50 protein-coding genes (2 of these 50 only partly in view) are annotated in these 57,671 nt (G+C 38.6%); all 50 read right to left on the bottom strand.

Annotation, left to right across the window (positions count from 1 at the left end):
- Positions 1-744: the 5' portion of a 2-oxoacid:ferredoxin oxidoreductase subunit beta gene (locus CZ487_RS08005; protein WP_077211597.1), read on the bottom strand. It extends 123 nt beyond the left edge of the window; only the first 744 of its 867 coding nucleotides appear in the window; it begins with the start codon at positions 742-744; its stop codon lies off the left edge, out of view.
- A 2-nt stretch (positions 745-746) separates the two neighbouring features.
- Complete coding sequence (locus tag CZ487_RS08000; protein ID WP_077211596.1) at positions 747-2,480, bottom strand: 2-oxoacid:acceptor oxidoreductase subunit alpha; 1,734 nt, start codon at positions 2,478-2,480, stop codon at positions 747-749.
- 480 nt (positions 2,481-2,960) lie between these two features.
- On the bottom strand, positions 2,961-3,221 hold the full coding sequence (gene spoVS, locus CZ487_RS07995; RefSeq protein WP_003181955.1) for a stage V sporulation protein SpoVS: 261 nt from the start codon (positions 3,219-3,221) through the stop codon (positions 2,961-2,963).
- Between the two features lie 191 nt (positions 3,222-3,412).
- Entirely contained in the window at positions 3,413-4,210 is a 798-nt protein-coding gene (locus CZ487_RS07990; RefSeq protein ID WP_077211595.1) for a TIGR00282 family metallophosphoesterase, read from the bottom strand.
- Positions 4,211-4,332: 122 nt separating this feature from the next.
- Positions 4,333-5,895 carry a ribonuclease Y gene (gene rny, locus CZ487_RS07985; RefSeq protein WP_077211594.1) on the bottom strand — a complete coding sequence of 521 codons (1,563 nt, stop codon included), beginning with the start codon at positions 5,893-5,895 and terminating at the stop codon, positions 4,333-4,335.
- Positions 5,896-6,180: 285 nt separating this feature from the next.
- Positions 6,181-7,224 carry a recombinase RecA gene (gene recA / locus CZ487_RS07980; RefSeq protein WP_077211593.1) on the bottom strand — a complete coding sequence of 348 codons (1,044 nt, stop codon included), beginning with the start codon at positions 7,222-7,224 and terminating at the stop codon, positions 6,181-6,183.
- Positions 7,225-7,466: 242 nt separating this feature from the next.
- Positions 7,467-8,720 (bottom strand): competence/damage-inducible protein A, encoded by a 1,254-nt coding sequence (locus tag CZ487_RS07975; protein WP_077211592.1) that lies wholly within the window; start codon positions 8,718-8,720, stop codon positions 7,467-7,469.
- 11 nt (positions 8,721-8,731) lie between these two features.
- Positions 8,732-9,310: a CDP-diacylglycerol--glycerol-3-phosphate 3-phosphatidyltransferase gene (pgsA, locus tag CZ487_RS07970; protein WP_077211591.1), complete on the bottom strand. Its 579-nt coding sequence runs from the start codon at positions 9,308-9,310 to the stop codon at positions 8,732-8,734.
- A gap of 119 nt (positions 9,311-9,429) precedes the next feature.
- On the bottom strand, positions 9,430-10,338 hold the full coding sequence (locus CZ487_RS07965) for a helix-turn-helix domain-containing protein (RefSeq protein WP_077211590.1): 909 nt from the start codon (positions 10,336-10,338) through the stop codon (positions 9,430-9,432).
- Between the two features lie 20 nt (positions 10,339-10,358).
- Positions 10,359-11,153 carry a DUF3388 domain-containing protein gene (locus CZ487_RS07960; protein ID WP_077211589.1) on the bottom strand — a complete coding sequence of 265 codons (795 nt, stop codon included), beginning with the start codon at positions 11,151-11,153 and terminating at the stop codon, positions 10,359-10,361.
- Positions 11,154-11,469: 316 nt separating this feature from the next.
- On the bottom strand, positions 11,470-11,730 hold the full coding sequence (locus CZ487_RS07955) for a DUF3243 domain-containing protein (protein ID WP_077211588.1): 261 nt from the start codon (positions 11,728-11,730) through the stop codon (positions 11,470-11,472).
- A gap of 103 nt (positions 11,731-11,833) precedes the next feature.
- A complete protein-coding gene (gene ymfI / locus CZ487_RS07950; protein ID WP_077211587.1) occupies positions 11,834-12,556 on the bottom strand; it encodes an elongation factor P 5-aminopentanone reductase in 723 nt (240 codons plus the stop codon).
- A gap of 76 nt (positions 12,557-12,632) precedes the next feature.
- Positions 12,633-13,925, bottom strand: a complete 1,293-nt coding sequence (gene yfmH / locus CZ487_RS07945; RefSeq protein WP_077211586.1) for an EF-P 5-aminopentanol modification-associated protein YfmH — start codon at positions 13,923-13,925, stop codon at positions 12,633-12,635.
- Entirely contained in the window at positions 13,925-15,205 is a 1,281-nt protein-coding gene (gene yfmF, locus CZ487_RS07940) for an EF-P 5-aminopentanol modification-associated protein YfmF (RefSeq protein WP_077211585.1), read from the bottom strand. The genes yfmH and yfmF overlap by 1 nt, the downstream gene beginning before the upstream one ends.
- Before the next feature lie 322 nt (positions 15,206-15,527).
- Positions 15,528-16,487 carry an ABC transporter permease gene (locus CZ487_RS07935; protein WP_077211584.1) on the bottom strand — a complete coding sequence of 320 codons (960 nt, stop codon included), beginning with the start codon at positions 16,485-16,487 and terminating at the stop codon, positions 15,528-15,530.
- 1 nt (position 16,488) lies between these two features.
- The gene (locus tag CZ487_RS07930; protein WP_077211583.1) at positions 16,489-17,547 is read right to left on the bottom strand and encodes an ABC transporter permease; all 1,059 of its coding nucleotides are present in this window, start codon (positions 17,545-17,547) and stop codon (positions 16,489-16,491) included.
- Positions 17,547-19,055 carry an ABC transporter ATP-binding protein gene (locus tag CZ487_RS07925; RefSeq protein ID WP_337189734.1) on the bottom strand — a complete coding sequence of 503 codons (1,509 nt, stop codon included), beginning with the start codon at positions 19,053-19,055 and terminating at the stop codon, positions 17,547-17,549. Before CZ487_RS07925 ends, CZ487_RS07930 begins: the two co-directional genes overlap by 1 nt.
- 248 nt (positions 19,056-19,303) lie before the next feature.
- Positions 19,304-20,407, bottom strand: a complete 1,104-nt coding sequence (locus tag CZ487_RS07920) for a BMP family lipoprotein (RefSeq protein ID WP_077211581.1) — start codon at positions 20,405-20,407, stop codon at positions 19,304-19,306.
- A 62-nt stretch (positions 20,408-20,469) separates the two neighbouring features.
- The gene (locus CZ487_RS07915; RefSeq protein ID WP_077211580.1) at positions 20,470-21,195 is read right to left on the bottom strand and encodes a GntR family transcriptional regulator; all 726 of its coding nucleotides are present in this window, start codon (positions 21,193-21,195) and stop codon (positions 20,470-20,472) included.
- 318 nt (positions 21,196-21,513) lie between these two features.
- Entirely contained in the window at positions 21,514-23,865 is a 2,352-nt protein-coding gene (locus CZ487_RS07910; RefSeq protein ID WP_077211579.1) for a DNA translocase FtsK, read from the bottom strand.
- A gap of 140 nt (positions 23,866-24,005) precedes the next feature.
- Positions 24,006-24,215 (bottom strand): YlzJ-like family protein, encoded by a 210-nt coding sequence (locus CZ487_RS07905; RefSeq protein WP_077211578.1) that lies wholly within the window; start codon positions 24,213-24,215, stop codon positions 24,006-24,008.
- Entirely contained in the window at positions 24,212-24,961 is a 750-nt protein-coding gene (locus CZ487_RS07900) for a ClpP family protease (protein WP_077211577.1), read from the bottom strand. The genes CZ487_RS07905 and CZ487_RS07900 overlap by 4 nt, the downstream gene beginning before the upstream one ends.
- Positions 24,962-25,096: 135 nt before the next feature.
- Positions 25,097-26,764: a ribonuclease J gene (locus CZ487_RS07895; RefSeq protein ID WP_139339529.1), complete on the bottom strand. Its 1,668-nt coding sequence runs from the start codon at positions 26,762-26,764 to the stop codon at positions 25,097-25,099.
- 206 nt (positions 26,765-26,970) lie between these two features.
- A complete protein-coding gene (gene dapA, locus CZ487_RS07890) occupies positions 26,971-27,843 on the bottom strand; it encodes a 4-hydroxy-tetrahydrodipicolinate synthase (protein WP_077211576.1) in 873 nt (290 codons plus the stop codon).
- A 78-nt stretch (positions 27,844-27,921) separates the two neighbouring features.
- Positions 27,922-29,160 carry an aspartate kinase gene (gene dapG, locus CZ487_RS07885; RefSeq protein ID WP_077211575.1) on the bottom strand — a complete coding sequence of 413 codons (1,239 nt, stop codon included), beginning with the start codon at positions 29,158-29,160 and terminating at the stop codon, positions 27,922-27,924.
- Between the two features lie 153 nt (positions 29,161-29,313).
- Positions 29,314-30,363 (bottom strand): aspartate-semialdehyde dehydrogenase, encoded by a 1,050-nt coding sequence (gene asd, locus CZ487_RS07880; RefSeq protein WP_077211574.1) that lies wholly within the window; start codon positions 30,361-30,363, stop codon positions 29,314-29,316.
- Between the two features lie 206 nt (positions 30,364-30,569).
- Positions 30,570-31,169: a dipicolinate synthase subunit B gene (gene dpaB, locus CZ487_RS07875; RefSeq protein WP_077211573.1), complete on the bottom strand. Its 600-nt coding sequence runs from the start codon at positions 31,167-31,169 to the stop codon at positions 30,570-30,572.
- A complete protein-coding gene (dpaA, locus tag CZ487_RS07870; protein ID WP_077211572.1) occupies positions 31,166-32,068 on the bottom strand; it encodes a dipicolinic acid synthetase subunit A in 903 nt (300 codons plus the stop codon). The genes dpaB and dpaA overlap by 4 nt, the downstream gene beginning before the upstream one ends.
- 201 nt (positions 32,069-32,269) lie before the next feature.
- Positions 32,270-32,515, bottom strand: a complete 246-nt coding sequence (locus tag CZ487_RS07865; RefSeq protein WP_077211571.1) for a YlmC/YmxH family sporulation protein — start codon at positions 32,513-32,515, stop codon at positions 32,270-32,272.
- 114 nt (positions 32,516-32,629) lie between these two features.
- Complete coding sequence (locus CZ487_RS07860) at positions 32,630-33,868, bottom strand: M16 family metallopeptidase (RefSeq protein ID WP_077211570.1); 1,239 nt, start codon at positions 33,866-33,868, stop codon at positions 32,630-32,632.
- A 104-nt stretch (positions 33,869-33,972) separates the two neighbouring features.
- Complete coding sequence (locus CZ487_RS07855; RefSeq protein WP_077211569.1) at positions 33,973-34,935, bottom strand: polysaccharide deacetylase family protein; 963 nt, start codon at positions 34,933-34,935, stop codon at positions 33,973-33,975.
- 193 nt (positions 34,936-35,128) lie between these two features.
- Complete coding sequence (gene pnp, locus CZ487_RS07850; protein WP_077211568.1) at positions 35,129-37,246, bottom strand: polyribonucleotide nucleotidyltransferase; 2,118 nt, start codon at positions 37,244-37,246, stop codon at positions 35,129-35,131.
- 386 nt (positions 37,247-37,632) lie between these two features.
- Positions 37,633-37,902: a 30S ribosomal protein S15 gene (rpsO, locus tag CZ487_RS07845; RefSeq protein ID WP_077211567.1), complete on the bottom strand. Its 270-nt coding sequence runs from the start codon at positions 37,900-37,902 to the stop codon at positions 37,633-37,635.
- A gap of 172 nt (positions 37,903-38,074) precedes the next feature.
- Positions 38,075-39,037 carry a bifunctional riboflavin kinase/FAD synthetase gene (ribF, locus tag CZ487_RS07840; protein ID WP_077211566.1) on the bottom strand — a complete coding sequence of 321 codons (963 nt, stop codon included), beginning with the start codon at positions 39,035-39,037 and terminating at the stop codon, positions 38,075-38,077.
- A gap of 181 nt (positions 39,038-39,218) precedes the next feature.
- On the bottom strand, positions 39,219-40,127 hold the full coding sequence (gene truB / locus CZ487_RS07835) for a tRNA pseudouridine(55) synthase TruB (protein ID WP_077211565.1): 909 nt from the start codon (positions 40,125-40,127) through the stop codon (positions 39,219-39,221).
- Positions 40,128-40,224: 97 nt separating this feature from the next.
- Entirely contained in the window at positions 40,225-40,593 is a 369-nt protein-coding gene (rbfA, locus tag CZ487_RS07830) for a 30S ribosome-binding factor RbfA (protein WP_077211564.1), read from the bottom strand.
- 141 nt (positions 40,594-40,734) lie between these two features.
- Positions 40,735-41,016: a DUF503 domain-containing protein gene (locus CZ487_RS07825; protein ID WP_077211563.1), complete on the bottom strand. Its 282-nt coding sequence runs from the start codon at positions 41,014-41,016 to the stop codon at positions 40,735-40,737.
- Positions 41,016-43,241: a translation initiation factor IF-2 gene (gene infB, locus CZ487_RS07820; protein WP_077211562.1), complete on the bottom strand. Its 2,226-nt coding sequence runs from the start codon at positions 43,239-43,241 to the stop codon at positions 41,016-41,018. Before infB ends, CZ487_RS07825 begins: the two co-directional genes overlap by 1 nt.
- A gap of 19 nt (positions 43,242-43,260) precedes the next feature.
- Complete coding sequence (locus CZ487_RS07815) at positions 43,261-43,566, bottom strand: YlxQ family RNA-binding protein (RefSeq protein WP_077211561.1); 306 nt, start codon at positions 43,564-43,566, stop codon at positions 43,261-43,263.
- Positions 43,566-43,850, bottom strand: coding sequence for an RNase P modulator RnpM (rnpM, locus tag CZ487_RS07810; protein ID WP_077211560.1), 285 nt, complete (start codon positions 43,848-43,850; stop codon positions 43,566-43,568). Before rnpM ends, CZ487_RS07815 begins: the two co-directional genes overlap by 1 nt.
- An 18-nt stretch (positions 43,851-43,868) precedes the next feature.
- Positions 43,869-45,017, bottom strand: coding sequence for a transcription termination factor NusA (gene nusA / locus CZ487_RS07805; protein ID WP_077211559.1), 1,149 nt, complete (start codon positions 45,015-45,017; stop codon positions 43,869-43,871).
- A gap of 44 nt (positions 45,018-45,061) precedes the next feature.
- Positions 45,062-45,532, bottom strand: a complete 471-nt coding sequence (gene rimP, locus CZ487_RS07800; protein ID WP_077211558.1) for a ribosome maturation factor RimP — start codon at positions 45,530-45,532, stop codon at positions 45,062-45,064.
- A 265-nt stretch (positions 45,533-45,797) separates the two neighbouring features.
- Positions 45,798-50,120, bottom strand: a complete 4,323-nt coding sequence (locus tag CZ487_RS07795) for a PolC-type DNA polymerase III (RefSeq protein ID WP_077211557.1) — start codon at positions 50,118-50,120, stop codon at positions 45,798-45,800.
- A 173-nt stretch (positions 50,121-50,293) separates the two neighbouring features.
- Positions 50,294-51,997: a proline--tRNA ligase gene (locus CZ487_RS07790; protein ID WP_077211556.1), complete on the bottom strand. Its 1,704-nt coding sequence runs from the start codon at positions 51,995-51,997 to the stop codon at positions 50,294-50,296.
- 81 nt (positions 51,998-52,078) lie between these two features.
- Positions 52,079-53,341, bottom strand: coding sequence for an RIP metalloprotease RseP (gene rseP / locus CZ487_RS07785; protein WP_077211555.1), 1,263 nt, complete (start codon positions 53,339-53,341; stop codon positions 52,079-52,081).
- 14 nt (positions 53,342-53,355) lie between these two features.
- The gene (gene dxr, locus CZ487_RS07780) at positions 53,356-54,501 is read right to left on the bottom strand and encodes a 1-deoxy-D-xylulose-5-phosphate reductoisomerase (protein WP_077211554.1); all 1,146 of its coding nucleotides are present in this window, start codon (positions 54,499-54,501) and stop codon (positions 53,356-53,358) included.
- 108 nt (positions 54,502-54,609) lie between these two features.
- Entirely contained in the window at positions 54,610-55,401 is a 792-nt protein-coding gene (locus tag CZ487_RS07775) for a phosphatidate cytidylyltransferase (protein WP_077211553.1), read from the bottom strand.
- A 20-nt stretch (positions 55,402-55,421) separates the two neighbouring features.
- Positions 55,422-56,198: an isoprenyl transferase gene (locus tag CZ487_RS07770; RefSeq protein WP_077211552.1), complete on the bottom strand. Its 777-nt coding sequence runs from the start codon at positions 56,196-56,198 to the stop codon at positions 55,422-55,424.
- A gap of 205 nt (positions 56,199-56,403) precedes the next feature.
- On the bottom strand, positions 56,404-56,961 hold the full coding sequence (gene frr / locus CZ487_RS07765; protein ID WP_077211551.1) for a ribosome recycling factor: 558 nt from the start codon (positions 56,959-56,961) through the stop codon (positions 56,404-56,406).
- Positions 56,961-57,671, bottom strand: partial view of a UMP kinase gene (gene pyrH / locus CZ487_RS07760; RefSeq protein ID WP_077211550.1) — the 3' portion only. It continues 15 nt past the right edge of the window; only the last 711 of its 726 coding nucleotides appear in the window; its start codon lies beyond the right edge, outside the window; its stop codon occupies positions 56,961-56,963. Before pyrH ends, frr begins: the two co-directional genes overlap by 1 nt.

Here is a 57,671-nt window from a genome sequence, read left to right as displayed (position 1 = left end):
ATAGATTAACCCTGTAACCAAACCATCGTGCTTCATTAATACCTGCATTGCCTCTTCACGGTTATTTGGGTCATAACCTTCGATGTCAGAAAGTTTCGTTAAGTTCTCTTTAAACCAATCATAAGTATTAACTTTGTTGTAAGTTACACAAGGGCTGAACACGTTAATTAACGAGAACCCTTTATGATTAATTCCTGCTTCAATAAGAGCAGTTAGATCTTTTAAATCTGTTGAGAAACTCTGAGCAACAAATGTTGCGCCTGCAGTTAAAGCCATTTCCATTGGTGCAATTGCCTGTTCAATTGAGCCTTCCGGAGTTGACTTAGTTTTAAACCCTGTTGCTGAACGAGGTGAAGTTTGCCCTTTTGTTAAACCATAAATTTGGTTATCCATTACGATGTAAGTAACGTCTACATTACGTCGAATTGCATGGATCGTATGTCCCATACCAATTGCGAAACCGTCACCATCTCCGCCAGAAGCAATAACAGTTAGATCACGATTAGCCATTTTAACACCTTGAGCTATTGGTAAAGAACGACCATGAATTCCATGGAAACCGTATGAATTAATATAACCAGAAATACGTCCCGAACAGCCAATTCCTGAAATAACTGCTAGGTTTTCAGGTTCTAGTCCTACATTTGCAGCAGCACGTTGAATTGCAGCTTGTACGGAGAAATCTCCACATCCTGGGCACCAGTTTGGTTTTACACTATTTCTAAAGTCTTTAAAAGTTGCCATTTTTAGAACAGCTCCTTGCATCTTGAATAAATTTCATGTGGCAAGAATGGATTCCCGTCGTACTTTGTAACTTTCTTAACTTTTTCTGCATGTCCGACGTTCATCTTAAGAATGTTTGCCAACTGACCTGTTGCGTTGTTTTCAACTACAGCAACCTTTTTCGCTGATTTAACAAGCGAAAGCATTTCATCTGCTGGGAATGGGTGAATTAGACGAATATGTGCATGATTCACTTTTAATCCATCATTCTCCAAACGGCCGATTGCTTCCTCAATCGCACCACGAGTAGAGTTAAAACCAACAATTAATAGGTCAGCTTCATCATGAGGAGCATTTTTATATACCGGTGTATCAAATTTAATATTTTCAATCTTGCGCATACGTTTGTCCATTTGGGCATTACGATTTGCAGCAGATTCAGATGGTTTACCTGTTTCGTCATGCTCAACACCTGTTACATGGTGTATACCGTTCTTCATACCAGGAATAACACGTGGTGAAACGCCATCTTCAGTTACTTCATAGCGCTTAAAGTAACCTTTATTTTCAATCTCAGGAAGCTCTCCGGTTTGAAGCTTTCCACGACGAATTTCAACTTTATTAGGATCAAGCGGTTCAACTGTCTGCTTACCTAATGATAACTGTAAGTCAGATAGTACGATTACAGGACATTGATATTCTTCGGCAAGGTTAAATGCCTCAGCTGTATCATAGAAAGCTTCCTGTACTGTACTTGGTGCTAAAACAATCTTTGGAATTTCACCATGAGTACCATAGATCATTTGCATCAAGTCTGACTGTTCTTGTTTCGTTGGCAGACCAGTTGATGGACCTCCACGTTGTGTATCAACAATAACAAGCGGCTGCTCAGTAATACCAGATAGACCAATTGCTTCCATTTTTAATGATAGTCCAGGACCAGCTGATGCAGTAATGGCACGAACACCACCGTAGTTTGCACCAATAGCCATTGTAACAGCTGCAATTTCATCCTCTGTCTGAATAACAGCTCCGCCTAGTGGAGGAAGTGCTTTAATTAAATATTCCATTATTTCTGAAGCTGGTGTAATAGGGTAGGCAGCCATAAAGCGACATCCCGCGGCTACTGCACCAAGTGCGATCGCATCGTTTCCAATCATGAATAAACGTTTCTTGCCATCAGCTTTTTCTAGATGCATCACAGCGTCCTCAGCAAGGTTTTCTTTCATATAATCGAAACCTGCTTTAACTGCTTCCATATTTTTATCAACAACTTGTTGACCTTTTTTTCCAAAAATCTCCTGAACTACTTCTCTAAATACATTGATATCCAGGTCTAAAACAGCACAAGTTGCACCAACAGCAACCATGTTTTTCATAAGGGATGTTCCAAGTTCAGTTGCCAGATCTGTAAATGGAACCGCATACAATGATGCATTCGTGTCTTCTGGTTGTTTTGGGTTAAATTTTGCATCAGCGATAATTATCCCACGATCATGAAGCTCTTTGTAGTTTAGATCTACGGTTTCTTGGTCAAATGCTACTAAAATATCTAAGTCATCTGAAATAGAACGAACCTGTGTTGTGCTTACGCGAATCTTGTTGTTCGTATGACCACCTTTAATACGTGATGAAAAGTGACGGTAGCCATACAAGTAGTAGCCTAGGCGATTAAGCGCAATGGAAAATATTTCTCCTGTACTCTCAATACCTTCCCCTTGTTGTCCGCCAACTTTCCATGAAAGTTGATTGATCATGTCTTACACCCCTTCGAATACGTAAAGAATTATATAAACAACATTTTCTAAAACAATTGTAGTACATTTCCAATTAAATTACTAGGATATCCCGTGAAAACATTGATTGAAACGGGATTCTAGAAAATTTATTAGGGTACTAAACGCTTTCAATTCTAGACCTATGTGGTAAAAAAAGCAACCCTTTATGACCAAATATTGTCGAAAATATGAATATTTTTTTTGTTCCTTCAATATAATAGTTAAGTTGATATATTAATAACATTTAAACGCTTGAAATCCAGGCTACATCTTATTTGTAACCTCTATTTACAACGGGTTTATGATTGAAACTAGCGATAATCCTAAAATATTTTGATGAAGTTAAATTATTGTAATATAATTCACCTTCAAGTGGTTTAAATCACTAATTAACTACACGTCTTAGACAAAAAAAACTGCCTGCAGCGCAGACAGTTTCAGATAGTCTCTAATCTCTAATTATCGAGGCTCTACAATAAGTTTGATTGCGGTTCTTTCTTCCCCATCAATCTGAATATCTGTAAAGGCCGGGATACAAATTAAATCAACTCCGCTAGGTGCCACAAATCCTCTTGCGATCGCTACTGCCTTAACGGCTTGATTTAATGCACCCGCACCAATGGCTTGGATTTCCGCAGCTCCTCTTTCCCGCAGAACCCCGGCAAGCGCACCAGCTACAGAATTAGGATTAGATTTTGCTGAAACTTTTAAGATTTCCATTCCTAGCTCCTCCTCGTTTAACCCCTCCTGCCGTTCACTTGATGAACAGGTCAGGTATAAATGAGATTCCATTGCTACTATATTCGGAAATCTAGACACATATTCCAGCTTGGACGAAATATCAGAAAGTTTTCAAACTTTTCAATCAATAAGCTATATCATCTAAATGGAACTATCTGTTTTATTACATTCTAAGAATAGAACGGGTGGTCGTCATTGATCAATATACGTTGGATTTTCTTCGCAGCCCCGGTCTTATCATTTAATTCAATAAGAACCGCACTCAATTGCGTCCTCCCGTCTTTAGGGACCTCAAATCGGACCGGTAAATTTGTTAGAAACCTTTTTATTACTGCTTCTCTCTCCATGCCGAGAATACCGTCGTATGGCCCTGTCATGCCCACATCAGATATGTAGGCAGTACCGTTTGGTAAAATCCTTTCATCAGCAGTCTGCACATGTGTGTGTGTCCCGACTACCGCAGATACCTTTCCATCTAAATACCAGCCTATTGCTTGCTTTTCACTAGTTGCCTCACCATGGAAATCAACAAAAATAAACGGAGTCCTTTCACGAGCTTCCTTTACTAGCTCATCTGCAATTGTAAATGGATCATCACTTGTCTGCATAAAGGTCCTACCTTGGAGATTAATGACCGCAATCTCAATTTGATTCATTTTTAGAAAGATCATTCCTTTTCCTGGATTATTATCAGGAAAATTTGCCGGACGAACCATATACTTTGCATCATTAATAAACTCAAATATTTCACGGTTATCCCAAGTGTGATTACCGAGTGTTACCGCTTGAGCACCGACTTCTAGAAATCCACGGTATATTTTCTCTGTAATCCCTCTGCCCCCTGCCGCATTTTCACCATTAATAATGGTAATATGCGGACGATATTTTTCTTTTAGTTTTGGTACATATTCTTTTATCATGTCACGTCCAAGTGACCCTACTACATCGCCAATAAATAAAATATTCATATAATTATTAAACCCTTTCCCAACCATTTATTTATATTATGTATGTGTGCAGCATATTTTATGAAGTATGTATTTTTCTTATAGAGCAGACGCCAAAAATAAAGCGGTGCATATGCACCGCTTTATTTAGCGTATTCAACAGCTCTTGTTTCACGAATGACAGTCACTTTAATATGACCCGGATAATCAAGTTCTGCTTCAATTTTCTTACGAATATCTCTTGCTAATCGATGTGATTCTAAATCATCTATCTGATCAGGCTTCACAATAATACGCACTTCACGACCAGCTTGAATAGCGAAGGATTTTTCAACGCCATCATATGATTCAGATATTTCTTCAAGCTTTTCAAGTCTGCGAATATAGTTTTCAAGCGTTTCTCTTCTTGCTCCTGGTCTGGCAGCAGATAGGGCATCCGCGGCTGCCACTAATACAGCTATGATCGAAGTAGGTTCACTGTCACCATGGTGGGAAGCAATGCTATTGATTACCACTGGATGTTCTTTATACTTCGTTGCTAGCTCTACTCCAATTTCAACATGGCTTCCTTCGACTTCATGGTCAATCGCTTTACCAATGTCATGCAGAAGACCAGCACGGCGAGCTAACGTTTCATCTTCACCAAGCTCCGAAGCAAGTAATCCAGCAAGCTGAGCAACTTCCATTGAATGCTTTAGAACATTCTGACCATAGCTTGTGCGGAATTTCAAACGGCCAAGAATCTTAATTAAGTCAGGATGTAATCCGTGTACTCCAACTTCAAAGGTTGTTTGTTCACCGATTTCACGTATATGCTCATCAACCTCACGTCGAGCTTTATCGACCATTTCCTCAATTCGCGCTGGGTGAATCCGTCCATCTTGAACAAGCTTTTCTAAAGCAAGACGGGCTGTTTCCCTGCGAATTGGGTCAAATCCTGATAAAATAACAGCTTCTGGAGTGTCATCAATAATAAGATCAATTCCAGTAAGAGTTTCTAAGGTACGGATATTTCGACCTTCACGGCCTATGATTCGACCTTTCATTTCATCATTTGGAAGGTTGACCACTGATACGGTTGTTTCAGCAACATGATCAGCTGCACATCGTTGGATTGCTAGTGACAAGACTTCTTTTGCTTTCTTGTCCGCTTCCTCTTTCGCTTTATTCTCACTCTCTTTAATCATTAGTGCGACATCATGGGACAGTTCTTGTTCCATTCGCTCTAAAATGATGGACTTTGCCTCATCACGAGTTAAGCCTGAGATGCGTTCAAGCTCTGTTTGTTGCCTTTTTACGATCTCGTCCACTTTGCTTTCCATCTCTTCAATATGCTGTTGTCTTTTGTTAAGAGAATCGTCCCTCTTTTCTAAAAGTGCTTCACGTTTATCTAACGATTCGTCTTTTCGATCAAGATTTTCCTCTTTTTGCATTAAACGATTTTCCTGTTTTTGCAACTCATTTCTTCGATCACGAATTTCACGTTCAGCTTCAGTTCGAAGCTTGTGAATCTCATCCTTTGCTTCCAACAAAGCTTCTTTTTTCAAAGAGTCAGCTTCACGTTTAGCGTCCTCTAAAATTTGCTCTGCAGCATCTTTTGCTCCTGCAATTTTTGCTTCAGCAACGGATTTCCGAATAAAATAGCCAACAACTGCACCGACGAATAGGCCAAGCAAAATGGAGATGATTGTTAAAACTAAATCCATCATTTCACCTCCTCTTGCTATGAACTTTTGTTTTACGTTTCTAAAGTGTCGGCATGTATATTGCTCTACATCAACATACAGCACAAAGGCTTTTTCACGTTTAATTCATTTATAAAAAATGTAAAATATACATATTAATTGTAAAGGTGTACATTTTCATTGTCAAGGGGTTGTCCGGACCGCTGTATATAATCCTTTTACAAGATTTCCACCTTTTCAGCTTCATATGCTTTTAACATGAAAAAACAGCAGCAAAGCATATTAGCTTGCTGCTTATAGTAAAAATTAATCTATTAAACCAAGACTTTCTTGCTCGTCGTCTTCCTCAGGAAGTGTTTTAACCCCATCAAGACCATAATGTTCGCGAATTTTTTGGTGAATTTCTTGACGGATTTCAGGATTTTCTTTTAAGAACTGCTTGGCATTTTCCCGTCCTTGTCCAAGCCGTTCACCATTATAGGAATACCAAGAACCACTTTTTTCGACAACATCTATTTCCGAGCCTATATCAATGATTTCTCCCTCTTTAGAGATCCCTTCTCCATACATGATATCAATCTCAGCAACACGAAACGGAGGTGCCACTTTATTCTTTACAATTTTAATTTTTGTCTTATTACCAACCATTTCATTTCCCTGCTTTAATGTTTCAGCACGGCGAACTTCCAAACGAACGGAAGAATAAAACTTAAGTGCACGGCCCCCAGGAGTTGTTTCAGGGTTACCGAACATAATCCCAATTTTTTCACGGATTTGGTTGATAAAGATTGCAATTGTCTTTGACTTATTAATAGATCCAGACAATTTACGAAGTGCTTGAGACATTAGCCGCGCTTGGAGCCCGACATGCGAATCTCCCATTTCTCCTTCAATTTCCGCTTTTGGAACAAGAGCAGCAACCGAGTCAATTACAAGGATATCAATCGCACCACTTCTTACTAACGCTTCAGCAATCTCTAAAGCCTGCTCGCCTGTATCTGGTTGAGAAAGAAGCAACTCATCAATATTTACCCCTAGCTTTCCAGCATAAACAGGGTCAAGGGCATGCTCAGCATCAATAAACGCAGCTTGACCTCCCTCTGCTTGTACTTCTGCAATCGCATGCAGAGCCACTGTTGTTTTACCTGAACTTTCCGGACCATATATTTCAATAATTCTTCCTCTTGGGTATCCACCAATTCCAAGAGCTGCATCCAATGCTAGTGATCCGCTTGGTGATGTAGCAATTTGACGATCCGTTTGCTCACCAAGTTTCATAATGGAACCTTTTCCGAATTGTTTTTCTATTTGTTTTAACGCCATTTCAAGGGCTGCTTGACGATCACTCACAAGTGTTTCCTCCTCTTTATTCAATGATCTTCATAAAGATCATGATCTGTTCTCGACCTATCTTTACTATACCTGTTTTTTTAGGGTTTGTACAGCAAAAAAACGAACACCTATTCGATTTCTTTGCAGCCAATTTTTCCTTAAAAATGAGATTTTCTCCTAAGACGAATTCTTATTTTCAAGATGAAAAACAAGTTAAAATCGAATTTCCATCCCTTTTCTGAAAATAAAATCACAGAATCTTAATTAAGATTCTGTGATTCTTTTAAGCTATTTAGCAATAAATAACAGCCGATTTTAACAGCTCTTGAACGAATGGATTCTCTGGTACCAGCTAATTTCAACTCTTTGGTCTGTACAGCCTTCCCTTTAAACGCTATGCCGATATATACTGTTCCAACAGGTTTTCCTTCCTGCTCATTTGGTCCAGCAACACCAGTGAAACTTATCCCCACATCCGCATCCATAAGCATTCTAACATTCTCGGCCAACTCAGCAGCACACGCACTGCTGACAACACCCACCGAATCAATCGTTTCCTGTTTAACATTTAGGACGTTCTTTTTAACTTCGGTCGCATAGCAGACCACGCCGCCTCTAAAGACGCTGCTGGCCCCAGAAATCGAAGTCATTTCCTGCTGAAACATTCCCCCTGTTAAACTTTCTGCACATGAAATAGTTAGACTTTCCTTATTAAGCCTTATAAAAAGCTCATTCATCAAAGAAGTAGAGTCATAGCCATATAAGTACTGTCCGACACGGTCCAAAATTCTTTTTTCTGTTTCATCAATTAGCTCATTTGCCTGTTTTTCATCAGGATGCTTCGCAGTAAGCCTTAGTGTAACCTCTCCATCAGCAGCTAAAGGAGCGATGGTAGGGTTTTGCTGGCCATCAATTAGATCCTCTATGTCATGCTCTAACTGCGACTCACCTATGCCAAAAAAACGAAGAACTCTAGATACAATTCTATCATTCGAATGCATTAAATTTAAGATGGCTTTCTCCCCGTATTGTAAATACATGGGCTGCATTTCTTTTGGGGGTCCGGGTAAGAGCATGTAGGTTCGGTTATCAGAAGTGACAACCATACCGGGAGCCATTCCATGGTCATTTGGCAGAACTTGGGCTCCGTCAAGGATAAGAGCTTGTTTCCGATTATTTTCAGTCATAACCCGATTGATTTTCTGAAAAAAAGATTCGATATAGTGCAGTGCTTTTTCATCATGAACCAGCCCTTTGCCAAGATGAGAAGCAATCGTTTCCTTTGTAAGATCATCCTTTGTAGGGCCAAGGCCACCTGTAAATATAATGAGATCTGATCGTTTTTCCGCTATTTCCATGGCTGATTTAAGCCTTGTTGAATTATCACCCACAACCGTATGATAAAACACATTAACACCAATGTGAGCCAGCTGTTTTGATAAAAATTGTGCATTCGTATTGGCAATTTGACCTAATAGCAATTCTGAACCTACAGCAATAATTTCAGCATTCATCCGCGAACCACCTATTTAGAGTTAATAAAAACATGTTTATTTTTAATAAAATAATCCCAGCCCGACCAGATGGTAAAAAATGTCGCTACCCAAAGTGAAATAGTAGCAAATGGCAGGGAGATCAATTCAAATATCATATTATGTAACAGCAATGATGAAATTGCCACAATTTGTGTCCATGTTTTAATTTTGCCTAGCATATTTGCTGCAACGATTTCTCCCTCACCAGCTAGAATTGCACGAAGTCCTGTAACAGCAAACTCCCTGCTAATGATAATAATAACAAGCCAAGAAGAAGCCATTCCTAGCTGCACCAATACAATTAAGGCAGCAGAGACGAGTAATTTATCAGCAAGCGGGTCTAAAAACTTCCCTAAGTTTGTTACTAAATTATATTTACGAGCATAATATCCATCAACCCAATCTGTTGTAGAGGCCAAAATAAAAATTAATGCTCCTACAAAATGGGTTACTGGCAGTGTTGCACCTAGTATAGATAGTTCCCCCCACGAGAATGGATATAACATAATAATAAGAAACAATGGGATTAAAATAATCCGGGAAACCGTAATCTTATTTGGCAAATTCATCTTTTACCCTCCAATGCCTGTAAATAATAAAACTTTTAATCGGTGGTTTTCAGACAATTAGTGCACTGGCACTTTCTGATCTGCAAACATAAAACTGAAAAATAGTCACCTATAGATGACTATTGATCAGCAGGAGTAAAGCGAATCGTGATATCTTGACGAACATGATCTGTTGGAGGAACGGCATAATCCAACATCTGATCATTCACATAAATTTCGGTGTTCGTTGAATTCCCAATGATTAAGACAGCCTCTGTCTCTTTGGAAAGATCCACAGATTGACTTTCTGTACCTCCTTTTACAAGCATACCTTGAAAAAAGGAGTAGCCTTTACCATTTTTAATACTTACCCATGTTTCACCTGTCGAAACCAACTTCAACTGAAATTGATCCGTGTTTTTCAATTCATATAATGTTTCTTTTCCTTCAGTCTCTATTACTGCTACTTCTTGTTTCATTTCGGGAGTTTCTGGTTCTTCAATCTCTTCTGTTTCTTCAGGATCTTCTGTTAACGATTCTTCCTCGTCTGTTTGTTCTTCAACATCATTGTTTCCTTTTGAAAGATTCTCGGATTGCTCATAAGTAGTTTCCTGATTTTTGTTTTCCGCAATATGTTCCTCAGGTTCATCATTAGCATTAAGGGACCAAAAATACCAAATAAGGAACAAACCACCTATCACAAAAGCCGCTACAAGTACCTTCGGAAGAACATCAAAAACTTTCCCACTGTTATTAGAGATATTTTTTCTTGACTGTACTCTCGAAAGCTTTTCAGGAATGTCATCTTTATAGGGGTCAGGAATTTCTGACTTATATTGATCAAACAATTCTTCAGGTTCTACATCAACCGCTTCTGCATACTGCTTAATAAAAGCACGGACATAAAAAGGGCCAGGCATCATGCTATAGTTACCCTCTTCAATTCCCGTTAAATATCGCTTTTGTATTTTCGTAACCGTTTGTAAATCGTCCAAGCTCATACCTTTTGCGAGTCGGGCTTCTTTTAATCGATTACCTAATTCCGTCAACTTTTAACACCATCCATACATTAAAAATCAAATCCTCCGAAATCCGAATCGGAAAATAAGTTATTATTCTTCTCAACAACTTCGTACGTAATTTGTTCATTTGGTTCATTACGAAGTTCAATTATGTAATCAAAATCATCCAAGGAATATTCGGTATTTTGAACAAAGATGTCAGGATGTTCAACTACTTTAGTGGCAGGTATACGCATAATTTCCCTGACTAGCTGCCAATGCCGTTCGTTTGCTCGTCTAGTTGAAACAATTCCATCTAGAATAAAAAGATTGTCAGCATTGTATTCATCCTCAATCAACTGATTTCTGATGGTTTGCTTTAATAATGTAGAAGACACGAACAACCATCTTTTGTTAGCACAAACACTCGCCGCTACAATGGATTCCGTTTTACCAACACGAGGCATTCCCCTTATTCCAATAAGTTTGTGTCCTTCTTGTTTGAATAATTCTGCCATAAAATCGACCAACAGTCCAAGCTCATCTCGAACAAAACGAAATGTCTTTTTATCATCAGCATCTCTCTGTATGTAACGACCATGGCGAACAGCCAAACGGTCACGAAGCTTCGGTTCTCTCAGTTTAATTATTTTTATTGTGTCCATCGTATTCAAGATTGACTCAAGTCGTACAATTTGTTCATCATTTTTTGCTAGAATTAATAAACCTCGCCGATTCTCATCTATTCCGTTGATCGTTACAATATTGATCCTCAACATTCCTAATAAGGATGAAATGTCACCTAGCAGACCAGGACGGTTTATTTGGATTTCATATTCTAAGTACCATTCTCTTTTCTCCATGATAAAACCTCCTAACAGTGAATTAGCATTCTTTATGTATCAAACAGGGAAATTTTCAGGTATCACAATTAGGTTATCATTCATGTATCCCTGGTTATAAATAGGATGTTCGACGAATTCGCACAATTTATGCAAAATTCATCTAGCTACTATAATATATGATTTTACATGAAGTTAAAAGGAAAAACGGATACACCCTTCGAAAAATAATTATTTATATAGAGTAAATATGTGCTTAAATAAACGTCTTTAACAGACAAAAAAAAGAGAGGCATGCTTAACCTCTCTTCTTCTTGCTTATTTACAGTGTCTGGAACTATTGGTTAGTTCCGTTATTTTGAACTAATTTTACCATCATATTTGCGATTGCATGCTGCTCTTCTGGAGAAGCAACAGACCATAAATCTGCAAGAACGCGCTCTTGCTCGTTTTTAGGGTCAACCTGTTTTGCTAGGTAATCGCCCACTTGATAAGCCATATCGTTAATAACATTCTGGCTCATTCCTTCACTCTTTGCTTGATTGAGGCGATCTCCTAAAAAGTCTTTCCACTGACTCCAGTTGTCAAGTACAGACATAATATAACCTCCTTGTAATGTTGTACAAGGTTATTTTGTATCAGACAACCGAAAATATACATGTTGAAGATGGTCATTTTTACTAATTATATATCCTCACTCTTTATGTATACCAGCCGCCATTGACCGAAATGATTTGTCCTGTTATGTAGGATGCTTTTGGCGACAGTAAAAATGATACAGTCTCAGCGACATTTTCCGGTTTCCCCAGCCTGCCCATTGGTATTTCCTCTTCTATGAAGGCTATATCCTCTTCAGAGTATGAAGACATCATAGGGGTTTGTATAGCGCCTGGGGCAACGCCATTGACACGGATTCCATTTAATGCAACTTCCTTACTTAAGGCTTTAACAAAGGAAATTTGCGCACCTTTAACCGTAGAGTAAGCTACCTCATTGGCTGCACCAGTTTGTCCCCATATGGATGTGATCACCACAATATTGCCCTCATTCTTAGATAAAAGTTTCGGAAGTAATTCTTTCGTCATCAGAAGGGGGCTTGTAACATGTGTTCTGATTAACTTCTCGGCCTCATCTTGTTCTAGATCAAGAAGAAGACCACTATGACTCATGCCGCTATTATGAATAATCCCATCAAGTGAAAAAATATTCGAAACAACTTTCCGATAACCATCGGCAGACGATAAATCAGCCTCAATTGGAATAAATTCCCCACTGTATTTTTGCAGCTCTGACAAAAGCTCGCTGATTGATTTTTTATTTTTATGATAATGTAAGTAGAGGGAATAGCCTTCCTCTGCAAGCTTTTTTGAAAGCATCCTGCCGATTCCCCCGCTAGCCCCGGTTATTAACACAAATTTTTTCATATATTTCTCCGCTCCGTATTCTTTCTTAAATTAGAAAAGCGTCATGGTCATGACGCCTTTCTAACATTAATGCTCATTATTTACCTTTTGGAACTACTTGGCAAACAGAAAAGCGATCCTCTGATATGAATTCATTTGACAATTTTTGAACATCACTTAGACTAATTTTCTCTAGAGTCGGAACAACATCAAATAAATTCATCCCGTTAAACGCATACCTGGTAAATTGATTAGCAATAAATTCAGGTGAGTTAATTGCACGAAGGAAAGCTCCAATTTTCTTCCTTTTAGCTCCCTCAAGACTTTGTTCAGTAATTGGGTTACTGGTTTTCACATCAAGAAGCATTTTTTTGATCACTTCTACCAAACGATCTGGGTCGCTAGTATCCCCGCCGATCATCGCGAACCCAAAGCCCTGTTCCTGCGTGTAATCATAGGAAAATGTGTCATCTATGAGTCCCTCGTTATAGAGGTATTCATAGTTATCTGAGCTCTTGCCAAACAGTAAATCAAGCAATACATTGGTTGTCAGCTCATTTTTCAGCATTTCTTCTCCATTTTGATCAACATGAAGAGCTTTAATCCCAATTAAACATTTTGATGAGTGTACATTCATTTCCAACACTTTCATTTTTTCATTTGATTCAGCTATTTCTGGTTCAAAAATGCGCTTAATTTCTGACTGTTTCTCGAATGATTTTCTGGCTTGATTTTCTTTAACCTGATTCATAATTTGTTCAACATCCACCGGACCGACAATGAATAAAAGCATATTACTTGGATGATAGAAGGTATGGTAACATTCATAGAGCATATCTTTCGTGATATGAGATATGGAATCTATTGTTCCTGCAATATCAATTTTCACGGGGTGATTTTGATACAAATTTTCTATTAATCCAAAATATAATCTCCAATCAGGATTATCGTCATACATTGTAATCTCCTGCCCGATGATCCCTTTTTCCTTCTCAACAGTTTTCTCTGTAAAATATGGCTCCTGAACAAAGTCCATTAGAGTTTCTAGATTCCTTTCTACATCCGAGGTACTAGAAAATAAATAGGCTGTTCGCGTGAATGATGTGAAGGCATTAGCAGATGCCCCTTGTCGGCTAAATTGCTGAAAGACATCTCCGTCTTCTTTTTCAAATAGTTTATGTTCTAAGAAATGAGCAATCCCATCTGGAACTTTAACAGGTTCATTTTTTCCAGGAGGAACAAAGTGATTATCAATCGAACCATATTTGGTTGTGAAAGTTGCAAACGTCTTATTAAATCCTTTCTTTGGAAGAATAAAAACATCTAAACCATTGCTTAATTTCTCATAGTATAGCTCTTCCTGGAGCTGTTCAAAAGGGATTTTTTCCATTATGCACTCTCCTCTTTTCCCGTTAAGAAATAGATTGTATCTAATTGGATTTTGTCCGCAACCTTAACAATATCTTCCTTTGTCGTCGCATCCATTTTCTGAATCCATTCATCAAGCGTAACATTTTTCTTGGAAACTACATTATGATAAAGAACCTCGACAATCCCTCTAGCCGTATCAATCGTTTCGAGTATCTGGTTTTTAAGGACAGCCTTTGTTTGCTGGAGCTCTTGTTCATTGAAATCACCGTCTTTTACTGCCTTCATTTGTTCGTTGATAATGGACACCGCTTGTTCATAATTTTTTTGATCAATACCGGACATGACCATCAGTAATCCCTTATGACTTTCAAGGCGGCTGGCAGCATAATAAGCTAAGCTGGCCTTTTCTCTTACATTTATGAACAGTTTTGAATGTGAAAAACCACCATAGATGCCATTTAGTACTTGAAGGGCAAAATACTCCGGATCACCATATACCACATTTGTACGGAATCCAATATTCAGTTTACCCTGCTTAACATCCTGAACTTCTTTGATCTCTTCTACTTTTTCTATTTGTTTTGGCTCATTATCTGTAAGGCTCTTTGGAGTACGTGATGAAAACTGTAATGTCTCTTTTGCAGCTGCCGTTACTTCTTCCTCCACGACATCTCCAATGACGTATAAATCCAGTTCATCATCAGCTAAAGCCTTTTTAAAATATTGGTACAGGCTCTCGGGTGTAATCTGATCGACCGCATCCATTTCACCATGAACATGTAAGGCATATGGTTCTCCTTTACACATTTCTTCGACAAGTCTACTGCTTGCATACCTCATCTTGTCATCATACACAGATTGAATCCGCTGCTTTAAAGTGCGTTTCTCTTTTTCGACGGTTCTTGCGTCAAATGCATCTTCAGAAATATTCGGATTTGTAATGATCTCAGCTAGCAGGTCTATTCCTTTACGGAGCAATGGCGTTCCATCTTTTAAAAACTTTTCATTTGCAATCTCAATCGCAAAACTAATAATATGAAATTCACCTTTTTTAGACAAATCAACATGTAGTGTGGCCCCATATAGTTCATCCAGATATGATCTTAATTTAGCCGTGGAAGGGTACGATTTAGAATTACTTTGAAGGACATATGGTAATAGAGCCCTCAGAGTCACCTCTTCTTGATTTAAAGGCGCTTTCATCTTCCAGACAAGTGTGTTCGTTTTGTACTTTTCAGTGTTTACAATATGAAGCTTATACCCGTTCATATCCTTAACAATTTCAGAAATAACTGACATCTTCCAGCCTCCTATATTTTCCTATTATCATTCTTATGTAAAATTCTCAAGGGTTATCTATATCATTCCCAGAAGTGCTGATAATTTTTGCATTTTCTTAGAAAAACACGAATTACCGCCAATAATGGCAGAAATCAATGTCTTTTAGTTAATTCTTTAGAAAAATTTAACTTTCTCGTGTAAGAAAAAAGGTTAATTTTCCCCTTTCCGTAGTATTAATAATAACTTGACATTCTTTTGCAATTCAAGTAACAGGTCTCTTTGTCCTTCAATTAGCCAAAAAAACCCGCCCCGGAATAAGGCCGGGCTCGGGTTCTATATTTTATCTTTTTCCTTTTACATATGGTATTCCGGAAGCCTTTGGAGCTTCAGCACGACCAACAAAGCCTGTCAGTGCTAAGATTGTAAGAACATAAGGTGCGATAAGCAGGAACACAGATGGTATATCCTTCAAGAAAGGAATTTGTGCTCCAGTAATACTTAGCGATTGTGCGAATCCAAAGAACAAAGCAGCTCCCATTGCACCGATTGGATGCCACTTACCGAAGATCATCGCTGCTAATGCCAAGAAACCTTGTCCAGAAATCGTCCCGCCAGTAAAGTTACCAGAAATGGAAAGGGCATATACTGATCCACCGATTCCGGCGAAGGCACCTGATAAAAGCACTGCAATATAACGCATTCTATTTACATTGATCCCCATTGTATCTGCTGCCATTGGATGTTCCCCAACAGAACGGAGCCTTAATCCAAATGGAGTCTTATAGATAAAATACCAAGCAATAATAGCTACGAGTATAGCAATATACGATGTATATGGAACCTGGGAAAAGAAAATGTCACCAATAACTGGAATATCTGAAAGAAACGGTAAATCTTCCTTGTTTAAGCGGAAATCAACAAAATCAGTTTGGCCTTTTCCGTATATACTTCTAATCAGAAATACAGTTAAACCTACAGCTAATAAGTTAATGGCAACACCACTTACTGTCTGGTCTGCCCGCAGAGTAATACTTGCAACAGCATGAAGTAAAGAAAAAAGGGCTGAGGCAAGTGCTGCAACTAATATCGCTATCCATGGGGACGCTGCACCGACAACATCCTGAAGGGCTAGAGTCGTTAGAACACCAGCAAATGCACCAAAGAGCATGAGACCTTCTAGCCCAATATTAATAACACCTGACTTTTCACTGAAAACGCCGCCTAGAGCTGTAAAAATGAGAGGGGCAGCTGTGTATAAGGCAGCTGGGATAATGATCGCCAAAATATCAAGAAAGCTCATTTTATTTCCCCTCCTTACTAAAACGCATTAGAATTAATCTAATCAAATAGCCTGAAGCCACGAAGAAGATGATTAAAGCAATAATGATCTCTACTAGTTCCTGTGGAACGTTAGCATTGAAGTTCATTTGAGGTGCTGCAGTATTCAGACCGCCAAAGAGCAATCCTGCTATGACTATACCAAAAGGATTATTTGCCCCTAGTAGAGCAACAGCGATTCCATCAAACCCTGTACCTGTAAAGGCAGATAAAACCGTCATATTTTGAAAGGTGCCAAGCCCCTCCATTGCCCCTGCTACCCCTGCAAATGCACCAGAGATTGACATAGATAAAACGATATTCTTCGAAACATTCATTCCGGCATACATCGATGCATGCTGATTAAAACCAACAGCCTTTAGTTCATATCCAGTCGTTGTTTTATCTAAAATAAACCACATAATGAACGCAACAATAATGGTCACAGCAATTCCCCAGTGAAGACGGGAGCCATTTGTAATCGAAGCTAAAAATTCAGATGATAATGACGCTGATTCATTAATTTTATAGGACTTCTCGTTCCCTGCGTATAAATACCGTTTAATAATATCGGCTGTTACATATAAGGCCACATAATTCAACATAATCGTTACAATAACTTCATGAACTTTAAAACGAGCTTTTAAAAAGCCTGGAATCATTCCCCAAATTCCACCTGCTAATGCTGCTGCTAATATTGCTAATGGAACATGAATGACAGTTGGTAAATCAAGTGCATAACCAACCCAAACAGATGCCAGCCAGCCAACCAATAACTGTCCTTCTACCCCAATATTAAACAGACCCGTTTTAAAAGCAAATCCTACAGCTAGACCTGCAAGAATCAATGGCGAGGCAGCTCGAATCATTTCACCTATCCCTTTCGGACTGCCAAACATTCCATCAATTAGTGCGCCAAAACCTGTAATAGGATTATAGCCCCCTAACAGCATGATGATCCCACCTACTAGCATCCCTAGCAGTGCTGAAAATACGGGTACTACTATATTAAATAATCTGTCATTTTTTAAGAGCTTTTGCATTACGAAACACCTTCACTTTCACGCTTACCACCAGCCATAAGCAAGCCTAGCTCTTGTTCGTTCGTCTCTTTTGGATCGACAACCGCAACAATTTTCCCTTCATAAATAACAGCAATACGATCACTTAAGTTCATTATTTCATCTAGTTCAAAAGAAACTAGCAGTACTGCCTTCCCTTTATCACGTTCTTCTATAAGCTTTGAGTGTATAAACTCAATTGCCCCGACATCCAAGCCACGAGTTGGCTGTGCTGCAATTAGAAGACTTGGACTGCGGTCAACTTCCCTCGCGATGATCGCTTTTTGTTGATTACCACCAGATAAAGCTCTTGCAGGTGTATACTCTGAAGGGGTTCTAACGTCATATTCTTTAATTAATTGCTTTGCTTTTTCATAGATGGTATTGAAGTTTAATATTCCTGATTTAGAGAAAGGCTTTTGATAGTATGTTTGTAAAACCATATTTTCACCAATTGTATAGTCCAAGACAAGGCCGTGCTTATGACGGTCCTGAGGTATATGGCCGACACCAGTTTCAGTGATTTTACGACTGGAAAGGTTCACGACTTCTTTCCCATTAATTTTGATACTTCCAGACTTCACCTTTCTAAGTCCGGTAATCCCTTCAATTAACTCAGTTTGTCCGTTACCATCAACACCTGCAATACCAAGTATTTCCCCAGCCTTAACACTCAAGTTCAGCCCATTTACACTTGGAATATTCCGTGCATCCATCACAACAAGGTCTTTAATCTCTAATTCAACGTCCTTCGGCACAGCTTCTTTTTTATCAACTTTAAAGTGAACCTCTCTACCTACCATTAACTCAGCCAGGTGGTCTGGGTTAGTTTCAGAAATGTTCACCGTACCAATTCCTTTTCCTTTGCGGATAACTGTACAGCGGTCGCAAACTTCCATTATTTCCTTTAATTTATGGGTGATGAGAATGATAGATTTGCCCTCTTTCACTAATCTGTCCATAATCTGAATGAGCTCTTTAATTTCTTGAGGAGTTAACACAGCAGTTGGTTCATCGAAAATCAAGATCTCAGCTCCACGATACAGCGTTTTCAAAATTTCGACACGTTGCTGCATCCCTACCGATATATCTTCAATTTTCGCATACGGATCCACAGAAAGTCCGTACTGCTTGGAAAGTTCATCTACTTTCTTAGCAGCATCTGAAATATTGATTTTCCCCGATTTAGTTGGCTCACTGCCAAGAATAATATTTTCCGTTACCGTAAAATTATGAACGAGCATGAAATGCTGATGAACCATCCCAATTCCTAATCGGTTCGCAACATTAGGATCTGTTATCTTAACTGGTTGTCCTTTTACTTTTATCTCACCTTCTTCAGGTTGATATAAACCAAAAAGAACATTCATTAATGTTGATTTTCCAGCACCATTTTCTCCAAGTAATGCATGAATTTCACCTTTTTTAAGTTGAAGAGTAATATTATCATTGGCAACAATACCTGGGAATTCTTTTCGTATATTATTCATTTCAATTACATATTCTTCCACTTTTAACACTCCCATTTTCAAAATGGAAAAGAAATTGTATTTCTTTTATCTATTTATTTTCAATTTAGGCTCTTTTATATTCAAGCTGATTATTGGCTCATTTATCATACAGGAAAACCTGAAAGATAAATGAGCCAATAAAAGGGTATAAGTAAGCCTATTAGAAAAGAAAGGCTAGTAGAGTAGTTCACCACTAGCCTTGATCTTTTTTATTCAAAATTCAACCCTTAGAGAGCTGCCTCGAATTCTGCATATTCTTCATCTGTTTTAGGAACTGTAATCTCACCGTCAAGGATTTTTTGCTTGAATTCTTCAACCAAATCTAATGCTTCTTGACTGACATTTTCTTGGCTCTCAGAGATTCCAACTCCATCTTCAGCAAGACCAAAAACTGTCTCTTTTCCTCCAGGGAAGTTTCCATCCATTGTATCTTTAGCAATTTGGTATACAGCGTTGTCAACTCGCTTAACCATTGATGTTAAAGTAACGTTTTCTGGCATACCTTCTTCATGCTGGTCTCGGTCCACTCCGATTACCCAAACATTTTCTCCATTTGACTTACGGTTCTTTGCTTCAGTAAATACACCATTACCAGTACCACCAGCAGCATGATAAATGATATCAGCTCCCTGTGTATACATCGTTGCAGCAATACTAGTACCAATTTCTGGCTTATTAAAGTCACCTGCATATTGTGATACAACTTCAATTTCAGGATTAACTGACTTAACCCCTGCTTTGAATCCGTTTTCGAATTTCTTAATTAGAGGTGAGTCAACTCCGCCAATGAAACCAACCTTATTCGTTGCTGTATGCTTTGCAGCAATAACACCAACAAGGAAAGATCCAGTATGTTCATCAAAAGTAACGTTAGAAACATTATCAAGGAACACTGTGTTTCCTTCTTCGTCAGCTAACAGACTATCGATTAATGTAAACTTCGCATCAGTATTTTGCTCTGCTGATGTTTGAACAGCATCCTCAAGCAAGAAGCCTGCAGCAAATGTAACATCAAACCCTGCATCAGCAAATTGCCCTAGATTTGGAATATATTCTGATTCTTCACTTGATTGTAAATAGCGGTAACCTTCACCTTCTTTTAGACCAATCTCTGATCCAAATCTTTGAAGACCTTCCCATGCAGATTGGTTAAATGACTTATCATCTACACCACCGGTATCCGTAACAAGTCCTGCTTTAAAATCTGGTGCTTCAGTAGCAGCTCCGCCGCCTTCTTCTTGACCTTCTTCAGCACCGCCGCCGCAAGCGCTTAGAAAAGTTCCAGCAGCAAGTACAAGTGATAGTGCTAATCCAAATTTACGCTTCTTCAAGGTTCTTACCCCCTATGATTTGATTTAGTAGGAAATTTAGAGTAGAAATTACCCAGTCCAGTCTAAATTCTTTTACGTAAGACATGAAAACTGAACTTATCTGCCCTAAAATAATTAATCGAGTAAAGGATAGGTTCATCCATTTCATCAAAATGCATCTGCTTTAAGATAAGCAATGCAGTTTCTGGCTCACACTGTAGTATTGGCGAAATTCTTTCGTGATATCCAATTGGTTCGATTTTTGTGATAGCGTATGTAATCTTTCGGTGTGCTTCCTCTTCTAATATATTGAAGATCGATTCTTCTTCATGTGAAAAAGTCTCAGGTAAGTACTTATTTGGTACTTTATCAACACAATAGACAACTGGTTCACCGTTTGCTGTCCGAACCCGTTCAATCACGACAATTTCATCTTCTCTAGAACAATGAAAATGTCGAACGTCCTCCTCCGTAGCACTTACAGTGCCTGAGCTTAGGAAAATGGTACCGGGTTTCATCCCTGCTTGTACGATCATGCTTGTCACACTGCTAAGTTGCTCAATTCCAGAAGAGAATAGAGGCTTTGCATTAACAAAAGTCCCAACTCCATGCCTGCGAATAATCACATTTTCTTCTTCTAAAATCCTAAGAGCTTCTCTTAATGTGGCCCTGCTGACCCCAAGTAGTTTAGCAAGATCAAATTCAGAAGGTAATTTTTCTTTCTCTTTATATATACCTTTTTCAATATCTTGCTTGATCCTGTCGATCACTTGTAAGTATAAATGCCTATTATCAGACTTGATGGACATATCGCTTCCCCCAACCATAATCTCAAGACATCAGACCTCTGATGTTCAATCTTTCCTACTAATCGAAAATACTATATCACTTTTTTAGGTATAAATAAAGTGAAACTTCCATCAGTGAGGGTTTTGTTTTTACTCACTGATGGTTAGTTGAACTAATCACGTTCAACCCGCCACGTCCTGTGGCTTTCACCTGACTAGGACATCCTGTCCGTCGTCGGGCTTTTACGGGCAGTTGGCCCCTTCCTATCTTCTTTGTATACTCATAATATCCAAGGTGGGGGCTTACTGCCCGTTAACCTGCGATAAAGTGAAATTATTTTAAGAACTTGCTTCTTCTGATGGCTTCTCCATTAGGACAACTCTTGGCTTGCTTCCTTCATAAGGGCCTACAATTCCTCTTAATTCCATTTCATCAATTAAACGAGCTGCTCTAGTATAACCGATTCTAAATCGTCTCTGCAGCATCGACACTGATGCCGTTTGCATTTCTAGAACGAGCTGGACTGCTTCTTCATAAAGGTCGTCATTTACTTCAGAAGTTGTTTCAGGAACATCTTCCGGAATCATTTCTTCCTGATACTGTGCTTTTTGTTGTCCAATGACAAAATCTACAATTTCTTCAACTTCATCATCAGATAAAAAAGCTCCTTGAACACGGATAGGCTTCGAAGCTCCTACAGGCAGAAATAACATATCTCCCCTTCCTAACAGTTTCTCCGCTCCCCCCATATCTAAAATAGTACGTGAATCTGTTGCTGAAGAAACTGCAAATGCTATTCTTGACGGTATATTGGCCTTAATCACTCCTGTAATAACATCAACAGACGGACGCTGTGTTGCGATGATAAGGTGAATACCTGCGGCACGTGCCATTTGTGCTAATCTAGTGATGGCATCCTCCACATCAGAAGATGCAACCATCATTAGATCTGCGAGCTCATCAACAATTACCACGATGTACGGAAGCAGCGGGTGATTACTTCCTTCCTCTAAATTACTTCTCTTTACATGTTCATTATAACCTTCGATATTTCTAGTTCCTGTATGAGAAAAAAGCTCATATCTGCGTTCCATTTCGCTGACAACTTTTTGAAGCGCCTGAGCAGCTTTTTTCGGATTCGTCACAACAGGTGCAAGTAAATGCGGAATCCCGTTATAGACATTTAGTTCAACCATCTTAGGATCAATCATCATTAGCTTGATTTCATGAGGCTTTGCCCGCATTAAAATACTTGTAATGATCCCATTAATACAGACACTTTTCCCACTTCCAGTAGCACCAGCAACAAGTAGATGGGGCATTTTATTTAACTCCGCAAGGACTGCTCCCCCGGTGATATCTCGTCCTAATCCGATCATCAACTTTGCGTCAGGTTTGTCATTTTGTTTTGATTCTAACACTTCCCTTAATGACACAACTGCTACCTCTGAATTTGGAACTTCAATCCCAATCGCAGACTTTCCTGGAATAGGTGCTTCAATACGAATATCCTTAGCAGCAAGTGCTAGCGCTAAATCATCACTTAAGCTGACAATTTTACTCACCTTCACACCGACATCCGGGTGAACCTCATATTTTGTGACTGCTGGTCCTAGATGGACTTGAGTCACACGTGCTTTAACGCCAAAGCTTTGGAATGTTCTTTCCAATTTTGCTGCATTCGCATGTATTAATTCATACTCCCCGCTTTGGTCTGTTTGCCGTGGAAGTTTCAATAAACGAATTGGCGGAAGTTCGTAATCAACATTTTCCACCTCTGTAAATGTAATAGGTGGGGCTGTATCATCTTCTGAGCCCACAGTATCGTCTTCTTGAACACTTTCTCTGCTGAGAGTTTCTGATTCTGTCTGCACATTAGTATCTGTTTCAACGTAAGCTCTTTCAGCAAAGCTAGAGATGATCGGCTCTGAAGATACAATTTCACTATCATGACTATTAATCGTTATGGTAGGTTCTTGTTCATCCTCTTCTTCTTCCTCTCTTTGCTCAGCACGTTCTCGCCTGCGTGTTTCTCTTCTTTCAAGGCGTTTTTCATTCCATTTCGTAAGATCATCGATAAAAGCTGACCATTGATTTCTACAGAAACCAACTAAGGAAAGGAAGACTTTCCCCACCGCTTCTCCAAAAGTTTTGCCTGTCAGAAGAATAAAGCCAATAATGATTAATACAGCTGCTATAATCTTTGTTCCAGCTTCATCAAATAAAAAATAAAATAGGGCAAAAAGAAGTGAGCCAATCATTCCACCGCCCAAATCATTCGTACTTGTTTCTCCCCCTACTTCCATCCAAAAGAGTTCCCAAGTATTTGCGATAACACTCGGATCGTCAAATTTCCCGCCATTAATTAATAGTTGAAAAAGGGTGACATGACTTAATAATAGTAGTGCGGATATGATAAGATAAATTCCAATCAATTTTGGATGAAAAAAGGAAGGGATTTCCCGTTTCCATATAAAGTATCCACCCAAGATTACCAACGCAAGCAATGACACCATGTACCACTCACCAATGAAGAAGCGAAAAAATAAGACTACAGATGTCCCAACTGCTCCTAATTCAGCCATTGATATCGCAGAAAGCGCGACTAATATGAGCCCTATTAATTCAAACTTAAGGGTTCGTTTAATATTCTGTTGATTTTTTGAACTTCTTCTTTTTCTCTTCGCCATTTAAATCACCTGACATTTTTGTTATTAATATCGTACTCATAATTCCAGCCTTCCAAACGTATGCAGAAAGAAAGCAGCCTCCTAGGGGCTGCCTTTACTGAAGTTACTATTATTATAGCATAAACTATGATCCTTCTCTGTTAAATCGATATCTTACTGCCAGGCAAACATCTGGAATCTAAAAAGTGGTCAGGATTTGTGCTCATCACTCTTACCACACGATAAGCATGGTCATCAGTTCTTTCTACCATTAATGGAATACCTTCATAATCAATCTGTGTAAGGTTATCATATACTTCGTTATTAGTTGGAAATACAAGTTCCTGAGGCATCATCGTATATAAGATCATTGAATAATCCCTTCATTCTCTTCCTTATTTATTTCAATAAGTTCATTCAGCTTTTTCATAGCTTGGCCTATACCGCCTACCTCATTGATAAGACCGTATTCAACTGCATCAGTCCCAATTACATTTGTTCCAATATCTCTTGTTAGATTTCCTTTTTCGAACATCAAATGCTTAAACTTTTCTTCCGCTATATTTGAATGCTTTGTTACAAAGCTTACAACTCGTTCTTGCATTTTATCAAGGTATTCAAATGTTTGCGGTACGCCAATCACCAATCCGGTAAGTCGAATTGGATGTATCGTCATCGTGGCTGTTTCGGCTATAAATGAATAATCACATGAGACAGCAATTGGAACACCAATTGAATGCCCTCCTCCTAATACGATTGATACAGTAGGCTTAGATAAAGAAGCTAGCATTTCTGAGATAGCCAGACCAGCTTCCACATCCCCCCCTACCGTGTTTAAGATGACAAGCAGACCCTCTATTTTTGGGTTTTGTTCAATTGCAACAATTTGCGGAATAATATGTTCATACTTTGTTGTTTTATTCTGCGGCGGCAGCTGTAAATGGCCTTCTATTTGACCAACAATTGTTAAACAATGTATTTTAGAATCTTGCGAAAGCTGTGGTACACTTGTTTGGCCTAATTGTTGAATTTTTTCCATTAAGGGTGATGGTTTATCTTCCTTTGGCTGATCAGTACCTTCACTACCTTGCATATTCTTTCTATTCTCTTGGTCCATCACATTATTCTCCCTTCAAGCATGATATCGTTAGTATGAAACCGCAAGGAATAATTCATGCGAGTTATTTGAAAATGTGGTAGATAAGAGAATTAATAATGGCATAAAAAAACGACACATTCGTGTCGTTTTTTATTAAACTTCCATGATAATTGGCAAGATCATAGGTCTTCGTTTTGTTTTTTCATATAGGAAATAATTCAATTCATCTCTCATATCCTGCTTTATACTAGCCCAATCAAACGATTCTTTGGATATACTTTTTTCAACTATTGACTTTACTAACTTTGTTGACTCTTCCATCAATTTCTCAGATTCTCTAACATAAACAAATCCTCTCGAGATAATTTCAGGACCTGCAGAAATTTTCTTTTCTGCTTTGTTTAAAGTGACAACCACGATTAATATACCATCTTGAGATAATAATTTTCGATCTCGAAGAACGATATTCCCTACATCTCCAACACCGCTGCCATCTACTAATACATTACCTGCCGGCACCTTACCAGCTAGTTTTAATTTATCATTTTTAAATTCCAAGACATCCCCTTTTTCAAGGATAAAAATACGGTCGTCTGTTACTCCACATTCTTTTGCAATTTTTTCATGTGCCTTGAGCATTCGATATTCACCATGAACAGGGAGAAAGAATTTAGGATTCATTAGATTGATCATAAACTTTAATTCCTCGTGACTGCCATGGCTTGAAGTATTCACAATTCTTTTGCTGGAAATGATATTGGCTCCAGCTCTGCTAAGCAAGTCTATCGTTTTAAAAATAAGTACCTCACTACCTCGAAGTGGAGAAGCAGCAATTAACACCGTATCATTTTCTTGAATATTTACATGCTTATGAGCACCTTTTGCCATTTTTTGCAGCACTTCAATCGGCTCTCCCTGCGTTCCAGTCGCTAGAACGACAATCTCATGGTCAGAATAATCCTGTATTTGTGAAATTGGAATGATTAGTTCATGATGAACATGTAGATATTCGAGCTCGATGGCTATCTCAAAAATTTGCTCAAGCGTTTTCCCTATAACAGCAATTTTTCTTCGACTTTCATAGGCAGCGTCAAAAATATGTTGAATTCTATTTAAATCAGACGCAAAGCAAGCAGCAATAATCCTTCCTTCAGCGTTATAAAAGGCATCCATTAACTCCCTTTTAATAATCGTTTCTGATAAAGAATACCCGGGCTTCTCTGCATCAGTACTATCAGAAAGCAAACAAAGGACACCATCTTGACCAATCTTTGCCATCTTACCAATCTCCGGTTTATAAAGGTCTGTCGCAGATTGATCGAATTTAAAATCCCCCGTATAAACAATTGATCCTTCACTCGTTTGAATGCATACCCCCACAGAATCTGGGATGCTGTGATTCGTTTTAAAAAAAGAAACCTGAACAGTATCGAATTCTATTATCGTATCAGAGGTAACCTCGATAAATTCAGCTTGTCCCCTAAATTCTTGTTCCTTCAGCTTTGCCTTAGTTAGAGCAATAGTCAGTCTCATTCCATATACAGGAACCTTGATTTGGCGGAGCAAATAAGACACAGCACCGATATGATCTTCGTGCCCATGTGTTAAAAATACTCCTTTTACCCTTTGTTTATTTTGTATTAAGTATGTTATATCGGGGATGACTATGTCGATTCCAAGCATTTCATTTTCAGGAAACATTAATCCGGCGTCAATCACAAAGATGTCCTCGTCTACTTCAACGATGTACATGTTTTTGCCGATTTCACCAACTCCCCCTAGAGCCATTACCTTGATGTTTTCGTTCTTTCTCGTGTTCAATGTATAAGATCCTCCTAATTCCTGAGATTGTCCGACCTTAGATCAGTTATAAATATTATACTTGATTGGAGAAAGCCTTTACAACCAAATTATCTAGTAGAGGCTCTAGATAAAGCATTCGTGAAAATGTTTTATACCGTAAAAAAGAAGCCAATCATTATGATTAGCTTCTTACTTTAAGTTAAGAGGTATCTTATTATATATCTTTAAATATTTTCCAATAAATTGATAAGATCTCCTCTTTCACTTTCAGTTAAAGGTACAAGTGGTAAACGGACAGAACCTACATTCAGGCCCCTAAGCTGCAACGCCGTCTTCACTGGTACGGGACTTGGTGCTTTGAATAAACCTTCCATTATTGGCAGCAGTGATTGGTGGATACTAGCCGCTCTTGTATGATCGCCATCAAGAAACGCTCGAACCATTCCTTGCATTTCTTTTCCAATAATATGAGAAGCAACCGAGACAACTCCTGCACCACCAATTGATAATACAGGCAGCGTGATTCCATCATCCCCGCTATAAAGCAGAAAATTATCATCCGTACCGGCAATAATTTTCGTCATCGCATTTAAATCACCGCTTGCTTCTTTAACAGCAACGATATTGTCAATTTGTGAAAGCCTGATAATCGTCTCTGGTAAAATATTTACGACGGAACGACCAGGAATGTTGTAAACCATTACAGGAAGCGTAGTAGATTCGGCAATCTGTCTAAAATGCTGGTAAAGCCCCTCCTGGTTTGGCTTGTTATAGTATGGAGCAACAATCATAATTCCATCTACTCCAAGCTGCTCAGCCTTCTTTGTAAGCTCAATTGAAGCATAGGTATTGTTTGATCCGGTCCCAGCTATGACTGGAACCCGCTTATCTACTACCTTCACAACATGCTGGAATAATGCAATTTTTTCCTCTTTTGTAAGAGTTGGCGATTCACCAGTTGTACCAGCAACAACTAGTGAGTCAGTCCCGTTATCAATTAAGTGGTTAATTAACTGAGTAGTTTTGGCAAAATCAATATGCCCTTTGTTGTCAAAAGGGGTAACCATTGCCGTCGAAACTCTCCCAAATAATACCATATCTACACTCCCTTAAACTATCCTATCTGCGGATTATGATGTGCACCAAAGAGGAAGCTTTTTAATCGCTTAAAGTAATTAGATACGATCATACTCTACTGCTTCTTTTTCCAGTTCGAACACATCATGCAAGGCATTGACAGCTGTGGCAAGATCGGTTTGTTTCACAAGCACCCAAATAGTTGTGTGGCTGTCAGCGGATTGGAGGATTCTTACCCCTTTTTCTGAAAGAGCTGTTACAATTTTTGCCGTGATACCTGGAACACCTGCAATCCCTGCACCAACTACAGAAACCTTCGCACATTCTCTTTCAATTTCTGGATCATAACCTAACCCTTGCAAAATTTCTTCTGCTTTATCACTCATTTCATCCGTGACAGTATAAACGACACCGTTGGGAGAAATATTGATAAAATCCACACTAATTTTTTCATTAGCCATTGATTTAAATACTTCTGTCTGAAGATTGTATTGGTCTTTTTTGGCTAGGACTTTTACCTGCGTAACCGGCGCGAGATGCGCAATTCCTGTTACCGTTCGTTCCCTGACATCGCTGCCGCGGCTGCTTCTGTTTAGTGTCGTCACTAATGTGCCTAAGCCTTCTGAATAAGTGGATCGAATACGGATAGGAACTTTAGCTTGCATGGCAATTTCTACAGCTCGCGGATGGATAACTTTAGCTCCCTGATAAGCAAGGTTACATACTTCATTATAGGTAACAACAGAAAGAGGTCTAGCATTCTCCGCGATCCGCGGATCTGCAGTCATGATTCCTTCTACGTCGGTAAAGATATCAATCCAGTCTGCTTGAAGCGCTGCTCCTAATGCAGCTGCAGACGTATCACTTCCACCTCTGCCGATCGTGGTCGTGTCACCATTTTTTGATGCACCTTGAAAGCCAGCAACCACAACCACATCATACTCCTGCAGTTCTTTTAAAAGACGTTCGCATTTCATTTCAACAATCTTTGCATTCGTATGATCATGATTTGTCACGAAACCCGCTTGACTGCCTGTAAGTGAAGTTGCTTTTATGCCATTCTGGAGAAGCATATTTGTAAAAACAACACTAGAAATTGCTTCACCACAGGATAGAAGTAAATCCTGCTCTCTCTTTGTAATAAGGCTTTTACTTCCTCCAACTAATGAGAGAAGTGTATCTGTTGCATATGGGTCTCCCATTCTTCCCATAGCAGAGACGACTACAACCGCCTTGTAGCCGTCTTCAACTGCTTTCATGATATGACCCATCGCATGCTCTCGTGCTTCTTCGTTTTTTACAGAAGTACCTCCAAATTTTTGAACGATTATTTTCATCGTAACACCTCGAGATTACTACTTGTCTTATGCACAAAATATTGTGCGCTTTTCTAGATGTGAGAGGTCAGAGGTGAGACTTGGAGGAAATCGGTAAACAACCCGATTTCTTAGTTCTCTGTTCTCATAGCTATTATATTATTTAGTAATTAATTATTTAACAATTCCGAGCTTAACAAGGCTTTCAGCAATTTGAACAGAATTCCAAGCAGCGCCTTTTAACAAGTTATCAGAAACTACCCACATATGGAAGCCTTTTTCTTCATCAAGATCTTTTCGAATACGTCCTACAAAGACATCATTTTTCCCAACACAATCTGCCGGCATTGGATAAATCTGGTTGTCAGGGTCGTCCTGAAGTACTACACCTGGTGCGGACTTTAAAAGTCCTTTTATATCTTCACTTGTTACACCTTCTTGATCAACCTCAAAGTAGACAGATTCAGAATGTCCTGTTGCTACTGGAAGACGAACACATGTAGCAGCGACCTTTAACTCAGGAAGATGCATTATCTTCTTTGTCTCATTGATCATTTTCATTTCTTCGAATGTATAACCTGATTCTTCAAATTTATCAATTTGAGGGATCGCATTAAAAGCAATTTGATAATGTTTTTTATCCGATTTAACAGGTAAAATCTGCGGCTCGAATGGTTCTTCGTTAATAATTGCTTTTGTTTGCTCATATAATTCATCGACCGCTGCTGCGCCAGAACCGGAAACAGCCTGGTACGTTGAAACAATCACTTTATTTAAGCCGAACTTTTCTAAAACCGGCTGCAACGCTACAACCATCTGGATAGTAGAACAGTTTGGATTAGCAATAATACCATTATGATTATGCAAGTCTGATTCGTTCACTTCAGGCACAACAAGTGGAGTATTTTCATCCATTCTGAATGCACTTGTGTTATCTACACAAATTGCTCCCCGCTTAACCGCTTCTGGAGCTAATTCTTTTGAAACACTTCCACCAGCACTAAATAAAGCAATATCTACACCTTCAAAGCTATCAGGAGTAGCTTCTACAACTGTATGCTCCTTGCCGTTAAAAATGACCGTTTTTCCAGCTGAACGCGCTGAAGAAAGTACCGTTAACTTAGAAACGGGAAATTTTCTATCCTCTAGTGTTTTTAGCATCTGCTGCCCTACTGCACCTGTTGCACCAACTACTGCTACGTGAAAAGCTCTTTTTTCTGTCATTATACGTTTCCCCTTCCAACTTATTTCTTTTAAGTAGTGCTTAATGATGTTAAAAAGAATGATACTGGGAGGCGGCTGTCATCATACCGCCAACCAGTGGGCGAAGCTGCCCGAAAAATGATTACCTAATAATATCATTTATTTTAACATATTCACACTTTAAAGAAATAAATTTTTCAGAACATCTTCAATTTCATAACAGTTAGTTACTCATCATCTTTAAATCTTTCAACAATAACAGGTTGGATTTGCTGACCTTGTATGGCTGATTCAATAGTTTCTGATAGCATAGTCATTCTGGCAACCATTGAATTAGGCTTTTTGACAGGATCATCTTGGCCATAAGGAATAAAGAAAATGTTCTTAGTTGCCATTAATCTCATAAGATTAACACCATTTAAGCCTAATGCATCATTCGTTGAAATTCCTAATACAACTGGCTTCCCGTTTCTTAAGGTTGCTTTTGCTGCCATTAAAACAGGTGAATCTGTCATCGCATTTGCGAATTTACTCATAGAATTCCCTGTCAGTGGAGCAATAACCATGCAATCTAATGGGATTTTTGGACCTAGTGGCTCGGCTTTTACAATCGAATCAATTGCACTATTACCAGTCAGTTCCACAATTCTTTGAACCCAATCTTCCCCATCACCAAAACGTGTTACGGTATTTTGTACGGTATGAGTAACGACCGGGATTACTTCTGCTCCTGCATTCACTAATTTCTCGATTTCTGGAAATACAGCGTCATAAGTGCAATGTGAACCAGTTAAACCAAATCCAATTCTTTTTCCATTTAAGCTCATGTTACTTTCCCCTTTCGTTGTTCAAGATCATCTTTTAAAACTCTCGAAAGTACATTCGCCAATATTTGCCCTGCCGTTTTGGGAGCTACTATTCCTGGAAGTCCAGGTGCCAGTAATGCCTTAATTCCTCTTTTCTCAGCATAGCGAAAATCTGTTCCACCAGGTTTTGATGCTAAATCGATAATTAACGTATGTGCTGGCATTTTTGAGATAACTGAAGCTGTGACAATTAAATGTGGAATCGTGTTAATGCAAATATCTACGTCTTTCACACAATTTTCTAATTCATTTAGTTGAAAAGGAGCCAGCCCCATTTCCGTAATGCGGGCAATATGTTCACTTTTTCTAGCTCCTACCTTTACATTTGCACCTAAGGCATCAAGGGTTCTTGCTACACTCATTCCTACTCTTCCAAGCCCCAGCACAATAATGTTGGAACCATGAATTGTAAAATCAGTATGCTGAATAGCCATCATAATAGTGCCTTCAACAGTTGGAATGGAGTTATAGATCGCTACATCATCTCTTTCAAAAAGTTGAACGAGGCGGCGATTTGCTTTTTTAGTAATTCCGTTTAAATACGAATTGCTGATACCTGAATAGACTGTACAATGAGGAGGAGTCTGCATCAATGTTTCTTCATATAAATATACTTTTTCATTAGAAAAAATGGTCTCAACTTGCCCCTCTAGATTAGTACCAGGTACCGGTAATATAATCGCGTCTATATTGGTAAAATCTACTTCATCTAATTTCTCCTTCACTGCCCCAGTGAAGGCATGGTCAAGCTGTTCGAAGCCGATCAACGAAAGCTTTGCATCCAGCTCAGTTAATTTGCGGATAATTTCCAGCTGTCTGGCATCGCCACCAATGACGGCTATTTGCATCCCTGTCAGCATTCATTATTCACCTTCTTTATAAAAGTCCTAAACAGGAATCTGTATGACGAACTACTCCAACATACTATGTATGAACATTACAAATGGTGAGTTTTCCTAAAGAAACTCTCTAAAATGGACATAATCAATTTAGAAACGAAAGAGAAAACCAATAAATACAGAGCTCAAAAAACTAAAAAGAACTGGCAGCTGCCAGTTCTTTTACTCTTCTTCATCTGCGATATCAATGATAATCATATCATTTCCGATTTTCTTTATATGGTGCCACGGAACTCTTACCTCACCTCCATGTCTTTTGAAGCCGAACCATTTCAATGATGGAATCAGCAATGCACGAATTTGACCTGTATTCTCATCAATTTCGAGATCTGTTTGGCCCAACACTCCAAGCCTTTCAGCTTTTTTAACATCCACGATTTCTTTTCCGCTTAATTCGCTTAATCTCAAAAGTTCATCCCCTCCTCTCTGTCCTCTTTATATATGTATCTTCAGAGAAGGATATTTAGAATAAAGAAAAGAAAACAGTCTACTGGAACATAGACTGTTTTCTGGTCAGATTTTTTATTGAATGTTGTTTGGAAGATTTCCGTCTGGACTGATTAAAGAAACTGAAAATGGCCCATTGAAAATATTGTTTGCCATTTCATCTACTTTTTCTTTTGTCACTTCGTCAATTTGTTCTACAATTTCATCCAAACTGCGATGGCGCTTAAGAATTAGCTCATTTTTGCCATTTCGGCTCATACGGCTATTCGTACTTTCAAGGCTTAACATTAAGCTGCCCTTTAATTGTTCTTTACTATTTTTAAGTTCCTTTTCTGTTATTCCTTCAGCCTTTAACGTAGCAAGTGTCTCTTGGATCGTATCAAACAATACATTCAGCTGTTTTGCACCTGTTCCACCATAGATCGTTACAATTCCTGAATCCTGGAATGCAGAGTGGTAGGAAAATACGGAATAGGCGAGCCCTTTTTGTTCCCGAACATCCTGAAACAATCTTGAACTCATACTTCCACCAAGAATGTTATTTAATGTAATAAGGTTGTAAACATCTTCATGTCCCACCTGAAGTCCTTCAAACCCAATACATAAATGCGCCTGCTCTGTTTCTTTTTTGCGGGCCATATGGTTTGTGTGAAAAACAGGCTTATCTTCAGTGATTTCTTGTTTTCCGCCTTCATACGAACCAAAGTATTTCTCAACATCTGAAATAAAAGACTCTGAAATATTACCAGCGATAGATACTACGACGTTTTCAGGTGTATATGTATTATGCATATATTCTTTGAGCGTTTCCCCTGTAAACGTTGCTAACGTTTCTTCCGTTCCTAAGATCGGATAACCTAAAGGATGTTTTTCATAAATCGCCTTGCTGAGCAAGTCATGCACAATATCATCTGGCGTGTCTTCATACATTTTAATTTCCTCATAGACCACATTTTTCTCTTTATTAAGTTCCTCTTCTACAAAGGTAGAATTAAAGAACATATCTGCTAAAACATCTAAAGCAAAATTTGCGTGAGTATCTAATACTTTCGCATAATAGCAAGTGTATTCCTTAGACGTAAAAGCATTAACTTGACCTCCGATACTATCAAAGGACTCTGCAATCTCCCTTGCTGATCGAGTTTTTGTACCTTTAAAGAACATATGTTCAAGAAAATGTGAAATACCGTTATTTTTAGGTGTTTCATTGCGTGATCCCGTACCAATCCATACCCCAATCGCGACGGAACGAACTGTAGGGATGTTTTCTAAAACAATCCGAACTCCATTTTGACATGTATATTTTTTTATCAAATTGACCCCTCCTGATTTGAAACATGTTGCTACATCTATTACTGTATATGATTACTTCTTATCTTGTCTAATGAGAGGAACTTTTATCCTATATGATTTTATAACTATTTTAAATGTACCGTTTTCATGACTCGGTCCTCGCTTAGAAGCTCAGAAACAGTGTCTATTTCCAAATTTTTTGCTTTTATTTGCTTAATTAAACTCTCTAGGGATTTAGACGTTGCATCTGTTGGGTGCATTAAAATAAGCGCCCCATTATGAATTTTACTCATAACCCGGTTAATTAGAACTTCAGGGGTAGGTTTCTTCCAATCGATTGTATCCACACTCCATAGAACAGTCCCCATCTTTTCCTCTGCAGCTATTTTGATAACTTCATCTCGAAAACTGCCGCTTGGCGGACCTAACCAAACAGGACTAACCCCGGTAGTCGCTTTAATAACATCATTCGTCTTGTAAATCTCCTGTCGAATGGCACTAGCTGAAAGCTGCTGCATATTTGGATGAGAGTAAGAATGATTCCCAACTTCATGACCTGCTTCAGAAATCATTTTTGCTAATTCCGGGTGATTCTTGACCCATCTTCCCTCCAAGAAAAAGGTTGCTCGCACATTATGCTTCTTTAACGTTGCAAGCATTGGAGAGATAAATTCATTGCCCCATGCAACATTAATAATAAAACTTACCATCGGCTTATCAGGATGCCCTTTATATATAGGCTTTGGAGGAAGATCTTTCAGGTGTACACCTGGTTTCACCTGCTTAAAGACCAGTCTTTCAGCAATAAATTCTCCTTCTTCTTTCATTTTCTTATAAGAAGCATCAACATCCACGGCCAAACCATTATATCCAGGAATAGCACCCCAAACTGGATCTATTTTTGCATCAGAAGGCTCGCGTTCATATTCCTTGCCTTTTATAGTGATTTCTTCATACAAAGGATCTGAATGTTGATTAACTAAAAATGTTTCCCCTGCTAAAATGCCTAAATACTGATGTGTAAGAGAATTATTAACAATTAATAATGCAAGCAAAATCATCGTAACAATAGATATAAACCTTTTCATCCCGTTTGCCTCCTTCCCTACAAAGTATGTAGGAGAGGGACAAGGTAGAACATTCCTATCTGTCTTACTTAAATAAAACTTTATACATCTAGTAAGCAGATGATGCCGTTAAGAGTTGCCTTCAATATCTAAAAAAGAAGTCAGGGGTATTTCCTGACTTCTTTACAAGTAAAGTTATTGATAAAATGTAAACTTACTGATTTGCTTGTTCTTTCTCTTTTTGTTCACGTAAAACAGCCTTACGAGAAAGGTTTACACGACCTTGTTTGTCGATCTCTGTTACTTTCACAAGGATTTCATCACCAATTGATAAAACGTCTTCAACTTTGCCTACCCGTTCTTCTGCTAGTTCAGAAATATGGACTAAACCATCTTTACCACTGAATATTTCAACAAAGGCACCGAACTTCTCAATCCGTTTTACTTTACCTAAGTACATTTGCCCTACTTCCACTTCACGAACAATATCTTCAATAATCTTTTTCGCCTTTTGATTCATTTCTTCTTCTGTGGAAGCAATGAAGATCGTACCATCCTGCTCAATATCAATCTTAACACCAGTTTCTTCGATGATTTTATTGATTTGTTTACCGCTTGGTCCAATAACATCACGGATTTTATCAGGGTTTATTGCCATTGTTAAAATCTTTGGTGCATACTTCGAAAGGGTATTCTTAGGTTCAGAAATCGTTGCAAGCATAGAATCTAATATCTGCATACGGCCTTTTTTGGCTTGCTGCAAAGCTTCTTCCAGTATCTCACGGGATAATCCTGCAATTTTAATATCCATTTGCAGAGCCGTTACCCCTTTAGATGTACCAGCAACCTTGAAATCCATATCCCCTAAATGGTCTTCCATCCCTTGAATATCAGTTAATACTGTATAGAATTCACCAGATTTAACTAATCCCATCGCAATACCTGCAACTGGTGCTTTAATAGGTACCCCAGCATCCATCATTGCCAGCGTACTTGCACAAATACTTGCTTGAGATGTTGATCCGTTAGATTCAAGAACTTCTGAAACAAGTCTGATCGTGTAAGGAAAATCCTTTTCGGAAGGGATAATTGGTTCTAATGCACGTTCACCCAGTGCTCCATGACCGATTTCACGACGCCCCGGACCTCTCATTGGACCTGTTTCCCCTACACTAAAGTTAGGGAAATTATAATGATGCATAAAGCGCTTCTCTTCTTCGATTCCTAATCCGTCTAAAATTTGAACATCGCCCATCGCACCTAAAGTACAGATGCTTAAAGCTTGAGTTTGACCTCGTGTGAATAGACCTGATCCATGTGTTCTTGGCAGTATTCCAACTTCAGAAGAAAGCGGGCGAATTTCATCAGGCTTACGGCCATCTGGTCGCACTTTTTCTTCCGTAATTAAGCGGCGTACTTCACCTTTAACAAGCTTATCTAGAATTTGCTTTACCTGTTTAAGTGTGTCTTCCTCAACTTCTTGCTCCTCATACTTAGCGAGAACTTCATCTTTTACAGCTTTAATCGCATCTTCTCGCGCATGCTTCTCTTGAACTTGAATAGCTGAAATCATGTCCTTTTCACAAAGTTCACGAACTTCATTTTCTAAAGCTTCATCTACTTGATACAATTCAATTTCAAGTTTTTCTTTGCCAATTTTAGAAGCTATTTCTTCTTGGAAAGCAATCAAGCGTTTAATTTCATCGTGACCAAACATAATTGCCTCGAGCATTGTCTCCTCTGGGACTTCGTCAGCTCCAGCTTCCACCATATTAATGGCATCCTTTGTTCCCGCTACAACTAAATGAATGTCACTTTTTTCCGCCTGCTCTACTGTAGGATTAATAACAAAATTACCATCGATACGACCTACGGTAACCCCTGCAATTGGACCCTCAAACGGAATGTCTGAAACAGAAAGAGCCAGCGAAGATCCAAACATTGCAGCCATTTCAGATGAACAATCTTGATCCACACTCATAACCATACTTACTACCTGGACTTCATTACGAAATCCATCAGCAAATAACGGACGAATTGGCCGGTCAATTAGACGGCTTGCCAAAATAGCTTTCTCACTCGGACGGCCTTCTCTTTTAATAAAACCACCCGGAATTTTCCCAACTGCATAAAGTCTTTCCTCATAATTAACCGTTAATGGGAAGAAATCTAACTTTTTTGGCTCTTTTGACGCAGTAGCAGTACTTAATACTACTGTATCCCCATAACGTACTAATGCTGCACCGTTCGCTTGTTTTGCAAGTTGACCAATTTCAACAGTCAAACTACGGCCAGCCCAATCTATCGAGAAGACTTGCTTATCTTGTCCCATGTTTAATAAAACCCCTCTCTTACTAACTTGCATGGTGCTTAAGCTATATAAAATGTTTTTTTACACGCATATATATAATGAATTGTTAAATGCTGAAATAGCTGCATAGCCTTCAGTTATTTAAAACAATTATTGTCAATTAATCATTAAGATATAACACTGCTTTTCTATAGTATGTACATATTTATGAATACTTAAAATAATGGATTATGTATTATTAATTTTTACTGTTTTCATGCTAACAAAAAAGCGGGAAAAAATCCCGCTTTTCTTCATCCAGCTGCAGTGCCTAGCCCCTCTAGATAAAAGTACCATCCTAGAAAAGAAAGTACACCTTTCATGGATGCTTTTTTCGGGGTCTGTACAAGGCACTTCCGCTTTAGTTCTTATCGACGTAAGCCAAGTCTGTTGATTAACTCACGGTAACGTTGAACATCTTTATTACGAAGGTAAGTTAGTAAGTTACGGCGTCTACCTACCATTTTCAAAAGACCACGACGTGAATGATGATCCTTCTTATGCGTACGTAAATGTTCATTTAAGTTATTGATTTCCTCTGTTAGGACAGCGATTTGAACTTCTGGAGATCCAGTATCGTTCTCATGTACTTTGAACTCATTGATTAGTTCATTTTTACGTTCTTTTGTGATTGCCATCCGTTTCACCTCCTATATTTTCATCCCCGCTTACTGAGCAAGCGTCGGTGATTCGACTTGCCAAGCAAGGGTTCATTTTTTGGTACGTTAATAAGAATACACTGATTTCTGACAAAATGCAAGACTAAACGTTTTATTTTTAATAACTCCCCGTGTCTTTATGTCGAATATTTTAAGATTCGCGAATAACCGAATTTTCCTTAAAATACAGAAGTGCATGTTCTTTATCTTTTTCTATCTGCTTCACTAATTCATCAATCCCAGAAAACTTTTGTTCAGCTCGAATACGTTCATGCCATTCAACAACAACTTGCTTACCATAGATGTCTTTGTTGAACTCAAAGATATGCACTTCAATTGATGGTCTATTGGATTGTTCTTTATTAAAGGTAGGTTTGTATCCTACATTACAAACACCCTCATACCAGTTCCCATCCACAAGAAAGCGTACAGAGTACACACCGACAGGCGGGAGTAGATATGCGTCTTCCACATCCGTATTCGCAGTTGGAAATCCAATTGTTCTTCCACGTTTATCGCCATGAATGACGATACCTCTTGTAGAATAAAATCGACCTAATAGGTTAGGAAGCTTTTGCATTTCACCATTCCGAATGCTGGATCGAATAAGGGTTGAACTTACTTTGTCATGTCCAACCGAAAGCTTCGGCACCACTGTGAAATCAAAAAATTCTCTGGAATGAAATGGTAACGTCTCCATTGTCCCTTTGCCCATTCTACCATATGAATAATCAAATCCTGCAACAACATGAACACCATTCAAGCCAATGATATACTGGTCCACAAATTCTTGTGGCAAAAGATTCGCAAATTCATTGGTAAAGTGAACCACAAACAAGAAATCAACATTCATGTCAGAAATGAGTTTAATTTTGTCTCGGAGTGGAGTAATGTACTCGACATGCTGCACATCCTTCCGAAGAACGACAGATGGATGCGGGTCGAATGTCATGACAGCGCTCTTTATTCCTCTTTCATTCGCAACCTTCATCGCAGTTTTAATCACTTTTTGATGACCTAAATGAACGCCATCAAAATAACCTAAGGCTATCACCATCGGCAGAAATTGATCCTGCTGTAAATCATGGGGGTGATGAATATTAATTACTTCCACGCGCATTCACCTTTCTCTCGAAAAGCGCAAGCGCCTAGTCCAATCTAGGACAACCAAGCCGAACCTCTCCGCCTTGACTATAGAGAAGTGACTTGTGGCCTTGAGGGGGCAGGCGCTGGAGCTAAACAGTAGTCAAAGTTTATACTTTTACCTTTATTGTTGTAAAACCTGTGTAAACGGTTTAATTTCTTAACACCTTCACCGGTTTCATTAATCCTGGCTTGTTTGGATGAGCCTCATAAATAGCTAATGCTGTTTCATCTGGAGCTTCCATAACGAATGGACCAACATCCTCCAGTTCGTCAGGCATTTGTAAGACAGCTCCATTTTTTACTTTCTCAATTAATTTATCACTTATTTTGTATTTCGGCAAATTTAACAAACCGTCCTCAATCGGTTTTAACGCTTCCATAATCGTACCTTTTTCAATCATTTCCTCAATATTCTCAAAAGTAAAGCAGTCTTCCAGCTTAAAAGAAGCTGACTGGATTCTGGACAATTCAGACATATGTGCTGGGTATCCTAATTCTTCACCTATCATCACTGCTAAAGTCCTTATGTACGTACCTTTACTGCAAGATACTCGAAAGCGGAATTTTATTTCTTCTCCGCTAAAAACGTCCCGGTCATCCAATAAATCAATTCTATAGATAGTGACTGTTCTCGTAGGACGGTCAACTTGTATCCCACTTCTCGCATATTCATACAGTTTCTTTCCATTCACTTTGACAGCAGAATACATAGGAGGTGTTTGCTGTATTTCCCCTGTTAACTTTCTTAGTACATTTAAAATCTCTTCTCTTGAAAATGCTTTAACAACTTTCTTCTTCTCAACAACGTCTCCTCCAGCATCCTCCGTTGTTGTTGAGTAACCTATTGTGACTTCCCCTTCGTAGGATTTTCCAGCCTCCGTTATGTATTCCGCTACTTTTGTTGCTCTCCCAATACAGATTGGCAATACACCCGTTACATCGGGGTCAAGCGTACCTGTATGGCCTACTTTCTTTGTTCTTAACATTTTACGCAGCTTGAAGACACAATCATGTGATGTCATTCCTTTAGGTTTATACAATGGCAGAATCCCTTCCATCCACATCCTCCGTTTCTCAACACTGTTGGCAGTCTTTTGTAATTGAAAAAAGGATAGACTAACTGTCTACCCCCTTTTCCATCCTTCATCTGACCTGTTATTCTTCCCGTTCAGAATCCTTATATTTATCTTCCTTCAATTGATAAAGAAGAGAGTCGATCCGGTTACCATAATCGATTGATTCATCAAATTCAAAGATAATTTCCGGTGTTTTTCTAAGTCTGATTCTCTGCCCTATTTCTGAACGAATAAAGCCTTTTGCTTTAGCAAGTCCCTTTAAAGTATTTTCTTTTTGTTCATCATCACCAAGAACAGAAATAAACACTTTTGCTTGCTGCAGATCACCGGTTACTTGAACATCCGTTACGGTCACAAACCCTATCCGAGGGTCCTTTATTTTCCGTCCAATAATTTCCCCTAGTTCCTTTTTCATTTGTTCTCCAACACGATTGGATCTAAGGCTCATTTTATGTCACCTCGTTATAATGCGTTGGCGCAATTGGAGTCCCTCATCGAGATTTGCAAACTATAATTTCTTGCGACCTTCTCTCAGAGGGATTAGCGCCGAAGCTAGACTGTTTTAAAACCTCTCTGCAGTTATGACTCCTTATAACCACTCTATCTCCGTAATTGTACGTTCAATTTCTGGAAAAGAATCGATAAACCTTAATGCATGCTGCAGTTCTGTTTCTGTTGACACTTGAGAAGAGGTTACCACTACGATAGCAATCTTTGTTCTTTGCCACACATCTTGAAAATCAACCTCAGAGACTGATACGTTGAACTTTTGCTTTAAACGGGTCATCACCCTTTGCAGTACAGCTCTTTTTTCTTTTAAAGAATGGGCATCGTAGATTAAGCATTCAAAGGCAGCTAGCCCAACTATCATTAACGTACCACTTCTTCCATAATATATGCTTCAATGATGTCTCCTTCTTTCACATCATTGAAATTTTTAATGGTAATTCCGCATTCGTATCCTTGTGCAACTTCCTTGGCATCATCTTTAAAACGTTTTAAAGCATCGATTTCACCCTCAAAGATAACAATGCCATTACGGATCAAGCGCACACCGCTGTGACGGGTAATCTTACCATCTGTAACGTAAGAACCAGCGATCGTACCAACCTTTGATACCTTAAATGTTTGACGAACCTCTGCCTGCCCAATGATCTTTTCTTCAAATTCTGGGTCAAGCATCCCTTTCATCGCCGCTTCGATTTCCTCAATTGCTTTATAAATAATTCTGTGTAAGCGGATATCAACTTCCTCAGACTCAGCTGCACGTTTTGCGTTAACATCAGGTCGTACGTTGAAACCAATCACAATTGCATTTGAAGCGGCAGCTAATGTGATGTCAGATTCATTAATAGCTCCTACACCTGTATGAATGATTTTAACTTTAACACCTTCAACATCAAGCTTTTGGAAAGCAGCTACAACTGCTTCAACTGAACCTTGAACGTCAGCTTTTACAATTAAGTTAAGTTCCTTCATTTCACCTTGTTTCAAGTGATCAAATAAATTATCTAAACTTACACGTGTCTTTTCACTTCTTTGTGCCTGAACAGCAAGTGATGCTCTTGCTTCCCCAACTTGGCGGGCTGTTTTCTCATCTTCAAATACAACAAAGCGATCTCCTGCCTGCGGTACATCATTTAATCCAGTAATTTCTACTGGTGTAGAAGGGCCTGCTTCTTTCACACGGCGGCCAAGATCATTAACCATTGCACGAACACGGCCAAAAGTATTACCAACTACGATCGGATCACCAACATGAAGTGTACCATTCTGAACAAGTAGTGTTGCTACAGATCCACGGCCTTTATCTAATTGAGCTTCAATGACAGTACCAATGGCTTTACGGTTTGGATTAGCTTTATATTCTTCTACTTCACTCACTAAAAGAATCATTTCTAATAAGTTGTCAATTCCTTCACCTGTTAAAGCAGAAAGAGGGACAAAAATTGTTTCTCCGCCCCATGCTTCAGGAATTAATCCATGTTCTGTTAACTCCTGCATCACGCGGTCTGGGTTTGCTGCTTCCTTATCAATCTTATTAACAGCAACAATGATTGGTACTTCTGCTGCTTTCGCATGGTTAATTGCTTCAACAGTTTGCGGCATTACCCCATCATCAGCAGCAACAACAAGAATAGTTATATCGGTAATCTTAGCTCCACGTGCACGCATTGTAGTAAAAGCGGCGTGTCCTGGAGTATCAAGGAATGTAATCTTTTTACCATTTTCCTCAACTTGATATGCACCAATATGCTGTGTGATTCCGCCTGCTTCACCAGCGGTAACTTTTGTATGACGAATGGAGTCAAGTAAAGTTGTTTTACCATGGTCAACGTGCCCCATAATGGTTACAACCGATGGTCTTTCAACTAAATCTCCATCTTCATCCTCAGTAAAGTAAACCTCTAGATCAGTAGTATCTATTTTGATTTCTTCCTCAACCTCAACCCCGTACTCAGAAGCAATTAATTCAATAGCATCTTTATCGAGATCTTGATTGATTGTCGCCATAACACCTAACATGAACAGTTTCTTAATAATCTCAGATGGCTCACGATGAAGCTTCTTTGCAAGCTCAGCAACTGTAAGTGACTCACTAAATGTGATTTTAGATGGCAGTTCCTTCTCTTTTTTCTTTTGCGGCTGATTGTTTGATGGCTGATGCTGGTTTTTGCCTTTGTTATGCTGATTCTTGTTTTTATTTGAAGTATTTTTAGCTTTATTTTTATTAAAAGCCTTTGCCTCTTTAGATTGATTTTCTTGAGCACCTTTTTTTCCATCACGTGCCTTAGGTGCCGTCTTTACTTTCACCTTAGATGGCGCAGTATTTTTATCATCATCATCTTCAAACGCACTTGCTTTCGATTTCGGCTGAACGGATTGCTGTGGAGCTGGTTTTGAAGGTTGATTTTTCTTCTGAGGCTGCTTATCCTCTTGTTTGTTGAATGTTTGATCAAGCTTTTTGATCGTATCTTCTTCTATTGTTGTCATATGGTTAGAAACCTCTATATTCATTTCTTTTAGTTTTGAAATTACGTCTTTACTTGATACATTATGTTGTTTTGCATATTCATAAACTCGGATTTTACTCATATTTACACCCCCGCTAGATTTAATCGAGCAACGTGATTAGCTTTTTAGCAAATCCTGCATCTAAAACGGCCACTACTACGCGGGCTTCTTTTCCAATCGATTGACCGAGCAAAAAACGGTTTTCAACAATTTTATATGGAATTGAAAAGGATTTGCATTTATCCGTTACTTTTTTCGCTGTATTAGCAGATGCGTCCGCAGATAATAAAACAAGTTTTGCTTTATTCGTTCTAATTTCCTTTACAACGAGTTCCTCACCGGAAATAATTTTACGTGCTCGATTGGCTAAGCCAAGTAATGACATCCATTGATTATTTGAATTCATCAGGATAGTCGTTTCTCCTTCTCTATCATTTCTAATAGTTCTTCATAAATAGATTCATCGATCTCAGCTTCTAAATGATTTTTTAATATATTTTTCTTCTTCGCCTTTAAAATTGCATCTTTATCTTTCAATAAATAAGCTCCACGACCAGATTTTTTTCCCGTTAAGTCAATGGACACTTCTCCCTCTTTGGAGCGAACGATGCGAACGAGTTCTTTTTTCGGCTTCATTTCACCGGTAGCGACACATTTTCGCATAGGAACTTTTTTCTTTTTCATGTTCATTCATCATTCACCTCACACTTAATCAAGGATATCTTCGTTATCATCAAAATCTAAGCTGAAGTCGGAATCATAGTCTGAATCATCTTCATCATCAAAAGTTAAAATGCCTTCTTCTCGAGGGTAAATCCCTGCCTCTCTGGCATCTGTTTCTGATTTGATGTCGATCTTCCAACCTGTCAGCTTTGCAGCTAAACGAGCATTTTGACCACGCTTTCCAATGGCAAGCGATAGTTGATAATCAGGCACTACAACAGTTGTTGCCTTTTCTTCCTCGTTGACGATTACATCAAGCACTTTAGAAGGACTTAAAGCATTAGCAACGAAAACAAATGGATCATCAGACCATTTTACGATGTCAATTTTTTCACCTTTCAACTCATTTACAATGGCCTGTACTCTCGTTCCTTTAGGACCTACACAAGAGCCTACTGGGTCAACTTCAGGATTATCGGAATGAACAGAAATCTTTGAACGGTCCCCCGCTTCGCGGCTCACAGACTTTATTTCAACTGTTCCATCATATATTTCAGGAACTTCCATCTCGAATAATCTTTTAAGTAATCCGGGATGTGTTCTAGAAACGAAAATTTGTGGACCTTTCGTTGTTTTTTCTACTTTTGTAATAAACACCTTTATGCGATCATGGGGTTTATATCTTTCGTTCGGCATCTGTTCGTTTGCTGGCAGGATCGCTTCAATCTTTCCTAAGCTTACATAAATAAACTTCGAATCGACACGTTGAACAATCCCAGTCATAATATCTTCTTCACGATCGATAAACTCAGAATAGATAATACCTCTTTCTGCTTCTCTAACTCTTTGAGTAACAACCTGCTTTGCAGTTTGTGCTGCAATACGGCCAAAGTCCTTTGGTGTTACTTCTAATTCCACCACATCTTCAATCTGATAGTTAGGATTAATTTTGCGTGCATCCTCTAAAGAAATTTCTAATCTAGGGTCGAATACTTCCTCAACTACTTCTTTACGAGCAAACACTCTCATCGTTCCGGAGCCAAGGTTTAAATCAATTCGAACATTTTGCGCTTGATTAAAATTTCTTCTATATGCTGATATTAATGCCGCTTCAATTGCTTCAATTATAACATCCCTTGAGATTCCTTTTTCTTTTTCAAGCAATACAAGAGCATCAAGCAATTCACTGCTCATTAGTATGTATCCCCCTTTTAACCTATCTGCAATATTTTTTACTCTTAAGAGAATGTAACGGCTAAACGTGCGTTCGCAATTTTTTCCATCGGTATTTTAATGCTTTTCTTCCTAGTTTTGATTAAAATGTCGATCGTCACTTCTTCACCATTAAAATCCGTTAATACACCTTCAAACGTCTTCTCACCATCAATCGGTTCGTATGTTTTAATAAACACATTTTTACCAACTGCCTTTTCATAGTCCCTTGTTTTTTTCAATGGACGTTCAGCTCCAGGTGATGATACTTCAAGAAAGTAGTTATATGGAATTGGATCTATTTCGTCCAATTTTTCACTGAGTTTTTCGCTGACAACTCCACATTCCTCAATATCTACTCCATTATCTTTATCGATATACACACGAAGGAACCAGTTCTTCCCTTCTTTAACATATTCAATATCGACTAATTCTAAATTCAATTCTTCAACAATAGGAGCAGCTAAACCCTCAACAACTTCTATCACTTTACTCATTATTTCCCTCCTGACATAAAAGGTCATGTCAATTATCTATCAGCACTGTTTGAGGATAAAACAAAAGCTTATTCATAAGCTAGCTATGTAAAAAAAGTCTACACAACACGAAAGAGTGGGGTGACCCCACTCTTGGTTACGAGAGTTATCGTTAGTATTTCCAATAAAACTATACCATATCCAAATTTTTTATGCAAATGGAATAGCTGTCCGTTCATTGATACTAAAGGCATGACGCCGTTTTAAATAGACATAGAGTTGTCTACTAAAATAATGATAGTTGGTTTTGCTCAGGTAGATCTTGTAAGCATCCGTGGTTGTCCAAGTATTCAATAATGGTTTTTGAAACCTTCCCCCGTTTTTGCAAATCTTCTTTAGAAAGAAACTCTCCTTCTTCCCTTGCTTTTACGATATTAATCGCGGCATTCGTTCCAAGTCCAGGGATTGAATTAAATGGTGGAATCAGGGATTTTCCATCAATAATGAATTCAGAAGCGTGTGACCGATAAAGATCCACCTTCTGGAAAGAGTAGCCCCTTTCACTCATTTCCAGTGCTAATTCTAATACGGTTAAAAGGTTTTTTTCTTTTGGTGCTGCATCTAACCCTTTAGCGTTAATTTCTTCAACTTTTGCTCTTATTGCTTGTGACCCTTTTGCCATCGCATCTACATCAAAATCCTCCGCCCTTACTGTGAAATAAGCTGCGTAATATAGAATTGGGTGATGAACTTTAAAATAAGCAATTCGAACTGCCATCAAGACATATGCAGCGGCATGGGCCTTAGGAAACATATATTTTATTTTTTTACATGAATCAATATACCATTCCGGAACTTCATTTTTCCTCATTTCTTCTTCCATTTCATCTGTTAAGCCTTTCCCTTTACGAACAGACTCCATAATTTTAAAAGCAAATGAAGGCTCCAAACCTTGATAAATCAAATATACCATGATATCGTCACGACACCCGATTACTTCACTTAGTGTACAGATATTGTTATGAATTAGTTCTTGAGCATTCCCGAGCCATACATCAGTACCATGTGACAATCCAGAAATCTGGACTAATTCTGAGAATGTAGTTGGCTTTGTATCTTCCAGCATTTGACGTACAAATCGTGTTCCAAACTCAGGTATGCCAAGTGTTCCAGTTTTACACATGATTTGTTCTTCTGTTACACCTAATGCCTCAGTCCCACTGAAGATTTTCATCACTTCAGGATCATCGGTAGGAATCGTCTTTGGATCAATACCGCTTAAATCTTGCAGCATCCTAATAACGGTCGGGTCATCGTGTCCCAGAATATCTAACTTCAATACATTATCATGGATAGAATGGAAGTCAAAATGGGTCGTTTTCCATTCAGAGTTTCGATCGTCAGCCGGAAACTGAATCGGACTAAAATCGTAAATGTCCATATAATCAGGTACAACTATAATTCCTCCAGGATGCTGTCCAGTTGTACGTTTTACACCGGTGCAGCCAGAAGCTAGTCTTTCAATTTCAGCACCGCGTAGTTGAAGATCATTATCTTGCTGATAAGCTTTTACATAACCAAACGCAGTTTTATCAGCAACTGTTCCTATAGTACCAGCACGGTATACATAATCTTCACCAAACAAAACCTTTGTATAGTTATGAGCCCGGGGCTGATATTCCCCAGAAAAGTTCAAATCGATATCTGGCACCTTATCTCCCTTGAAACCAAGGAAAGTTTCAAACGGAATGTCATGTCCATCTTTTTTGAATACCTCTCCGCAGTTCGGGCAGTCCTTATCAGGCAAATCAAACCCTGACCCTACTGAACCATCATTAAAAAATTCAGAGGTTTTGCAATTAGGACAAACATAATGCGGCGGTAAAGGATTAACCTCTGTAATTTCTGTCATCGTTGCCACCAAGGAGGATCCTACTGATCCACGGGAACCAACAAGGTAGCCATCATCTAATGATTTTTTTACAAGCTTATGAGAAATTAAGTAGATAACGGCGAAACCATGCCCGATAATACTTTTCAGTTCTTTTTCCAAACGTGCCTCAACGATTTCTGGCAGAGGATCTCCATAAATACTTTTGGCCATACTGTAGCTCATTGACCTCATTTCTTCTTCTGCACCTTCAATTTTAGGTGTATACAAGTCGTCCTTAATTGGTTTAATCACTTCGACCATATCAGCAATTTTATTCGTGTTTGTTACAACAATCTCCTTTGCTTTTTCTTTTCCAAGGAAGCTAAATGCCTCAAGCATTTCGTTTGTTGTTCTAAAATGTACATCAGGCAATTTATGTCGATTTAAAGGATTGGCCCCGCCTTGGGAATTGACAAGTATTTTCCGGTAAATTTTATCATTAGGATTTAAATAATGAACATTTCCAGTTGCGACAACTGGAAGATCTAAATCCTCACCAAGCTTGATAATTTTTTGAATAATATCTTCCAAGTTTTGCTCATCTTTCACTAAATCTAATTCTAATAAATGCGCATAAACTTCTTTCGGGTGAACCTCAAGATAATCATAAAATCTAGCCGTGTCGACAACCTCTTCTGGCGCCTTTTGCATCATCCCTTCAAAAACTTCCCCTTTATCGCAACCAGAACCTACTATAATTCCTTCACGGTATTTTTGCAGGACGGATCGAGGAATACGCGGAACACGATAAAAATAATTAATATGAGCGATGGAAACGAGTTTGAAAAGGTTTTTTAACCCTACATCGTTTTGAGCTATCAACGTACAGTGATAGGGACGGCTGCGTTGATAGGCATTCCCTTGACCCATGTTGTCGTTTAACTGATCATGGAACTCAATCCCTTTTTCAATCGCTTCCTTTAACATAATGTTAAGCAAATGTCCTGTTGCTTCAGCATCATAAATCGCACGGTGATGTTGCGTGAGCTCAACATTAAATTTCTTCGCCAATGTATTAAGACGATGGTTTTTCATTTCTGGATACAAAAAGCGTGCCAATTCTAATGTATCAATGACGGGATTACTCGCTTTATCAAGGCCGCTTTTTTTGTATCCTACATTTAAGAACCCCATATCAAACGATGCATTGTGGGCAACGAAAACGGCATCTTCTGACCATTGGTGAAAATCTCTCAGTACCTCATCAATGTCGGGTGCGTTCTGTACCATTTCATCAGTGATACCAGTCAATTCAATCGTTGTTGCAGATAACGGATGATGAGGGTTTGCGAATGCCTCAAACCGATCAATGATTTCACCTTCCTTAATTTTCACTGCAGCTAACTCGATAATGGTGTCATAGGCAGCAGATAACCCCGTTGTTTCCACATCAAATACGACATATGTGTCATCTGCAAGGGAGCGATGCGCATCATTATAGGCTATAGGTACACCATCATCAACAAGGTTCGCTTCAACTCCATAAAGGATCTTAATATCATGTTTTTTACCTGCACTAAATGCTTCAGGGAAGGATTGTGCCACAGCATGATCTGTTATAGCGATTGCTTTATGTCCCCATTTTTTTGCTTGAGATACCAAGCTTCCTACAGAACTGACAGCATCCATTTGACTCATTGGCGTATGAAGATGTAACTCTACTCGCTTTTCATCATCAGGCGCTGTATCTTTTCTCTCAATTGGTTTGATTTCATTAACATCATTTCCAATCATAACGAGATCACGTACAAATGTATCATTCTGGATGCTTCCGCGGACTTTTAGCCACATTCCTTTTTTAACTCTTTCAAAAATGGCTGCGTCCTCTTTATCTCGAGAAAACATCTTAACAATAATGGAGCTGGTATAATCAGTAATCTTAAAGGTAAGCAATGTTCTTCCACTGCGCAATTCCTTTGTCTCGCTTGCAAACACATACCCTTCAATCGCAATTCGTCTTTCTTCGTCGACAATATCAATGAGTCTGCGGAAATCAGCATCATCCTTAATCGTTAAACCAATTGTAACAGGACCTGAAGGCACCTCGCCTCCCGAGGAATCTTTTTCAGCCTCTTGTTTCTGCATTTCAAGTAATGCCTGCAGACCTCTTTCTTCATCCTCTTTACGTTTAGCTTGTAGAAATTGTTCGTACTGTTCATTCGCATGGTTTTCATTCACTTCTGTGTCAATGACAAGAGGAGGAAAACCAAACCCCTGATAGGAATCATTTATTAAGTTGGCATATTTTCTTTTAACAGTAGTACCTTCTAATTCATTGCCAACTCTTAAAACAATCCGATTGCCATTAACAGATGGAATTTGTTCATTTAATAACTTAATAATCGGAGGTGACATACCATCAATCTCTTCTATACTGCTCTTCCAGTAATCTATAATTAACTGTTCAGAGATCTCTTGATTTTTGACATTTATCGTATAAGAAACTCCTGCGATATGGGAAAAGGTCTTTTTTAGTTGTGTTGTAAAAAGGTTATAAACATGGAATGGTAATATATTTTCAAAAATAAAAGAGAAGCTCCATTTCCTCGCTTTTTTTTCAACAATAACTTTATCAATTTCAGCATGTTTAAAGTATGGAACGATTGCATCGTCCGTTAGCTGCATTTGTTGGAGTAAAAGCTGGAAACGTTCTTTTTTACCTGATTCACTGCTCATCAACCTCTCTCCCCTCATTTTATAATATGGCTGATCGACAGCTTAAAAATAGTTTTATTAATTAAACCAAGAGTAATTATAACATAACTAACGAAAGGAATTAGTTTGCAGCCTAGAGAAAAATATATCCAGCTGAATAGAAAAAACCGAGCAAAAATCGCTCGGTAATCATCTTATAGATTAGCAAATAACTGACTAATTGTTTCAACCAGATTGTCCTTATGAACCTCTAGCATCTCACCTGTTTTACGCACTTTTACTTCTACAATACCTTCTGGAGCTTTTTTACCGACTGTGATTCGAACTGGTAATCCGATTAAATCTGAATCAGTAAACTTTACTCCTGGCCTTTCAGCACGATCATCGAATAATACTTCATAACGGTTTTCCTTAAAAAGAGCATATAGTTCTTCTGCCAGTGAAGCTTGTCCTTCATCTTTCATATTTACTGCAATAAGATGAAGATCATATGGCGAAACGTTGACAGGCCATACTAATCCCTTTTCATCATTAAATTGTTCCGCAACTGCAGCCATTGTTCTTGAAACACCGATTCCATAGCATCCCATTATCATTGGCTGAGTTCTCCCATTCTCATCTAAATAGGTTGCTTCCATCGCTTCACTATAGCGGGTTCCCAGCTTAAATACATGCCCTACTTCAATACCTTTAGCAAAAAGTATCTTTCCTTTTCCATCTGGTGAAGGATCTCCTTCTTGAATAAATCGGAGGTCAGCATAACGTGCAGAAGGGAAATCACGGCCTGGATTAACATTTACAAAATGAACATGTTCCTCATTTGCTCCGCATATTCCATTCACGATAAATTCAACTGCATGGTCAGCAACAATCTCAACGCTCTCAACATTTACCGGTCCCAAGGAACCAACTGAACAGCCAAGTATTTCCTTTGTTTCTTCAGGAGATGCCATTTCGACAGTACTAGCTTCCAGTAAATTCTTTAATTTGATATCGTTCACTTCGTGGTCTCCACGAACTAGCACCAATACATATTTATCATCCACTTTGAATAATAATGATTTAATACATTCTTGAGGGTCAACTTTTAAAAATGTTGAAACTTCCTCGATTGTTTTTTGATTTTCAGTCATAACTTTTTCTAATGCTTTTTCTGGTTCACTACTTTTCGCATATTCTCTGATAACTGGTGCCATCTCAATATTCGCAGCATAATCAGACGTATCTGAATAGGCAATCGTATCCTCACCCACTTCAGATAAGACCATGAATTCATGCGTATCTTTTCCACCCATTGCACCTGAATCTGCAATAACTGCCCGGTAGTCAAGACCACAACGGCTGAACACATTTGAATAAGCTTGAAATAATTTTTGATAGACCTCGTCCAAGCTCGATTGTGATGAATGAAAAGAATAGGCATCCTTCATAATAAATTCTCTGCCGCGAAGCAACCCAAAACGCGGACGCTTTTCATCACGGAATTTTGTTTGAATTTGGTACAGTGTTAAAGGTAATCTTTTATAAGATTTTACCTCGTCTCTAACCAAACTAGTTATTACTTCTTCATGAGTAGCCCCAAGAGCAAATTCTCTGTCATGACGGTCCTTCAATCTCATCAACTCTGGTCCGTATGTATACCATCTTCCAGACTCCTGCCATAATTCTGCCTGCTGAAGTGCTGGCATTAAAAGTTCTACCCCGCCAGCATGATCCATTTCTTCACGAACAATATTCTCTATCTTTTGCAGTACCCGTTTTGCTAATGGTAAATAGCTGTATACCCCACTAGCGTTCTGTCTCATAAATCCAGCTCTTAAAAGTAGTTGATGACTTTTTATTTCAGCATCTGCAGGAACTTCACGCAGCGTTGGAATCAGCGTCATACTTTGTTTCATTTTCTTACACCTCATTTTTCATCAAAACTTTATAATTAAAATCTATAGGCTATCTCTAATTACGAGATAGCCCAAAAAATCTTACAAGAAAAATCGTTGAATGTCGTTCCAAGTGACAACGAGCATCAAGAGCATCAAAAGAGCAAAACCAATGAAATGAATAATACCTTCTTTTTGTCTATCAAGCGGCTTTCCTCTCAGTGCTTCCACTGCAAAAAACATTAGACGCCCACCGTCTAGAGCTGGTATTGGCAATAAATTCATGATTCCTAAATTGATACTCAGTACTCCAGCCCATTTCATTAAATACAGGATTCCTGACTGTGCCACTGTATCAGTTGAAACATATATCCCAACAGGACCTGATAAGGCATCAATCGAAAATTGACCTGTAATTAGCTTACCAACTGCTACAAAGATCTCTTTTGTCCATGTTACCAGTTCTGTTGCTCCGAAGGCAATCGCTTTTAACGGCGACTTTTCCATCGGACTATATACACCAATGATCCCGATCGTTCTTCCATCTTCTAATTCTTGCTTTTTTGGCGTAACATCAATTGTCATTTCTTGGCCATTCCGGTCTAGTAAAAACTCTAGTTCACGTTCAGGATTTTGCTGTATAATTTCAACAACATCCGCCCAGCTTGATATTTCTGCTCCATCAACGCTGTGAATAACATCGCCTTCCTTAAGGCCAGCTGCTAATGCAGCACCATCCGGAGTCAGTTTTCCAAGTGTGGGCTCATTCGTTGGGATTCCTTGAATCAATGCAATGATAACAAAGACAACAAATGCGAGAACAAAATTCATCATAGGACCTGCAAAGATTGCCATCGTTCGTTGTCCAAGTGTTTTCGATGCAAATTGACGATCATATGGAGCAATCAACGTTTCAGCACCATTCTCGACAAGCTTGGCAGTCCTGCTGATCTTAAAAGTTTTAAGGGACTCGTCATCCCCTTCTTCGTAGCCTTTAATGATTAAATCATGTTCTATATCAGCATATTCAACTTCAATAATCCGCAAATCAGGATATTTTTCTTTATTATTTAGGACAATTTTATTAACTTGCTCTTCATGATCAAATATTAAACCAACTCGATATCCTGGTTTTATTTCAACCATCTCAGGATCTTCACCGGCCATGCGGACATAACCGCCGATAGGGAGCAGTCTGATTGTATAAACCGTATCATCCTTCGTAAAAGCAAAAACTTTCGGTCCAAAACCAATGGCAAATTCACGGCAAAGAATACCTGCTCTTTTGGCAAAAACCAAATGGCCTAATTCATGAAAAAAAACTAATGCCCCGAAAATAATAATAAAGGCAATAACTGTACTCAAATTATAACCACCTTTTAATTTAGAAGTGAGTTTACAAATGCGCGCGTCTCTTCATCAACCTCATTTATAACCGTAAGATTAGGGCTTTCGATACAATCATGACGGGCTAAGGATTTCTCAATCATATCTTCAATTTGTAAAAAAGTTATTTTCCCTTCCAAAAAAGCTTGGACAGCCGCCTCATTTGCGGCATTTAGTACAGTAGGCATTGTCCCGCCAGCTTGACCTGCCTCATATGCAAACTCAAGACAACGGTAACGTTTAAAATCCATCTTTGAAAAATGAAGCTGTCCAATCTCAGCTAGATTTAATTTCTTTGCAGTTTTTAATGGCATGCGGTCAGGATAAGTTAAAGCATACTGAATGGGTACTCTCATATCTGGAGTTCCAAGTTGGGCAATGACACTGCTGTCATGAAATTCCACCATAGAGTGTATAATACTTTCTTTGTGCAGCAGTACATCTATTTTTTCATAGCCAACAGAAAATAGCCAATGGGCTTCAATCACCTCTAACCCTTTATTCATCATTGTAGCAGAATCAATCGTAATTTTAGCCCCCATCGACCAATTTGGGTGATTCAATGCTTCAGAAACTGTAACATTTTCCAAATCTTTGCGAGTACGGTCTCTAAAACTCCCACCAGAAGCAGTTAATATTAATTTTTCAATATTTTTTTCTCTTTCTCCTTGTAATGCCTGGTAAATGGCTGAATGCTCACTGTCTACCGGAAGTAAATCCACACCATATTTTTTTGCAGCACTCATCACCAAATGACCTGCAGTAACTAATGTTTCTTTATTTGCAATACAAATCGTTTTTCTTGCTTCTATTGCTTGTAATGTCGGCTGAAGACCAACACTTCCGATCACTGCATTAACTAAAGTTGTAGCTGTATGATAGGTTGCAACTTCTGTCAAACCTTCATTACCATAAGTGAATTTAATGTTAGGAAAATCCAAAGTTAATAGCTGTAGATCAGACTTATTAGCCACAGACACAAACTCTGGCTGAAATTCTGCGATTATCTTTTTTGCTAAATTTATATTATGTCCAACAGACATTGCTACTAATGCAAATTCTGTTGGATGCTCTTTTATAATATCCAAAGTTTGAGTGCCAATAGAACCTGTCGCACCCAATAAACTAATATATTTCACGACTTTCACTCCAATCAACCTAAAACCAGGCAAGCAAGCGACAATGCCTATCGGCATTGTCCACGTAAGATTTTAATAATGTATAATTATTGCGGCTTAACATCCTTATTACAATAAATGAAAGAAGTGTATTAATGGCCACACAAAAAGCAAGCTGTCGAAACGGTCTAAAATACCACCATGTCCAGGAAGTATTCTGCCTGAATCCTTTACATCGTAATGCCGCTTCAAAGCTGACTCTACTAAATCACCTACTTGGCCAAATATAGACAATAACACTGTTATAAAAATTAATTCCATTAATGATGCATCAATATCAGAGAATATCACAAAAAGAATAGCCACTAAAACGGCAGATAATATTCCGCCTATAGAGCCTTCAATCGTTTTGTTTGGACTAATTTCCGGCCATAATTTTCGCTTCCCAAACGCACGGCCAATAAAGTATGCCCCTGAGTCGGTAGCCCAAATAATAAAGAGGGAATAAAAGATATATACTAATCCTCCAGCCTCTCTTGTTTCAATAAAGTAGAAAAAGCCCATACCTATATATAATGTTGCCATTAAAGAAAAAGCTACATCGTCAAAAGTAAACCTATTTTTCGTTGCAACCGTATAAGTTAAAAATAGCAAAACTGCCATAAGGGCAATCTCTACCTTTGCGATATTGAGGTGAATCAATATATCAATAAATCTGTTTGGAATTAAGAAGACCCATAATACAGCTAAAGAAATAAGACCCGGTATGGATAATAGCTTAAGGTTTCGCATCTTTAATAATTCATATAACGCGATTGAAGCTAATAAGTACGTTAATAGAATAATCGGCATTCCACCTGCAATAACTATCGGTAAGAATACTCCTGCTGCAATAACTCCTGTTATGACTCTTTGCTTCATTTACAAATTCAACACCTTTGTTATACTCCACCAAAACGCCTCTGACGATTTTGAAATTCACGGACTGCCTCTATAAGATGCTTTTCACTAAAATCTGGCCACAAAACTTCTGTGAACCAAAACTCTGTATAGGCTAATTGCCAAAGCATAAAGTTACTGAGACGTATTTCACCGCTTGTTCGAATCAACAAGTCTGGGTCTTCGTGTTTACTTGTCATCAGATAAGATGAAAAAACTTCTTCATTTAGTTCATTCTCATTCAGTATGCCACTTTTACAATCATTTAAGACGCTTTTGACCGCATCCAAAATTTCAGATCTGCTCCCATAATTTAAAGCAAAATTCAAGACAAGACCATTATTATTTTGCGTATCACGCATTGCTTTTTCTACTGCGTTTACCGTATGGGACGGCAAACTATCTCGATAGCCCATCATTTCTACACGCACATTTTCTTCGATTAGTTCCGGTAAAAAAGACCCAAGAAATTCTTCAGGAAGTTTCATTAAATAATCTACTTCCATTTTCGGGCGTTTCCAATTTTCAGTTGAAAATGCGTATAGTGTAAGGGTTTTAACACCCAATTCATTTGCAAGCTTTGTGATTTTACGGACAACCTTCATTCCTTCATGGTGACCGGCTATCCTTGGGAGCGCTCTTTTCTTAGCCCAGCGTCCGTTGCCATCCATAATAATTGCTATATGGGATGGGACTGGCTGTTTTTTAATTGAAATGATTTGGTCTTGGAGTTCGTAAGATTCATCCTGTTTCTTCCAGAACTTTCGTTTATCTAACATTTAGGATCCTCCAAAAAAGATAAGAATTTCTCACCAAACATGATTTAAAGTATCAAATTTCATTTACTGCTACTATCATACCAAAAATGGAAAAAGATATCTCTATAAAAAATATGTACGAGCATCAAAAATAAGAAGTAAAAGTATAAGAAGACTAACTAGAAAAGAAATACCCCCTAAACATAGAGGGTATGAAGGGGTCATATTATACTTCTAAAATTTCTTTTTCTTTATCTTTTGTCATGCTGTCAATCTTTGCAATAAACTCATCAGTTGCTTTTTGAATGTCATCAGAATAACCGCGGAGCTCATCCTCTGTAATACCTCCACTTTTTTCAAGCTTCTTTAAGTCATCATTGCCGTCACGGCGAATATTGCGGATCGCAACCTTTGCTTCTTCCGCTTCTTTTTTCACAACTTTAACAAGCTCTTTTCTGCGTTCTTCTGTTAGTTGTGGAATCGCTAAACGAATAACATTTCCATCATTAGTAGGTGTTATCCCTAAATCAGATTTTAAAATTGCTTTTTCAATTTCGCCTAAGATCGTCTTGTCATATGGTTGAACAACTAATAGTCTTGCCTCAGGAACAGACACACCAGCTAATTGGTTGATTGGAGTCGGAGCTCCATAATAATCAACAGAAATTCGATCAAGCAAGGATGCATTTGCTCTCCCTGCACGAATTCCGGCAAGTTCACGAGAATAACTTTGAATCGCCTTTGTCATTCTCTCCTTTACAGTTGCAATTACTTGTTTTGGCATTATTTTTTCCCCCTTACAATCGTTCCAATAGATTCACCTAAAACAGCTCGTTTAATATTTCCATTTTCCATGATTGAAAAAACAATGAGTGGGATATCATTATCCATACATAATGAAGAAGCTGTTGAATCCATCACTGCTAGACCTTCCTTCAAGACGTCTAAATAAGAAAGTTCTTCGTATTTCTTCGCATTTTGATCAACGCGAGGATCTGCAGAGTAGACACCATCAACATTATTTTTAGCCATTAATATTACATCAGCCTCAATTTCGGCTGCACGTAAAGCAGCGGTCGTATCTGTTGAAAAGTAAGGGTTCCCTGTACCGGCAGCAAAAATGACAACGCGGGTTTTCTCCAGATGACGAATGGCACGTCTGCGAATATATGGTTCAGCTACTTGTCTCATTTCAATTGACGTTTGAACACGAGTTTCAATACCTAGCTGTTCAAGACTATCTTGAAGCGCTAAGGAATTCATTACAGTAGCAAGCATACCCATATAGTCCGCAGTTGCTCTATCCATTCCCATTTCTTCGCCTATTTTCCCTCGCCAAATGTTCCCGCCGCCAACAACTACAGCAACCTCTACACCTAATTCTGCTAGCTCTTTCACTTGTCCGGCAACGGATTTTATCACAGTTGGATTGATTCCAAATCCTTGATTTCCGGCCAAAGCTTCACCACTTAATTTCAAGACAACGCGTTTGTA

The organism is Robertmurraya dakarensis (assembly GCF_900156875.1).
GTDB classification, from domain to species: domain Bacteria; phylum Bacillota; class Bacilli; order Bacillales; family Cytobacillaceae; genus Robertmurraya; species Robertmurraya dakarensis.
Note: the sequence above shows the minus strand (reverse complement) of the source record. Positions and strands in the feature narration are given on the sequence as shown.

Excerpts from the sequence above, each read along its gene's own strand:
- rny (WP_077211594.1), bottom strand. The coding sequence starts at position 5,895 with ATGGATTTAGTTTTAACAATCATCTCCATTTTGCTTGGCCTATTCGTC.
- frr (WP_077211551.1), bottom strand. The coding sequence starts at position 56,961 with ATGCCAAAACAAGTAATTGCAACTGTAAAGGAGAGAATGACAAAGGCG.
- CZ487_RS07775 (WP_077211553.1), bottom strand. The coding sequence starts at position 55,401 with ATGAAGCAAAGAGTCATAACAGGAGTTATTGCAGCAGGAGTATTCTTA.
- CZ487_RS08000 (WP_077211596.1), bottom strand. The coding sequence starts at position 2,480 with ATGATCAATCAACTTTCATGGAAAGTTGGCGGACAACAAGGGGAAGGT.
- ymfI (WP_077211587.1), bottom strand. The coding sequence starts at position 12,556 with ATGAAAAAATTTGTGTTAATAACCGGGGCTAGCGGGGGAATCGGCAGG.
- CZ487_RS07915 (WP_077211580.1), bottom strand. The coding sequence starts at position 21,195 with ATGTCCATCAAGTCTGATAATAGGCATTTATACTTACAAGTGATCGAC.
- rnpM (WP_077211560.1), bottom strand. The coding sequence starts at position 43,850 with ATGAACATGAAAAAGAAAAAAGTTCCTATGCGAAAATGTGTCGCTACC.
- pnp (WP_077211568.1), bottom strand. The coding sequence starts at position 37,246 with ATGGGACAAGATAAGCAAGTCTTCTCGATAGATTGGGCTGGCCGTAGT.
- rbfA (WP_077211564.1), bottom strand. The coding sequence starts at position 40,593 with ATGAGCCTTAGATCCAATCGTGTTGGAGAACAAATGAAAAAGGAACTA.
- asd (WP_077211574.1), bottom strand. The coding sequence starts at position 30,363 with ATGACAGAAAAAAGAGCTTTTCACGTAGCAGTAGTTGGTGCAACAGGT.
- CZ487_RS07955 (WP_077211588.1), bottom strand. The coding sequence starts at position 11,730 with ATGTCTGTACTTGACAACTGGAGTCAGTGGAAAGACTTTTTAGGAGAT.
- CZ487_RS07790 (WP_077211556.1), bottom strand. The coding sequence starts at position 51,997 with ATGAAACAAAGTATGACGCTGATTCCAACGCTGCGTGAAGTTCCTGCA.
- yfmH (WP_077211586.1), bottom strand. The coding sequence starts at position 13,925 with ATGGAAAAAATCCCTTTTGAACAGCTCCAGGAAGAGCTATACTATGAG.
- CZ487_RS07975 (WP_077211592.1), bottom strand. The coding sequence starts at position 8,720 with ATGAATGCTGAAATTATTGCTGTAGGTTCAGAATTGCTATTAGGTCAA.
- CZ487_RS07825 (WP_077211563.1), bottom strand. The coding sequence starts at position 41,016 with ATGATAGTTGGGCTAGCTGCCTTTGAATGCTTAATCTACGATGCCCAT.
- dapA (WP_077211576.1), bottom strand. The coding sequence starts at position 27,843 with ATGGTATTATTTGGGAGAGTTTCGACGGCAATGGTTACCCCTTTTGAC.
- spoVS (WP_003181955.1), bottom strand. The coding sequence starts at position 3,221 with ATGGAAATCTTAAAAGTTTCAGCAAAATCTAATCCTAATTCTGTAGCT.
- CZ487_RS07990 (WP_077211595.1), bottom strand. The coding sequence starts at position 4,210 with ATGAATATTTTATTTATTGGCGATGTAGTAGGGTCACTTGGACGTGAC.
- CZ487_RS07900 (WP_077211577.1), bottom strand. The coding sequence starts at position 24,961 with ATGGACCAAGAGAATAGAAAGAATATGCAAGGTAGTGAAGGTACTGAT.
- truB (WP_077211565.1), bottom strand. The coding sequence starts at position 40,127 with ATGGAAGGGATTCTGCCATTGTATAAACCTAAAGGAATGACATCACAT.
- CZ487_RS07935 (WP_077211584.1), bottom strand. The coding sequence starts at position 16,487 with ATGAGCTTTCTTGATATTTTGGCGATCATTATCCCAGCTGCCTTATAC.
- CZ487_RS07770 (WP_077211552.1), bottom strand. The coding sequence starts at position 56,198 with ATGTTAGATAAACGAAAGTTCTGGAAGAAACAGGATGAATCTTACGAA.
- yfmF (WP_077211585.1), bottom strand. The coding sequence starts at position 15,205 with ATGTCAGTTATTTCTGAAATTGTTAAGGATATGAACGGGTATAAGCTT.
- nusA (WP_077211559.1), bottom strand. The coding sequence starts at position 45,017 with ATGAGCAGTGAATTGCTTGATGCTCTTGTATTGCTTGAAAAAGAAAAA.
- dapG (WP_077211575.1), bottom strand. The coding sequence starts at position 29,160 with ATGAAAATAATCGTTCAAAAATTTGGAGGTACTTCTGTAAAAAACGAA.
- infB (WP_077211562.1), bottom strand. The coding sequence starts at position 43,241 with ATGAGTAAAATCCGAGTTTATGAATATGCAAAACAACATAATGTATCA.
- dpaA (WP_077211572.1), bottom strand. The coding sequence starts at position 32,068 with ATGCTGACAGGGATGCAAATAGCCGTCATTGGTGGCGATGCCAGACAG.
- CZ487_RS07960 (WP_077211589.1), bottom strand. The coding sequence starts at position 11,153 with ATGGAGAAAAGAGAATGGTACTTAGAATATGAAATCCAAATAAACCGT.
- dpaB (WP_077211573.1), bottom strand. The coding sequence starts at position 31,169 with ATGAGCTTAAATGGAAAAAGAATTGGATTTGGTTTAACTGGTTCACAT.
- CZ487_RS07910 (WP_077211579.1), bottom strand. The coding sequence starts at position 23,865 with ATGGCGAAGAGAAAAAGAAGAAGTTCAAAAAATCAACAGAATATTAAA.
- rimP (WP_077211558.1), bottom strand. The coding sequence starts at position 45,532 with ATGAGTAAAGTGATAGAAGTTGTTGAGGGTTTAGCTGCTCCTATTGTT.
- CZ487_RS07815 (WP_077211561.1), bottom strand. The coding sequence starts at position 43,566 with ATGAATTCAAATAATCAATGGATGTCATTACTTGGCTTAGCCAATCGA.
- rpsO (WP_077211567.1), bottom strand. The coding sequence starts at position 37,902 with ATGGCAATCACAAAAGAACGTAAAAATGAACTAATCAATGAGTTCAAA.
- pgsA (WP_077211591.1), bottom strand. The coding sequence starts at position 9,310 with ATGAATTTGCCAAATAAGATTACGGTTTCCCGGATTATTTTAATCCCA.
- CZ487_RS07855 (WP_077211569.1), bottom strand. The coding sequence starts at position 34,935 with ATGAAAAGGTTTATATCTATTGTTACGATGATTTTGCTTGCATTATTA.
- CZ487_RS07925 (WP_337189734.1), bottom strand. The coding sequence starts at position 19,055 with ATGAATAATATACGAAAAGAATTCCCAGGTATTGTTGCCAATGATAAT.
- CZ487_RS07795 (WP_077211557.1), bottom strand. The coding sequence starts at position 50,120 with ATGAGCAGTGAATCAGGTAAAAAAGAACGTTTCCAGCTTTTACTCCAA.
- CZ487_RS07905 (WP_077211578.1), bottom strand. The coding sequence starts at position 24,215 with ATGATCTTATATACGATGATGCCTCAGGAACTTGTATTTCCAACTAAT.
- CZ487_RS07930 (WP_077211583.1), bottom strand. The coding sequence starts at position 17,547 with ATGCAAAAGCTCTTAAAAAATGACAGATTATTTAATATAGTAGTACCC.